We start from the raw sequence: 41,935 nt of genomic DNA, 5'->3' as shown, positions 1-41,935 counted from the left end.
GCAGGCGGCGGTGCGTACGACTTCAGCGGATTGTCCGCCGGGGACTACATCGTCGACGTGACCGACACCGGCGGGGTGCTCACCGGCTACGTCTTGACCGGCGGCACGGACCCCGATGCTGTCACCGGATTGACCGCCGGGGAAGACTACAACGACTCGGACTTCGGCTACCAGCTGCCGTCCGCGGATCTCAGCCTGGTCAAGATCGTCAACGACACCTCGCCCGATCTCGGCGACACGGTCATTTTCACCCTTACGCTGAACAACTCGGGTCCGGACACGGCCACCAACATCGTTGTCGAAGACGTCATACCGGCCGGCTTGACGTACGTTCCGAGCAGTATCACCGGTGGTGATAGCAACGACGACTCTGCCGTTCCGGTATTGACCTGGGACGTAAATTCCCTGGCGAGTGGCACGAGCGCCATCCTCACCTTCCAGGCCACCGTCGATGTCGTTGGCACTTCCACCAACGTCGCCCAGGTGATCGCCAGCGGTCTCTACGATCCCGATTCCACACCAGACAACGATGACGGCGATCAATCGGAGGACGACGAGGACGACGCCAGCGTCACGGTGGCCACGATTATCGACCCCGCGCTGACCAAGACCGGCGATCCGGCTACGGCTTCCGTGGGTGACATCGTGGTCTTCACCATTACGGTGGAAAACGAGGGCAACACAGATGCGCTCGATGTGGAAGTCGTCGACACCCTGCCCGTCTTCCTGGACGTCATCGGCGTGACGATAGTGCCGGACGAGGGACAACCCGTCACCATCGCCGGCAACACGGTCACGATCGACATGGGCACCGTGTCGTCCACCGATTTCTACACCATCACCGTCACCACCCAAGTGAACGCTTTGGGCGAACCTCCGGGCGGCACCAACAGCGTCGGTTTGACGACTTCCTCGTTGGACGAAGATCTGACCAACAACGACGATGATTTCTTCCTGAACATCTTCGAACCAGGGGGACTGCCGGAAACGGGCTTTGCACCCGGCGTGGTGACTTCGCTGCCCGCGCAGTCGCAGAGCGAACGGTACAAGAGTTACTTTACGCTCGGACTCGAAATTCCAAAATTAGACGTCGACATCCCCATCGTTGGCGTCCCGAAGACCGAGAGCGGGTGGGACGTAAGCTGGTTGTGGGGCGACGCCGGCTATCTTCAAGGAACGGCATTCCCAACCTGGCAGGGCAACACCGCCATCACCGGCCACGTGACGCTGCCCTCCGGATTGCCCGGACCGTTTGCAAATCTCGGCCGCCTCTCCTGGGGAGACGAGGTCGTCATCCATTTCTTTGGTATGCGCTACGTTTATTCCGTGCGTGAAGTGAGCTGGGTCCACCCCGAGGACACGTCGTCACTCGGCCACGAAGATCTGGATTGGGTCACCTTGATCACCTGCGGCGGTTTCGACGAGCAAAGCGGAACCTACCGTTGGCGCACCGTCGTGCGGGCCGTTCTGGTCAGCGTGGAACCCCAACCTTAATCAATCGCAAGTTCTGCAGTCTCAATTCGCATCCTCGAACGTGACTCGTATCCAATCGCCAGGCTTTGTTCCCCGGGAACAAAGCCTGATCCTTCTGCGTCTAAAGATCACATCCGATCATGATCCATCTCCCTGAAGAGAGGAGAACCCGATGAAGAACAAAGCCGATATACGTTGGACGTACATCCTGATGATCCTCACCCTTGGCCTCGGGGCTTGCAGCGTGATGGACCCACTCGTTGGGTCGAGCGGAAAAGAGGGCGGGGGATGGATCGACTGGGACGGGGAAGCAGGATGGAGCGATTCGGCTGAGCCGGCTGCCGAAGGTGTGGCTGCCGGGGCAGATTCCTTCGCCGAACTTCCCGCCGCTGAACCGCCGGTCGAGCTGGAAGAAGCCGCCGTTGGTGCGGTTAAGCTGGAAAGTGAACCTGCCAGCGGCAGCCAGGCGCCGAACCTGCGGGCGGGCAGTGTGGATGACAACGCCGAATGGGACGACTACCTGCTCTATCGACTGCGTTTTACGGAGTGGGGGATCGACGTCCACGATGTCGATGTCACCGGTCGACACACCATTACCGTCTCCAACGCGCAAGGGCAGCCCGTGCTTGGGGCGGAAGTGACCGTCCTCGACGAGAATGGCGACCGCCTCGCCCGGCTCACGACTCACAGCGACGGAAGCGTGTTGTTCTTTCCCAACGCTTACCCGGAGTCCGATCTCGAAAAACTGGAGATCGTTGTGGCCAAAGATGGCCGGGAAGTTTCCCAAGTCATGGACCGGGAAGACCTGGAACACGCCGTCACGCTCGACGCCGAATCGTCCACGCAGCCGCTACGCCTCGACGTGCACTTCCTGATTGATGCCACAGGCAGTATGAGTGACGAGATTGCACAGTTGAAGGAAAACATGATCGCCGTTTCCGAGCAGATCGAAGCACTGCCGTCGAATCCCAACGTGCGTTTTGGGATGACCATCTACCGCGATCGAGGGGACCTGTTTGTCAGCCGCACGTTTGACTTCACGCCCGACGTGGCGGCTTTCACCGAAGAGCTTGCCCGGGTCCGGGCCGACGGTGGTGGAGATTATCCGGAAAGCCTCAACGAGGGATTGCACAACGCCATTCACCTGCCGGAGTGGCGCGGCGAGGCCACGGTCAGTTTGATCTTTCTCCTGGCCGATGCACCGCCCCATCTCGATTACGCCCAGGATTACGACTACGCGGCGGACGTCTTCGCCGCGGCCGAAATGGGGATCAAGATCTATCCGCTGGCGTCCAGCGGTTTGGACGATCAGGGCGAATATGTTTTCCGCCAGTTGGCCCAGATCAGCAGCGGCAAATTCCTCTTCCTCACCTACGGCGCCGGCGGGGCGCCCGGAGACGACACGACCCATCACGTCGATGATTACAGCGTGCTCTCGCTCGACGAATTGGTGGTTCGCATGATCGAGGAAGAACTCGCTCCTCTGACGTTCTCTCAATAATCGTCGTAAAGCGGAATCTGCATTGCGACTCCCTGGGAGCAATTTCGTTCCAGGGAGTCTTTTCTGTTCTTATGGCTGCACGAAAGTGCTTTTTCGCGGTATCAGATAAAGAAGGATACAATGCAAGGTAATGTTGCGAACGATCAAACTTCCAACGTATCTGCGCGCGCTCTTGCTGGCCGTCCTGCTTGGCGCGTTCGTCAACGCATGTGCGGCGAAGGTTGCGGGCGGTTCAACGCCGGACCCATTTCCTTCGAGTACACTCGCAGCGGCGACAGAGCCGTTTGCGCAGGCAATCTCCTCCCCAACATCGACCTTCACGATCACGCCGAGTCCCGAACCGGTCCGGATGGTCGTTCCGGAGCGTTGGGCCGGTCTGGCCGAGCAGGCGATTGCCGCATTGGATTCACCAGACAGGTGGCAGCTCATGGTGGACGACGACCCTGGCCAGTGGCTGGATCGAGGCGTTACCGATCTGGCGCTCGTCCCCGGCGATGAAGGTGTGCCCGCAGGCGAACGTGTTCTGGCCCTGGCGGTCCCGTTCACCTCGGCGTGGGAAGATGTCTCCCTGGAGCAGGCGCAGGAAATGCGCCTAGAACCTTCTCCGTTCGTTGCGGTCCTGGATTGGGTGGACATGACCCCAAAACTCAAATCGCTGACGGTCGATGGCGCACATCCCGGTGATGCTGAATATCCACTGAGACAGAGATGGAGCGTGATCTCGGTGCAGGGCTTCGAAGCGGAGGCTGCGGAGATCGGATCGTTGATCGCCGGCCGCCTTGGATTCGATGCGGCCACGCACCTGGTTGCCGTGGGCGACGTCATGCTGGACAGGCGCATCGGCGAGAGAATTGCGAACGGCAATCCGATCTTTCCGTTCGAACTGGTTTTCGATTTTCTCTCCACGGCGGACGTCACCGTAGGGAATCTCGAATGTGCCATGGGGGAGCAGGGTGCGCCGGTCGACAAGGGCTACACGTTCCGCGCCCCTGCGGAAGCCGCACGGTCGTTCGCCATCGCGGGCTTCGACCTGCTTTCGCTGGCAAACAACCACGCCATGGACTATGGTCCCGAAGCGCTACTGGACGCAATCTCTCTGCTGGAGAAAAACCACGTCCAATCCGTGGGCGCGGGGGAAGATGCGGCTGCCGCCGCTGCACCGGTCATCCTGACCGCGAACGGAACGAACATCGCATTTCTGTCCTACGTAGACGTACCGGTCGAGGTGCGCGGTTTTGACGCACGTTCCTGGACGGCCACGCAGAATCAGCCCGGCGTGTCCTGGGCCGATCCCGAGCAGATGCGGGCGGACATCGCCGCCGTGCGGCCGCTCGCCGACATCGTTGTCGTACTGCTGCACAGCGGTTACGAATACGTGGTCCAGCCCAGCCTACCGCAGGTGACTGCCGCCCACACGGCGATCGACGCCGGCGCCGATCTCGTTCTGGGCCATCACGCGCACGTCCTGCAGGGGATTGAATTTTACAATCAGGGTGTGATCGTGTACGGATTGGGCAACTTCGTCTTCGACGACGGAGACATTTACCAAACCGCATTACTCAATGTTTGGCTGGATTCAGGCGGCGTGCGGGAAATCGAAGTCGTGCCTATGATGCTGACGGACGAAGGCCGTCCCAGGTTGGCCACCGCGGAAGAAGCGGACGAGATTCTATCCATGATATACAGCGAGACGAAGGGCGCTGCGTTACCCTGATCCTGGGAAAGAATCGAAAGGACGGGCGAAGCGCCCGTCCATACCGATCACTGCCGTCGATACGCTCGTTGAGCGTCACCAGTTGCGCAGCTGCAGACTGCCAAGACCCATGGAGATCTCGAAGGTGATCCTGGCGCCCGTTCCTTCGAGCGTATACGTGTCTCCGGAGCGGTGCCAATCATCATACGCATCGACATCCGCCAGGGCACCCTCGAATTCGATTCTCCCAGCGATTCCCTCAGGGACGATGATGATCACCTCTCCCAGACCCGCTTCGATCTTCACGTACATGTCGTCCTGTAAATCACCGCTGAAATCTAACGTATAGCGGCCAGCGCCGCCGGTGAAGAAAATATCCCGGGCATTTGCGTTGGCCAACCCGTTCAGTTCCGCATCCGAAGCGCCGCCCGTGAAGCGCAAGGTGGACATTTCAATCCTGTTCGCTTCCGAAAAGGACAGCTCGAAGTCGGATGCCCCCTGCGTCACACGCAGATCGTTGATGGCCAGACCGCCCAGTTCGATATCGCTGCGCGAGGCGCCAACGGTGAGGATCAATTCCATTGCTTCGTCCCCCAAACGTAAATCCCAGGTGTTTTCCACGTCTCCGCTGATATCGGGGAAAGTGTATTCACCCGATTCTTCTTCTCCCTGCCGCAGCTGGATATATCCGTATTCAGTGATGATGTGTGGGGCGAACTCTTCGACGTTGTAGCTGACCGTGCCCTGGAGAAGTGCATTCTCGGCTCCCGGGCGAACGTACAATTCGCCGGCGCCCATGAGGATCTCGAGACTGGTCTTGACCTCCGCATCGGGTACGGGAATTTCCACCTCTTCGGCAACCGTCGGACCGGTCTCGAGTTTATCCATCCGTATGCTGGTGCGCAGCGGTAAAAAGTTGAAACTACAGGCCAGCGTCGCCAGCGATGCCGTGATTCCAACGAGTAGAAATGCGGTTTTCCGCATGGTAGCCTCCACGAAAACTCTTCTAGAAATGTTTCGTTCCATCATCTATACGTCCCGCAGAGGACAGGGTTGTACGCTGTGCTGCGTCTTTCGGAACCGGAAGAAGCGAGATTGTGAGCTCTGACGTTCCAGTTGGGCTATCCCCGGGAAGTTAGACTTCGGATCAGTGCGGGAACATCGCGCAGGATTTTCGCCGTTGCTTCGGGCACGATGTCAACAGCGTGTTGGTGGTTGTTTTCGTTGTCCGCTTCAGCCGTAATCCAGATCTGATGCATACCGACCTGCTGGGCGCCAAGTACGTCCGCTTTCAACATGTCTCCGATCATTACCACCTGCTCGGCGGGGAGCTGCCATCTGCGGAGCACGGTTTCGAACAGCAGTCTGTGCGGTTTGCGCAGGCCAACTTCAGAGGAGATCAGGACGGGATCGAAATATTTCCGGATGCCGGCTTTATCGATCAGACGTTGTACGTTGGCAGCATTGCCGGCGTTTGAGATCATGCCAAGACGGTAGTCGGCTTCATGAATTTCATCGAGCACTGCGAGTAGATCGGACATCGGTTCCCAGTGATCTTCGAAATGCTTGTAGAAACACGCCAACGCATGTTCGAGCGTTTCGTCTGCGACAGCCGCATAGCCAAACTCGGTCAGTACGAGACGTAAAACGGACATGGATGAGATTTCGATGTTCGAAGCCTCACGTGCCGCAAAGCTTGTCTCGAGCAATTCGTAAAAGCGCTGGATAAACACGTCATTGTCAAGGCGGACGCTTTCCTCGTTTAGTTTTTTCACCATCGCCCGCGTGGCAAGGGCGCGCACCTCACTCGCTTCACCGCGGAAGGCGATCAACGTCGAGCCAAAATCAAAAATGACCCCTCGTATCATGCGCGCGCCTCAGTAAGTCAAGTCCGAACGATACAAATTCAACAGCGGTCGATCGGAAAGATAACGGAAGAGATTCTCCGCAAACAAATCCATCGCCCGCTCATCGTAGACGGCCGAAGAACCGGCGATGTGGGGCGACAGGATCACGTTTGGCATTTCCCAAAGCGGGCTGGAATCGGGCAGGGGTTCAACCGGATACACGTCCAATGCGGCCCCGGCGAGTTTTTCCGTCTTCAGCGCTTCCAGCAAAGCGCCGTGATCGACAACGCCGCCGCGTGATACGTCGATGAGGAACGTCGAGGGCTTCATCGCGTCGAAAATTTCCGTCCCGATCAAGCCGCGTGTAGCCGCCGTCAAGGGGACGGTAACCACCAGGAAATCGCACAAAGCGGCCATCGAGCGCAGCGCCTCCGGCGGATACAGCCGCTTGGGAACATCGGCGGCGGGATCTCCCAAACCTTCCAGACAATACCCTGTGTCCTGTAAATTCTTCAAATCCCGCTTGGACGCCAGCACGTCCGCACCGAACGCATAGCACAGACGGGCGATCTCGCGCCCGACGCTGCCGTAGCCAATGATGCCAACGGTACTCCCTCGAAGTTCGAGGGGCTCATAGCGCTGATAGCGCTTTTCTCCCCAGCGTTCCTCCGGGGGATCGGAGATGATGTCGAGCAGTTTGTGACCAAGGGCCAGCATCGACATGACCGCGAACTCCGCCATCTGCGGCGCCGCCGCTCCGCTGAGTGTCGTCACTTGAACGTCCGTTTGCAGCAGTGGATGATCGATGACGTGATCGATGCCGGCCGAATGAAATTGAATCCAACGCAGTTCGGGAACCGCCTCAGGTTCCGGGAGAGCATGCAGCGTGTAGAGTACTTCTACATCGGCAAGCAGGTCCTCAGGAATGTTCTCCCCGGACGAGGTGGGATGGACGCTAACCTGGAGCCGCGGCGAAACGTCTTTAATACGCTCCACCAGGGAATCTTCAAGCGGCAGTGTAAACAGAACGTAGACTTCGTCCATGGGTGCCATTGTACATCATTCGGCATGTAATCGGAAAACCACGATCTGCCGATTTGCGTTTGGGCGGCTCTGGAGGGCGTCCTCAGGGAGACGATAGGCTTATGGCGATCCAGGCAACCAGCGCCACGCCGAGCAGCAGCGGTAAGATGTAGCGCAGCATCGCCCTCAGCGCAGTTCCTTCGTCGTTCGCCATTTGTGTGGTGCTCACCCCAACCAGGATCTTGGTCGGGGATACGACCGATCCGATGGCGGCTCCTGCCGTCTGCGCGGCAAGTATCCAGGGCAGGTTGAATTGCAGCAATTCGGCCGTCCGGCGCTGCAGCATGGCGAAGATCAAATTGGAATTGGTGTTCGATCCCGTGATGAAGGCCCCCAAGGCGCCGAGCCACGTCGACAGGAATGGAAATGCCCTGGCCACCCATAAGGCCAATCCGCTCGCGAGGACGTCCGTCATCCCGGTGTGGGTCATCACCACGGCCATGGCGACCATGGAGAGAATCCCCACGCTGGAGGGAATCAAGCGTCTCGCCGTGTCCGTCAGAATCCGACGACCTGCGCGGGGTCGGTACAGGCCGTATCTGCGGTAGATCAGGAAAGATATCAGCGCTGCGTAACCCAGGATCGCTCCGGCATGGCGCAGGAGCGGAATGATGCGGCCGTATCCGGCGGGAGTGATAAAGCCGCGTGCCGTCTCCGTTTCGGGGAAGGCAATGCGAATCTCGATCGCGCCGAGAAGCTGGTTCACACCGGGTATGAATTGAACGACGAACGTGACAAGGATCAGAACCAGATAACCCGATACCGCGATCCGGAATGGGCGCGCGTCGATGGGGGTTCGATCTTGTGTCGCGCTTCCCCCGCGGTAGCGTCGTGCCAGGGTGACGCCCGCGAGCAGGCCGACCATCCCTGCGCCGAAGCTGGCGATGTTCCACAATCCGTGGGTCGCCAAGAACAACTGGGTAAGGCCCATCAGCACGCCGAGGGTCAGAATCGGAAGCGTCAATTTGCGCGCCGATCGCAAACCATCGGCGACCTGGGCGACCATGAAGCCTGAACCAATTCCGGCAAGACCCAGCAAGGCTGCCGCCGGTGCGGCCAGGGTGCCGCCGGGCAGGTTGGAGGCGGCGATCAGCGCCTGAAAGGAGGAACCCAGCGAGCCGAAAGTGACGGCCCAGGCATGCCCGATCGTGGGCAGGATAACGGCCGTCAGGGGCGCAAAGCCGAGGCCCACGAGCAGGGGTGCGGTGACGGCTACAGGCACGCCGAAACCGCCGATTCCTTGAAGGAAGGTGGCAAAAAGCCAGCCGATCAACAAAGCCTGCATACCGCGATCGGCGGTCAACTGCGGCAGGGTCCTGCCGATGACCGCAATCGCGCCCGCTTCGTCAAAAACACGGTAGAGGAGAAAAGCGCCCCAGACGATGAGCAGCACGTCCAGACCGAGCAGCAGCGCCTTGGCGTGGCTCACGGCCAGCAGCCGAATACCGGCGCCGAAACGCGCCGCCGCAAGACAAACGGTTAATGCCCAGCCAGCGGGGCCGGCCATGGCGGCGCCCCATCCGAATCGAACCATCAAAATGATGATCAGAAGGATGGGAGTGATCGCCAGTAACCAATCGAGCAGCATCTTCGTAACGAACCCTGCAAACGTGGCGCATTATAGCATGGGGTCGAATTGTGTTCCGAACGCTTCAAACGTCGATTTTCACCGGTCGTGGGCGTCTGGCCAGGAGACATGCGCCGGCGTGAAAGCCGTCTTCCGATCGTGGATCGGCCCGGCGCGATTCGTCGTACTCGAGAACTTCAAGCGGGGCGAAAACCCTGCGCAGCTCCCCCGCTGCGAAGTAGTGAATCAAACCAACCGGTTCGGGCGCCAGGAAGGTGTTGGGTTCGATTTGGGTTGCACCGGATTCCTTCAACGCCACGCAGCCCGGATCGTCCGTGGTAAAGACTTCGGCCAGGAGTATCCCACCCGGAATGAGCCCTGCGACGAGTCGATCGGCCAGAGTCCAGAGTTGCGTCGGGCGAAGGAAGTGCAGCACGGCCTGGGCGACGATCAGGTCGTAGACTGACGGTGGTATGGGGAAATCCATCACATCGGCATGATGGGCGGCAACCGGAGTGTCGAGGCAGGCAGCCGCCAGGTGTTTGTAGACCCGGGCGTCGCCTTCCACGGCGTCCACTCGAAAACCTCGTTCTGCGAGTTCCAAAGCGAATTCCCCCTCGCCGGCTCCCAGATCGAGGGCGTGTCCGCTGGAGATCCCCTCGAGCCAATTTTGTAAGTTTTCCATTCGACGATTACCCGATGCACGATCGCCGGTGAGTGTCGATACACGGCGGCGTCGGCGGCGTGTATCGCGATCCAGCGTAGGGATTGCGTAGGTTAAACGTCAGACAAGCGTCCCGCGTGAAAGAACCGGATCGCAGTATAGTAAATATGGAAGGGTAGATCTCTTCTTCTCCTCCTTAAGAGAGAGCCGGGCCCGGCGTACCCGGCTCTCATGATTCAAAGAGAAAATCGAAACCACGAGCAAGGATCGTTTACTCTCATCCACCGGCCGGTGACCGGCGCAGCGACGATTCATCTATTTCGGACGCAGCTCAAAGGATTCGACCGGGACGCTCTCGACCTGCAGATGAATGGGACGGCCGAGTGCATCTTCCAGCTGACTCTGGAGATCCTCCAGAATTGGGGATTTCAGTTCATTACTCGCATAGATCGTTATGGACACATCGACGACTCGCGCGTCGCCAAGTTCGATGTCCATTGTTTCCAGGGTATAACCTGCTTCTGATTGCATCTGCTGCCTGACCGTTGCGCCGACGACTTGGCGGATGTGGGAAATTTCTACTGACTCGATAAAGACGGACGCCAGGGGGATGCTGATGGCGATGAGCAGCAAGAGAGATGCTACGATTCCGCGTTGAAGATGACCTTTGCGCATCGCTCGCGGGGAAGGACGGAAGCCGAGCAAGAGCAAAGTCACGGAGCCGGCGAGGGTGATGGCGATCAGGTTGGTGATGAAGAGCAGAAATCCGCCCCAGGCCGTCCGCGCTTCCCCCATGGCCAGGCCAATGCCGACGACGCCCAACGGGGGCACCAACGCGGCGGCTATGGCGACGCCTGGCAGTGCAGCTGCCACGTCCTTGCGCGCGACGGCGTACGCACCTGCGGCTCCGGAAGCAAGCGCGACCGCCAGATCAAAAAGATTGGGGTGCGTGCGCGACATGATTTCTGCCGTCTCAGTGCGCAGCGGCGAAATCGCAGTGAGCAGGATGCTCAGACCGATGGCCAATGCGATCCCTTTGATCGCCGCTTCCACGGCCAGACTGAGCAGGCGCACATCACCCTGCACGATCCCCAAACTGAAGGCCAATATCGGGGTGAACAGCGGCGCCACGAGCATCGCCCCGATGATCACTGCCGTACTGTCCTGCAGCAATCCGAAAGTGGCGATGACCGCCGAAAGCCCGATCATGATGAAGAAATCCACATCCGGGCGAGCGCCCTCCCGTACCTCGCGGTATATCTCGACCTGCTCCTGGCGCTCCAGCGTCGGCACCGCGCCGAAGATGGTGTCCCAGGCGCGCTGCAGCCAAAATCGCCGCAGACCGCGAAAGCGCTTCACCATCAACACCGGCGTAGCACAGACGCGAGCGACCAGTTCCGGGATCGTGCCGAAGAGGACTTGGTCGATCAAGCTTTCCTCGGAGGCGCCGATAAAGACCAGATCGTTTTCGGAACCCGCCTGCGCAATGCCGTCGACGACGCTTTCTGCCTCAACCACCTGGCGAGTAAACGGGAGTTGATCGAAATCGAACGTTTGACCTCCCGCCTTGGATAGACGGCTTACCTGTTCGCGCATGCTCCGAATCGTCTTGTCGATCCAGGAATGGCCGCGCGCGAGCTGCTCTTCCGTAGAATCGGGGTCTGCCACGTAGACCACGCTCATCGAGGCGTCGAACTCGTGAGCCAGTAGCATGGCCAACCGCGTCGCCAATGGGGCATGCGGACCGCCTGCCGTGGGGACAAGGATTTTTTTGATGTTTAATGCAGCGGGTCCATCGACGGCGGCCTCCATCTTGTCTCGTTCTGAATGGCGCGAAGTGGCTTCCGAAACGATGGCGTTTATGTATTCGGAGTGCAGCGCAGCGACCGCAACGTCACACGGCGCCCGGCGAATGACGGGATCGAGGACGCGCCCCATGTGCACACCTTGTTGTTCTGTACGTACGACCCAGGATAGCAGGATCAGATCGCAATTTTCTTCATCGGCGGTTTCCAGGATCCCGTCGGGTACGGAACGTGCAAGACGGGTGATCGGAAACGTAGGTACGTCGCTCTTTGCGGCAACCCGGGTGGACCATTGAAAGAGCGTGTTGCGCTCGCTGGCGATGCGTCCGCCTTCGGCGATAGCCAGTGGGTCGGCGATCGGGATGACCTGTAATGGAATCACCTCGCCGTTCGTTTGATGGGCAAGCGCCGTCGCCAAACTCAGCATCCAATGCCGTTCCACCCCGGCACTGATGGGCACCAAAATTCGATAATCTCCTGTCTTTTTCTCTCTACCCGGCGCGCGCCGGAAAACGAGGACTCCTTCCTGCGCTTCGATCAGGTGCATCCGGCTGTAAGCGACGTAGAGCAGCAATCCCAGCGCAACCCAAACGGCATTTCCGAGCAATCCATCACCGGGCAAGGCGATCCACATGGCCGCGCAAAAAACCAGTGCGGTCAAAGGAACCAGGGGATAAAAAGGTACCTGCAGGGTGCGTCGACGATTCGGTTCCGTGCGCCGGCTGATCAAGGCGGCGATGTTCAGCAGAAATGCAGAGACCAGGAAAAAGCCTGCGGCTGCGTCCAGCAGCCATTCAATGCGCACCCAAATCAACAAGGGCGCGGCGATGACCAGGATCAAACCGAAAATGAGGGGCTGCACCTGGAACGGACGTCTCAGCCAACGAAGGATCGGCGGCAGTGCTCCCTGGCGGCTGAGTGCGTTCAACTGCCGCGCACCCATCACCAAACAAGCGTTCGCCGCGAATGCGAACAACAGGAAGGTGATCGCATAGATCAGCCTTCCGGGAAGAAAACCGGATTGCTGCAGCGCAGACGGCATATCGCTCAATGCCAGCGCTGTCAGGCTCTGCGGAATGGCCGAGGGCAGAAACTCGAATGCGATGATGGCCAAACTGCCGATCAGCAGCGTGGCAAACAAACTCCGGGGCAGTCGTTGCTGTGCATCCCGGATCTGCCGGCGGGAAGCCATGACCGCCTCGATCGCTCCGTAGGCCACAAATAGCCAGGCGGCAGAGCGCATGAAATCAGCGGAGATGAAATCCATCGATCCGCCGTCGATGTGCGGATTGTATTTCAGGAATATATCGACGATCAACACCGCGACGATCAGTGCCAGGACCGTCAAAATGGGACCGAGCCACGTGCGGCGAGGGATCAGCCGGAAAATCTGGAAAACGACGAGCAGGAGCAAGAAACCCAGCGCCAGGGACATTCCGGTATCCGCCGGCAACTGAAGGAATAATGCCATTTGGCCTGCGGCGGAATGTATGAAGCTTGCCGCCAATGCCACGCTCCCGGCGAAAATCACCCATCCGGCCATAAAACCGCCCAAGCCCCCGAGGGTTTCGTGTATCAATGTGTACGTGCCACCGTGATCGCTGCTTCCGGCGAGAAGTTCGAGGATGTTCAGAATCGTGAACGTCACGACCAGCAGCGTCAACAGCGTTGCGAACGGGGAGATGAGACCGATGAAGGAGACCACCCTGCCGGAGACCAAAAATGCCAATGCGAAACTGATCACCAGTCCGCCGGATGCGACTTGCCACACCGTCGACAACTGCCGCCCCAAGCGAATTTCACCCAGAAAGTCGTCCGGTTCAACTGCCATTGAATTTGACCATCCTTCTCACGCGTCTACGGTCATCTGTCCGAGTGGTGGTACGGCCAGGCTGCTTCTCGCTCCATCGGCTGCAGCCCGATGAGTAGATTTCTGCCCGTCAGGCCATGGGGGTCGAATATGTACCCCAGGCCGCTCGCCTCGAAAGCCTGACGGTATTGCTCGTCGGTAAACAAGACCAACTCGTGCCTCTCAACAAAATACTCTATCCCCTCCGGTCTGGCAACCAGATGGTGCATGTTCAGGATCGCAACACCGTCATGCTCCTCGCTTATATTCATGCGGGCGATCTTGAGTTCGGGTTCATCGACGAAAAGCGCGTGCGGTCCGCCGCTGATGTAATTGTCCGGGCTGAGCCAGGGTTCTACGATCAGCACGCCGCCGGGAAGCAAATGGCAAGCCATGTTGTTTATCGCAAGCTTCAGTTCTGCCAGATTTTTGACGTATCCGATCGAGCTGAAGAGGCAGGTCACCACATCGAAGCGGCGGCCGAGTTCAAAATCCAGCATGTTGCCCTGGTGAAAGAGCACTTCCGCACAGCGTTGGCGAGCGATCTCCAGCATCTGCGGATTGAGATCCAAACCCTCCACCTGGTAATGTTTCTCCAGATGAAACAGATGCTGCCCCGTCCCACAGGCAACATCAAGCAGTGCCATGCCGTCCGAGCGTTTATTCTTGCAGATGAGCTGATGCAGTTTGTCTGCTTCTTCGCGATAATCCTTGAAGGAATAGAGCGCATCGTAGTAGTCGACCATTTTTTCGTATTGCTCTTGCATGTCCGAGTACCTCCGGGCCCACGACTACTGCATAGTGTACCCTTTTCCGCATCCATTTTATAGCCTCATACATCTCATGCTTCGCCGCGAAGCGGAATTCTGATACCCGGATCTATTTTATGGTGTGCATCCCATATTGTTTTTACATCCTGTATAATCAAAAACCATGAGTAAAAACCACGAATCTGCTGATCGGCGCATCACACGTGCTGCGGGCATCGTTATGATCGGTTTCGCACTCTCCAGCCTTTCGGGGCTGGCGAGTCAGGTACTCATCACCAACGCCTTTGGCACCGGCGCCAGACTCGACGCTTTTTACACGGCCAACCGCCTTCCGGAGACGCTCTTCAACCTGATCGCAGGCGGGGCTCTCGCATCCGCTTTCCTCCCCACGCTCACGGGTTTTCTTGCTCGAAACGATCGCAAGGGGAGCTGGCGACTTACTTCCTCCGTCGTCAATCTGATCCTCATCATCCTGGGCGTGTTGAGCGTGACGGCGGCCGTCGCAGCCCCGTGGTTGGTGCGTACGATTCTGGCTCCGGGTTACAAGGACGCCGAACAAATCCGCCTCACGGTTTCACTGCTGCGCATCATGCTGCTCTCGCCGGCGATTTTCGGACTGAGCGGGATATTGATGGCGACGCTCAACGCCCATCAGCATTTCGCCCTGCCGGCGCTCGCACCGGCGTGCTACCGTCTCGGATTGATATTTGGTGTCTTGTTTCTCGTGCCGCCCCTGGGTATTTTCGGCCTGGCCTGGGGAACTGTTTTGGGGGCATTGCTGCATTTATTCGTGCAATTGCCTGCCCTGCGAATGTTAAAGCCAAGCTATCAGCGCACTCTGGGGTTGGAGATGCCTGCAGTGCGCGAGGTGGGACGCTTGATGATGCCCCGCCTGCTGGGTGTGGCCGTCGTACAGCTCAATTTTTGGGTCAACACGATCCTGGCTTCCGGGCAGCCGGAGGGCAGCCTCAGCGCGCTAACCTTTGCCTTTCAATTGATGCTCATGCCCCAGGCGGTGATCGCGCAGGCCACGGCCATCGCTGCCCTGCCTACATTCTCGGAGCAGTTCGCCAGGGGAAAAATCGAAGAGCTGCGCCGTTCCTTTTCGAACACGCTGCGCGGTGTGCTCTTTTTGGCGCTGCCGGCCAGTATGGGGTTGATCTTGCTGCGCAAGCCGATCGTCACTTTGCTTTTCGAGCGCGGCGCGTTCGGTGCACAATCCACCGAACAGGTCTCCTGGGCGCTGCTTTGGTGGGGCGTGGGCCTGGTGGGCCACTCGGTGCTCGAGATCATCGTTCGAGCCTTCTATGCCATGCACGACACGCGCACACCCGTCGCCGTCGGTGCCGTGATGATGGGCTCGAACGTCCTCTTCAGCCTGGCATTTTCTGCGCTGTTCGAGCGCATCGGCTGGATGCCGCACGGTGGTCTGGCACTCGCGAATTCTCTCGCCACTACGCTGGAGTGCACCGCGCTGCTGTGGCTTTTGCACAGGCGGCTGGGTGGTTTGGATCTGGCCCGGACGGGACACGGCATGCTGAATACCGTCGGCGCCTCGCTGGGTATGTCGCTCGTGCTGTGGGTCTGGCTGGCGCTGACAGGGGGGCGCTCGACCTGGCTGATTGGAATTGGTGGGGCACTGGTTGGTTTTGGAGTCTACTGGTTGATGTCGCTGGCTTTGGGTTCGCCCGAAACGCGACAGCTTCCGGGATTTCTGATCGATCGCTCCCGCTGAAGCCGATCGTTCTATAAAACCATTCCCATTTGATCCAGCGCTTCCTGGGCGTTTTGAAGATATTCCGCGGCGTGAAGCTCCGGCGAAAGATGGCTTCCCGGGAGCACGCGTAAATCAAAGCCTCTTACGTTGGGGAAGTTCCGTTGGTAGTAATGCTCGAGATGTTCGCCGACATCCTCGACCCGGGCACAATTGGGAAACAGTTCCCGCCAATGGAAAAAAGCGTCGTGCTCACTGAGGATGATGACCACGCTGCCTTTGTAGCCGTATTGTGGTCCGACGACTTTCTTGCCGACCCATCGAAGATCGCTGACGAGGCGCATGGGGGAGCGGGTGTGCACGAGATCGGCCGCAAATCCACGAGTCAACTGTAGCCCGAAGCGTAAACTGGGCCGAAGCGTTGCAAAGCGCTTTCGATAGGACTCTCTGGTGACCCGGGCGATCTCTCGTGGCAGCCGGCCGATCAATCGCGGCGTGGGCAGCATATCCAGCCCCGCGGTACAAAGAGCGATCACACATTCGACCGTGTCGGGCGCCAATTCGGCGACACGCAGCGCTTCGGCGCCGCCGTGGGACCAACCGGTGACGGTCACTTTGAAATGTTCCTGAGCCAGGATGGGGTTTTCGAACAGGTTGCCGAGTGCCTCCCGGCGCAGGATCTGGATCAACGCCGCCGCTTTAACCGGATCACCGCCCTTGGGTGGATCGATATCGACGCTCCATAAAACTCCGGCCCGGCTTGCCTGTACGATCGCGGTATGCAGCTCTCGCGCAGCGTCTACCGGCTGCACGTGTCCCGGCAGGTAGACGATGAGATTGCCTTCCAGTTTGTTTTCCAATTTGTTTTTCAGCCGCCTTGTGTCGTCGCGCGCGTCGATTTTGTAAGTGCTGTATCCCACCTTTTCACCGTCGACGAAGACGCTGCTTCGCGTCAGGAACTGCTGCATATCGTTTAACATCCTCGCTATCGTTCGCGGCGTGTCGACACTTCAGTTTTCACCGTCGTCGATCGAATCCGCTTCGACGTAGCCTCCCGTTTCGTCGGGCACCAATTGACGGAGCTTCAACTGCGCCTCTTCGAGCAATTCGTTGCAGCGTGCAGAAAGAGCCTGGCCGCGTTCGAACAGAGAAAGTGCCTTCTCCAAGGCTAAGTCCGCAGTTTGTAACTGCTCGACGATCGATTCCAATTCCTCAAATGCCTCTTCGTAACTCAACTGATCCGCAGTCTTTTCTTTCGCCATGTTCCTCTCCTGAGTCGAACGATCGCTGTGAATGCACCCCTTTGCATTTTATACTAGAATGACTGCCCGAAGGACAGTCGTTCGCATGCGAAACGAGGGACATGGTGGAATCCGGCATGAATGAATCCCGGCAGCGATCCAAACAGGCCGTCTTTACCAGGCTGAAGTCGGCCTATCGTTGGCTCGCAAATCGCTGGGTGACGCATCCGGTGATTTTTGCTGCGGTGCCGATGGTTTCCCTGATGGCCCACAACGCGCCGGAGATCAGCCCGCTTGCCGGCGTGCGTGCGCTGCTTATTTTGGTCCTGGGGACGTTGCTCGCGCTGCTCGTGCTGCAAAGGTGGATCGGGGACAAACAGCGCTGCGCCATGCTGTGCTCGCTTTTCATACTCCTGTTTTTTTCCTACGGACACGTGTATTACGGGTTGGTCACGCAATCCTCCTTCAATCTCTTCTCACGCCTGGGCTTAATCGGCAACCATTGGCTGCTGGGTGGTGTTTGGATATTGCTCTTCATCATCATCGTTTTGGGCATCCTGCGTTCGCGGCTGAATTGGGAATCGATTGGGCGCCTGATGACGGGGATGGCACTGGTCACACTCTTTCTGCCGCTGGCGCAGCTCGTCCGTTTCGAGTTCGAACGAAGGAAAGCGTGGCCGATGCCCCGGTCGATCGAGACCCAAGCCGGCGATACCGCTGCGAGTTCCAAGCCCGATATTTACTACATCATCCTGGATGGATACGGCCGGGCGGATGTGCTCGAGACGTTCTACGCCTTTGACAACCAGTCGTTCCTGGATTTTCTGGAGTCTCAGGGATTTTTCGTTGCCGGACAGAGCCGAAGCAACTACGTCCAGACCAGCCTTTCACTGGCCTCCTCGCTCAACGTTGAGTATCTCGACAAGTTGCTCTCGACGTCCGACGCCGGTGCGGATGCTCGCCTCGCTTTGATGCGCATGATTCGCTCCAATACCGTCCGCGATTATTTGGAAAAGCAGGGCTACCAAATCGTCGCATTCGACTCCGGCTATCGACCGACCGAGTTGGATAACGCCGATCGCTATTTCGCCGCGCCGCAGCGTGCGGTCACTCCCCTCGAGGGGCTGCTGATGGAGACCAGTGCGCTTCCCGCAGTGCAGGCGCTCGCCAGCGGGTTGGGCGCTCCGACGTATTATCCCGGATATCAAAGTCACCGGGATCTCGTAAATTATCTGCTGGATAACATTCCCGAGGCAGTCGATTTGTCCGCGCCGAAATTCGTCTTCGCCCACATCGTCATTCCCCATCCGCCTTTCGTTTTCGGCCCGGATGGTGAGGAAATCCACCACCACTTCCGCTTCAGCTTTATGGACGGGGACGCGTTCCCCGGCACGCAGGAGGAATATCGCAGCGGTTACCGCGATCAACTCGCTTACCTGAATGGCCGGGTGGAGAAGATGATCTTATCGATACTCGCACGCAGCGAGCGGCCGCCGATCATCATCTTGCAGGGCGATCATGGCCCGGGGATGCAGTTGGACTACGAATCGGCGGCGAACACCAACATGCAGGAGCGATTGGGGATTCTCAACGCCTATTTCCTGCCCGGATATCCCGAAGATCAACTGCCTTCAACGATTACCCCGGTGAATTCGTTCCGTCTGATCTTTGCCCATTATTTCGGGGCGGATTTGCCTTTACTGCCTGATCGAAGTTACTACTCCACGTGGAGTCAGCCTTTCAACTTCCTCGATGTGACCACGGCTTCTGAGTAGCGAAAAGCATTGCTCGGCATCTCTCCTGTGCCTGCGATTCCACACGGATCATGGCGCTTGCAAAGGGTATTCCAGCGACTCGATAGGGGGGTTATTCTTCTTCCTCGGGGGAAGGCTCGATGCGGTCGGTGGTGGCGCCGATCGTGCCGTCGAGCAGGCGCAGATTCAAGGAGTCGCCCACGGCAACCTGGTGCGTCGAACGGACAATTTTGTCGTCGGCGGCGCGCCGGACGATGGCGTAGCCTCGGGACAGCACGGATTCGGGCCCCACGGCGCGCAGCGTGTTCAGCGTCCCTTTCACCGCAGACCGGCGCAGCGCCAACGCGTGGCGCATTTCGGCCAGCGCGCGTGCGCTCAATTCGTCCACCCGCTGCCGTGCGCCGGCTATCTTTGCCCGCGGGGAGGCAAGCTGCAGCGCTCGCGTGAGACGGGATAATTTGTCACGCAAAACCAAAAGCCGCTCGCCAAAGACTTGCCCGAGTTCGAGGAGAAGATCGTGCAGCGCCTGGGCCAGAGTCTCCCGGTCCGGGGTTGCTATCTCGGCTGCCGCCGAAGGAGTCGGGGCATGCACGTCTGCAACGAGATCCGCAATGACGAGATCCGAGGCGTGTCCGATACCGGCGACCACGGGGACCTGCGAGGCGGCGATCGCCTGCGCCACGCCTTCGTCGTTGAACGCCCACAGGTCTTCGATCGAGCCTCCGCCGCGCACGAGCAGGATGACGTCCACCCGTCCGTACTGGTTCAACGCCTGCAGCGCGCCGATGATCCCCGCAGGTGCTTCGTCTCCCTGGACGGGGGTTGGCGCCAGGATGACCGTCGTGAGCGGGAAGCGCCGGCGCAGGACGTTGAGCACATCCTGCAGCGCTGCGCCCGTCGGCGAGGTGACGATCCCCAGCCGTTCCGGCCAGGGCGGGAGTTCCCGCTTGCGGGAGGCGTCGAACAAGCCTTCGGATTCCAAACGCGCCTTGAGACGCAGGAAGCGCTGATACAACGCACCTTCACCCGCTTTCTGCAGTTCGTCCGCATACAGCTGATATTGTCCCCCGGCCTCGTAGACGCTGATGTGCCCGTGGACTTCGATCGAGTCGCCGTCCTGCGGAAGATAGGTCTGTGTGGAGACCTCGGAGCGCCACATGACGCAGCGGAGCGAAGCCTGCTCGTCTTTGAGTGTGAAATAGAGGTGGCCGGAGGAAGGTCGAGATACGTTGGAGACTTCTCCGGAGACCCAGAGATCTCCCAGGCGGTAGTCGCTCTCCAGAGATTGGCGAATGTAGCGCGTCAGATCGACGACGGTCCAGATCTGCGATTCCAGGCCAAAGAGCGAGAATTGTTCCACGCGCGAAGCATACCGAACGGGCGTCTGGCTGTCAACCCATGCGGGTATAATGAGCGGTAGAGGTGAAAGGCCGGTGTGAGGATGATGGAAAACAGCTTGGAAAGGCAAATCGGAGAGAGTTTGCGGCGGCGCAAGTTGACTCTGGCGACGGCCGAATCCTGCACGGCGGGTTTGATCGCGCACCGCATCACCAACGTACCCGGGTCGTCCGATTATTTTTTGGGCGGCATCGTGGCCTACGCCAACAAGACCAAAATACGGCTGCTGGGCGTGAGCCAGGAAGTGCTCGATCGCGACGGCGCGGTCAGCGAAGAAACGGCGCGCGAGATGGCCCAGGGGGCACGCCGGGCGCTGGAGGCCGACATCGGCGTCTCCGTGACGGGGCTCGCCGGTCCGGGCGGCGGTACGGAAGAGAAACCGGTTGGATTGACCTTCGTCGGCGTCAGTGGTTCGATGGGCACGCGTGTGGAACGCCATGTATGGGACGGGGATCGTGCGGCGAACAAGGCGCAGTCCGCCACGGCGGCGCTACGTTTATTGTGGGATTACCTGGAGGAACTGGAATGAGTTATCCCATTGCCGTCGAGGCGAAATTTGAAACCGACGGGTCGATTCGTCCCCTGGCTTTCCTGTGGAACGACGAGCGCGTGGCCATCGCTTCCCTTGGGCGGCGCTGGGAGCAAGATGGGGAAGTACATTTCCTGGTAATGTCTGCGGACGAGAAGGTGTATGAACTGGCCTATCGCCAGGCGGATTGCGTATGGCTTTTATGCCGCCGGCCCGAGGATCTCGGCGGCAAACACATGCGTGTGTGAGCGGGGCGAATCGTCCCGGGCTGCATCCAGCAGCATTCCAGGACTTAAACAAATCGGCCCCGCCGTAGAATTAGTCGATGGCGGGACCGTTCTATTTTAATGAAAGTTCGTCTTCGGCTGTGAGCCGCTCGTCAACTCAGGTAATCGCGCAGTTGGCGTGAGCGGCGGGGGTGCCGCAGCCTGCGCAGGGCTTTACCCTCGATTTGGCGGATGCGCTCTCGCGTCAAGCCGAATTTTTGGCCCACCTCTTCCAGGGTGTAGGGTCTGCCGTTGTGCAGGCCGAAGCGCAGCCGCAGTATTCGCGCCTCGCGCGGGCTGAGCGTACTCAGAACTTCCTCGACCTTCTCGCGCAGCAGGTTTTGATATGCGCTCTGCGTCGGTGTCGGGGTGGTGTCGTCCTCGACGAAGGAACCGAGTTCAGTGTCTTCTTCCTCCCCGACCGGGCTTTCCAGCGAGAGGGGTCTCCATGAGACGCGCATCATCCACTGCACCTTGCGGGGATCGACATCGAGCACGCGGGCGATTTCCTCGGGTGTCGGTTTTCGCCCCAACTCTTGTTCGAGCTGGCGGGCCACTTTATAAAGTCGGCGGATACGGTCGGACATGTGGACGGGGACGCGAATCGTACGGCCCTGATCGGCGATGGCGCGGGTGATCGTCTGGCGGATCCACCAGGTGGCGTAGGTGCTGAAGCGGTATCCGCGGTGATAATCGAATTTTTCCACTGCCTTCATCAAACCCAGGTTGCCTTCCTGGATCAGGTCGAGGAACGGGACGCCTCGCCCCATGTAGCGTTTGGCGATACTGACCACGAGGCGCGTGTTGGCTTTGATCAGGTGATCGCGGGCGGCCAGCGCATCTTGAACGTACGCCTGAAGTTCGCTGCGCTTTTGGGCGCTGCATTTCCCGTTGGATTTCAGCAGGCGCTCCTCGGCTTTGTTGCCCTGCTCGATGCGCTTGGCCAGGTCGACCTCTTCCTCCGTGTTGAGCAGCGGGACGCGTGCCATTTCCTTTAAATAAAGGCCCACGGTGTCGTCACTCGAAATGGCGCTGAGGTCAATACCGTGGTTGCCGTCCACAGATGTTTCTTGTTGGAAATGCTCCGGAACCTGGGTTTGTTCTTCGAATACTTCGATTCCAGCGCTCTGGAAAAAAGTCTGCAATCGTTCGATGCGCTCTTCGATGTCTTCAGCTTCCGGGAAAACGCGGAAGATATCGCGCATGGTGATATATCCCTGGAAATCCCCCTTTTCTAGCAGGGCGGCGAAGGCTTCTCGTTTTTCCCACCGATCCTTAGATACACTCATGGATGCCCTCCTGGCGGCAGTACAGGAGAAGAACTTATCGGCTTGATGTGTGTCAGGACAACCTAACGTCGGTTACGACTTTGGCAGCAATGCTCTCAACACCTCAAAGCGAGGGTCGATCTCGTCTTGGTGATGATCGCATTTCTTGTCGGTGATCAATTCTCCACAAATTGGGCAGAGGCCCTTGCAATCTGGACGACAAAGCGGTTGAATCGGCACGTCCAACAACAGGTACTCACGCAGGACGGGTGTCAGGTCGAGAACGGCGGTTTCGGGGATGGCGAGCAAGGGATCATCCGCACGACTGGCAGGGTAGATAAAAAGATCTTCGAAGACGCCGGTGAGATTTTGATCGAAAGAACTCAAACAACGCACACATTCGAGACTCAATTTTCCCTGCAGCGACCCTTCGACCAGGATTCCCAGACTTGTCCGCGTGAGGTCGAGTGAACCTTGAAGCGCATTCACCTTCAAGTCTTCGCCGAGTTGAGCGCTGTCGACGTTATATTCAACGTTGCGACTGCAGCCGATGCTCTCGTTCAACAAGAACCCGACATTAAGCCGCAACGGATGACGAAGGTTCAGTTGTGCACCACCTTGCAAACGTAATACCAAAAAAGCTCCCGCATTATAACATAAGTAGCAATCGAGGTCAAGCCGGCGCGCTAATACTAAACATAACAAAGTATTTTTTGAAAAATGTACCCCATATATATGGTGTTGTGTTAATATAACCCATATATGTGGCGGTTTAGTACTGTTCGAGTAGCCAAAAACACATGGAGCGTGGCACATGTCGTCCCTGCTGATCGCAAGTAACAATCCCGGAAAGCTGCGCGAATTGCATGCGCTGCTTGAAAATCTACCCCTTTCGCTCGTCGAACCCGCAGCCCTCGGCCTCGAACTGCACGTAGAGGAAACGGGCGAGGACTACGCCGCGAACGCCATTAAGAAGGCCCTGGCTTTTGCACGCGCCTCGGGTCTCTACGCGCTCGCCGACGATAGCGGGTTGGAGGTCGAAGCCTTACACGGTGCGCCTGGAAAATTTTCCGCACGCATCGTTGGCGGGTCGGACGCCGACAGGCGCCGCTACCTGCTCCAACTGCTGCAACCCCACCCCAGACCGTGGCGGGCTCGTTTTTACTGCACGCTGGCTCTCGCCGATCCCGAGGGGTCGACCGATATCGCCACAGGGGCGTGCCCGGGCGAGATCATCCCCGAGGAGCGGGGAGAGCACGGTTTCGGATACGATCCCATTTTTCTGGTGCAAGACACAGACCAGACGATGGCGGAGTTGCCCGTGCGCCAGAAGAATCGAGTAAGTCACCGCGCCCACGCGATGCGCGAAATGCTGCCGATCTTGAAACGAAGAATGGGGATTTGACGAAGCGGCTGTTCGGGGATTTTACTCCGGAATCATTCCCGTGCCTCGAGCCAGCGTTCGGTCATCATCGCTGCCGCACAGCCTTGTCCGACCGATGTGGCAATCTGGCGGAAGACGGCGTCTTGAATCTCGCCCGCGGCGAAGACCCCCGCAGTGCTGGTCATCATCCGCGCATCGGTGAGCAGATAGCCCACCTTATCCATTTCCAGCTTGCCCTTGAAGAGATCGGAGTTGGGATAATGGCCGATGAAGATAAAGACTCCATCCGTTTCCAGCTCGCTCGTGGCGTTCGACTTCACGTTGCGCAGGCGCACCTTTTGCACCTTGCCGTTCCCTTGAATTTCCTCGACCACCGTGTCCCAGATAAAGCTGATTTTTTCGTTTGCGAAGGCGCGCCGTTTCAAGGCCTCGCCGGCACGGAGTTCGTCGCGCCGATGGATGATGCGTACTCGATTCGCGAAGCGGGTCAGGAATAGTCCTTCTTCCAGGGCGCTGTCGCCGCCACCGACCACGACGACGTCTTTATCGCGGAAGAAAAAACCGTCGCACGTCGCGCAGTACGACACGCCGCGCCCGATCATTTCATCTTCTCCGGGTACGCCGAGCCGTTTGGGGGACGCGCCCATACAGACGATGGCCGCTTCCGCTTCATACTCTTCTTCGAGTGTTTTGATGCGAAAGGGGGCTCCCTGGTTGAAATCGACTTCGGCTACCTCGTCCATCACGAAGCGCGCCCCGAAGCGTTCGGCTTGTTTCTGCATCAGTTCCACCAGTTCCGGTCCGGTTGTGCCCTCGGGAAAGCCGGGATAATTTTCAACTTCGCTGGTGAGTGAGATCTGGCCGCCCAGCAGGCTGCCGGTAATCACGAGGGGTTCCAATTGGGCTCGCGCCGTGTAGAGTGCCGCGGTCATGCCGGCAGGCCCCGATCCGATGATGATGACTTTTTCCTTCTGCATTCGCGCCTCGCTTTATCTATCGTAGTATGAATGATATCTACAGCATACCAGCATAATCCACAAATTTCCCCAAAGCCCATTTCGCAGTGTGTTGTACGCTGTATGCACTCACGGATTAGACGTGTGGGGCGGTCGCTATCTTACCCGGCTCCGGCACACGTGACGCTGCTCGTGTGCGTTCGCCGTTTCCAGGAAGCGGTCAGTACACGAAACCCGGTTTGTGCAGGCGTTCGGCGCTTTCGTCGCTCAGCGGGACGTAAACGGTGATGCACGTGCCCCGGCCTTCGGCGGATTCGATGTGCAGCACGCCATTGACCAACTCGGCGCGCTCGCGCATGTTGACGATTCCCAAACTGCCGCGTTGTTCGTAATTGGCGTCGACGGCGCCCACGTTGAAACCCACGCCGTCGTCCTCCACTTCGAGCACGAACATGTCCTCGCGCCGCTCGAGGCGCACCCAGATGTGCTCCGCCTCCGCGTGTTTGCGGGCGTTGTTGATCGCCTCTTCGGCAATGTAAAACACGACACCCTGGCCGGCCATCTCCATGTCTTCGGCCGCTTCGGGATCGGCAGTGATGATGATGTTCTGGCCGTGGGTCTCGCGCATCTTCTCCGCCAACTGCATGAGCGCTGCGACCATCCCCTGGGATTCGAGGATCAACGGCCGCAGCGTGAAGAGCATGTGCCGGATTTCCTTCGTCGTGCGCCGCGCCATGTCCTCCACCTTGTAGAGTTCTTCGGATGCGGCCTGGGGATCGCGCTCCATCAAGCGCCGGGCGAAGTTGACCCGCATGGCGATGGCGGCGATGGTTTGCGTTGGGCCATCGTGTAGATCGCGCGCCAATTTCTTGCGCGCTTCTTCCTGGATTTCCGTGATGCGTTCCTTTTCCTGCTCGAGATCCCGATAAAGACGTGCGTTCTGGAGTGCAATCATGGCTTGCTGTGCGATCGCCCATAGGATTTCGACTCGCTCTGCGGTGAAGTAATGCGGTTCGCGATGGGCAAAGAGAAGCACGCCGTAGGTTTCCAATCCTGCGGAAAGCGGAATACTCAGGACCACCTGGCGGCCGTGCAGGCCGACCACACGCTGCAATTCCGGGTCTTCGCTCGGGTTGCGGGTCAGGCGCGGTTCCCCACTGATCAACGTGCGATCCAGGACGCCTTGCTCCCCGGGAAACGTGATGCGGCGGTCGGCATGCGTTAATCCCCGATCGGAAACGACGTGCATTTCTCCGCTTGAAAACAGCAGCAGCGCGCTGACCAAATCCGTCGTCTCGGAGTCGATGTCGGCGAGAGATTGGGCGCTGATGTCGAGGGCCATGTCCAGAACGCGCTCGTAATTCAAGGTCGAACTGAGTTCCGCAGCCATGGAAAAGACCGCGCGTGCCCGCTCGCGTTCACGTTCCCGCACCTGGCTCAGGCTCAACCCTTCTTCGTGCCCGATTTGCTCGGCAATCGTGTGTACTCGCTTTGCAAGCCAGCCGAGCACGCAGGCGCAGAGCAGGATGACGATCCCGAGTATCGTGAGAATGGGCCAATCTTGAGCGACGTACGAACTCGTAACCACGCTCTCGACGACATAAGCCAACAACCCCGCGGCGGTCATCGCTGTAGACGGCGCCAGGCCGTACGCCAGCGCGACTCTCGTGGGGCCGATCAACAGACTCCACCAGAGTGGACTGTCCAATCTCCCGGAGAGGACGACGCAGCTCACCGCGAAACCCGTCTCGATCGCCGCGGCGACGGCTTCGAGCCAACGCGGCCGCCACCCACCGACGCGAAGCAGGCTGGTCAGCAGCGTGAAAAAGAGCCAGCCGGTGAACAGGATGATCAGCGTTTTGGTGAGAATCCCGCCGAATCCGGCGACCAGCGGCAGCGCGGTGAGGAACAAACCGCGCGTGCTGAAAATCACCCAATCGATCGAATCCAAGGGGTAGCGATCGTGCACTCGAAACATGTTTCCAATGATAAACCCTTCGGAGATGGTTGCAAAATGACCCTAGAGTAAGGTTGCGCGGACAATTGTGCGAGGCAGGCGGATTCACGTTCGAACCTGGAACCACGCAATGTGGATATCAGCGTACATGCCCGTTTGTGAATCGTGAAAATCAGCAGCGAGAATCGTTCAGCCGTGATTTCGTCTCAGCAGGCTCGAGAGCACACCCTTGCGTGGAGCAAACAGGAAGACCACCCCAAAGAAGAGAGTCGCCACCAGTACGATCGCCGATCCGGAGACGATGTCCGCGTAGTACGAGAGATACAAACCTACCACAGAAGAGAACACACCGATCCCCGTAGAAAGCAGCATCATCACCGGCAGCCGGCGCGCAAGCAAGAGGGCGGCCGAGGCAGGCGTGACGAGCATGGCCAAAACCAGGGCAACGCCTACCGCCTGGAGCGAAATCACGATCACGATGGCCAACAATACCAGCAGCAGGTTTTGCAGAAAGGTCACGGGGAGGCGCAGCGTCGCCGCCAGAACGGGATCGAAGGACAGCACCAGAAATTCCTTGTAGAAGGCAAAGATCGCCAGCATGACGACCACGCCCAGCGCGAGCATCAAGCGGATGTCCGCAGTCGAGACGCCCAACAAGTTGCCGAAGAGGATGTGGGTGAGGTCGACGGCATAACTGCGCTGGACTGAAATCAGCGCCACGCCGAGGGCAAAGGCTCCGGCGAACACCACGCCGATCGCCGCGTCTTCTTTGATTTCTGCGCGCCGTCCGATGGCGCCGATCGACAACGCGGCCACGACGCCGATGATCAGCGCGCCGACGGGGAGCGGCCATCCGATCATGAAAGCGATGACCACTCCCGGCAGGATGATGTGCGCCAGCGCATCTCCGAGGAAGGCCATGCCCCGCAGGACGACGTACGTTCCCAGAACCGGACAAACCACACCGACGATCAGTGAAGCCCACAGGCCGCGCAGCATGAACTCGTAGCGAAAGGGCTCGACCAGCCACTGCGTCCACTCAGCCACGTTTCGCCTCCGTGTCGTCGCCGCAGCAAGGTTCTGCAAGGACCATCGTGCCTCCTGCTTCCGGCAGATCGTGAACGTGCCCCCCGTATGCTTCCAGCAGATTCGACCGGGTGAACACCTCGGCCGGAATTCCGACGGCGATCAAACGTCGGTTGAGCAGCATCACTCTGTCGAATCGTTCGTTCGCCAGACTGAGGTCGTGTGTCGAAACGAGTATGGCTACGCTGCTCGCTTTCAAATCTTCCAGCATGGACAGAATCGCTTCCTGGCTGGAGAGGTCGAGTCCGGTGAAGGGTTCATCGAGCAGGATGATTTCCGCTTCCTGCGCGAGCGCTTGTGCCAGGAACACCCGCTGCTGTTGGCCGCCGGACAACTCGCCAATTTGTCGATCGGTGTACTCGGTCATTCCGACACGTTGCAGCGCATGATGCACGAACGTCCAATCGTCCTTGCTCGGCCAGCGGAAGGGGCCGATCTTGCGAATGCGTCCCATCATGACCACTTCAGCCACGGTCACGGGAAAAGACAAATCCACTTGACTGCGCTGCGGCACGTAGGCGATACAAACGTGTCCGCCGGGCCGATGGCCGAACACGCGTATGCTTCCCGCGTCGGGTTTCAAAATGCCGGCCACGATTTTTAGCAGGGTTGTCTTCCCGGCGCCGTTGGGGCCGACGATGGCGACGAGTTCACCGGCTTGAATTTCGGCCGTCACGCCGTGCAGGACGACAGTGCCGTCATACTCGAGGCGTACCGCTTCCATGGACAACGCCGGCGCTTCTCGATCGTGGCTGGGTGGCCGTGTGATCAATTGGGCCATACAAACCTCACTTGGCTAAAGCCTGGACGATGGCATTAACATCATACTGCATGAATCGTATGTAGGTATCGGCCGGTCCGCCGGGTTTGCTAAGCGAGCCGATATAGAGCGATACCAATTTGACATCGGTATCCTGGGCAATCAGCGCAGTAAGTTGGGGGTTGGTCGTGATGCCTACAAAAAGGGCCGGGATTCCCTGCGCCTTGATCTTGTCATTCAGGTCGGCAAGTTCTCGTGCGGAGGGTTCCGCATCCGTGCTGTAGGCCGGTACAACCGCTCCAACCATTTCGAAGCCGTAGCGCTGGGCGAAGTAGCCGAAGGCCAGGTGATCCGTGACCAGTTTCCGGTTTGGTTCCGGGATCTCTGCAACCATTTGTTTTATCCACTCGTCCAGCGAAACCAGTGCTTCGACGTACTCGCGGGCATTTTCGGCATAGGCGTCTCGGTTTTGTGCATCCAGAGTGCCCAAAAGCTGCGCGCTGTTGTCTGTCCAAACCATGACGTTCAAAGGATCGAACCAGACGTGCGGGTCGGTGCCTGCGTGTTCGCCGTCTTGTGCCCGGGAAACTTGATCGGCAGAAAATTGCCGCAGTTCGATACCCTCCGAAAGGGAGATGATGGGCACCTCCTTGGGGATCTGCGACAATGTTTGATACAGGAATTCCTCCAAACCGGCACCGTTGAGTATGATCGCATGCGCCTCGGTCATGGTGCGCAGGTCTGCTGGAGATGCCTGGAAGGTATGCGGGTCGACGCCGGTCGGGATGAGTGTGACGACTTCGATTTCGTCTCCACCCACGTTTTGCACGACATCGGCGACGATGTCGGTCGTGATCACGAGGCGTAATTTCTCTCCACCAGCGAGCTGGACGGGTTTCAGGTCGGCAAGCGGTGTGGTCAAGGATGCGATGTCGTTTGATCCTCCTGCGGATAATCCAGAGGAGCATCCCGTCAATACGGCCGCACAGATGATCAGCACTTGGAGGAAATGGGCGTTGTGCCAGTCAGACATGGTCGGTCAACCTCTTTTCGGGGCCAGTTTCGTTCGAATCGGCGCGTCAATTGCAGATCAGCGTCGGAGTTCGACTTTCACGCAGGATCTGATCGACGGCGCTGCCAATCATGACTTCCTTGACGGGCGCGGCGCCGTAGCCCCCCATGATGATCAATTCGCTGTGATCCTCGTCGGCAGTGCGTAGGATCGCATCCGAAACATCGCCCACCTCCATCACGTAATGGGCATGTACTCCCTGGTGTTTGAAATACGATTGGACGCGGTGCATCGTCTTGCCGCTCTCGATTTTCTCATCGTCTACAACGACGACCGTGATGGGGATTTTCCAGCGCAAAGCCAGATAGGCGCTGACGAACAAAGCTTCATCCGCTTTGGGGCTTCCGTCGTACGCCAATAATCCCCGGTTCAATGCGGAGACCACCCGGGGTACGGCCAGGATCGGTCTCGGGCAATTGCGGACGAGTTTGCTGAATCCGGAGCTCAGCCTGGAGGTTGGCCTCGGCTCGGGCGGATACGCCAGATTGACGATCACGAGATCGTTGAATCGCGATCTTTGGCGCAGTCTTTCCGAAACGTCCCCGACGCTGAAATTAAGCGTTCCTTCGATCCCTTCCTGTGCACAGCGTTGTTTGAAGGTCTGACGAAGCGATTGAGCCGCCTCGTTTTCCAATGCCGCCTCGGAAGGAAGCACTTGCAGCCCATTGATCCGCGCACCTTCGCGCTTCGCCACTTGCAGCGCTTGCCCGAGGGCGTTCCATTGATCGTCACTGCCGCCGACGCCCACCAGAATATCGGCGAACAACGGACCCACATCGCCATTGTCCAATAGCCTGTCGCGCCGCAGCTCCGGTCTTAATCGAAAGCGCGGCTTGTTGGCGGTGATCAAGCTGCGGATTCTATCCAGGATTTTCGTGAATCTGCTTTTGGTTTGCGAGTCCACGTTTTCCGCCAAATCTTCTGCAGCAATCTCCGGACGGATTTCTTGCCCGAAGTTTTCGGCGAGAATGGCCCGGTGCTCGGAGATCCATAGATACAGGTCTGTTTCCGTTCGTCCGGGGAATTCCCGCAGGATTCCCCGCTCGCGGATGATCTCTACGATCGGCAGGTAATATTCTTCATACCAATGGACGACGGCTTCGTTGAAGGGAACGTCGCGCTGTTGGTCCAGGCCCATAAAGTAATGATGAACCTGAATGTGTTCTTCGAGGCGGCGGTACTGGCCGGGAACGGTGAGGATGAAACTCACTTCGGGAAGCAGACGGTCGATCTTCGTGTGTTCGAGAAATTTGGCGTATTCGGCCTTGAGGATGAGATCGTCGGGCTGATCGTCCGGCAAGAGTGGGACTTTGGTGTGCACCTCGGTCACGTAGGCCTGGATGTGATCGGCTCCCAATTGGCGCGCGACCGACACACGATGATTGCCGTCATGTACGAAATACACCTCGCCGATCTGATACACCTCGATAGGCGGCAGTCCCGTGGGCTCGGTGACCGCGACCTGGACCCGAATCCAGCGGTCTATGTCGCTGTCGTAGCGCGGCAGGAAACTGCGCGTGAAATCTGTATAGCGGTCGACACTGCCTACGATCGCGTCCAGAGGAATGTTCCGCAGTTCTTCCCCGGATTCTTCGACGGCGTGCAGCTTCTTTCGCACTTCGTCGTAAGAAAGCAATTCGGCCGACTTTCCGGTGAATCGGGCGACGATTTGTTCCATGGATGCCCTCCGCCGTGCACGGCGGAAATCTTGTATGGCCGAGACGATGCTCAACGTTCACTCCTTCGGGTTCGACTTCCACAGCGTATATACCAACTCACGATTTTACCTAAAAAAGGATCGTTCCTGAATACGCTCGCGGTCCCAAACTGCGTCTCTCGAGTTCGATCTGCGTGAACCATCTCATCGTCTCTCAGACCCGATCGACGCCGCTGTACGTGATTCCTCGCTGGTATTTTATAGAATCTTAAACGAAATTACGGTGCAGGAGAGGGCGTTGCCGTGGGAGCTATCGGCAGCGTCGGAGTCGCCGTCGCGATCAGGGCTCCGTGCAGCCACCCCACGCTCCCGTCGGAAGTGCGTACGGGCCACCAGAGCACGCCGTTCACCTCGACGGGGTCGCCGATGATGCGCACCTCGTCGCCGTCCCGCAGAAATCCCGTTATATCCCCGGCCGGGGCGTCTCGCAGGTACCCTCCCAAATCGCCGGTCTGGATCACGATGGCCAGAGGCGGCAGCGGCGTGGCTGTCGCCGTGAAGGTGGGTGTCACGGTAGGGGTTGCAGACACCGTCGGCGTGGCGCTGGCCGTGAAGGTGGCCGTAATCGTGGGCGTGCCGGAAGCGGTCGGTGTGAACGTTGGAGTCACCGTCGGTGTGGGCAGGGAAGCCATGACCGAGTAACCCAGTCCCAGGGCGCTTACCAGCGAGACCAATCCGATGAGCACGATCGCCGTGGCGATGGAATGACTGTAACCCGTCAGCGGACGAAAGCCCAACGCCACGAACGTCCCCACGCTGGCGACGACCGCCCAGGTGAGATGAAGGCCGAAGAGGAGCAGCGCATCCTGCGTCAAATCCGGATTTCCCTGTACCAAACCGATGGCCGCGGCGCCCAGCGGTAAGACCAGCTCGTAGGCCACTGCCGTGCTGGCCAACAAGGGCACCTGCTGGGTGCGTCCGACCGAGAGCGACATTAAAACCGCACCGACGAGAAGCAATCCGAAGTCGACCAGATTCAGTGAGGCGTGTTCGAGTGCAAGCAGGACCCCCGATGAAAGCGAGGATGTTATCCATCCACTCAAGCCGGCCACCAGGCTCAACAGCACCAGCGCCACCGCCAAAGCGGCGAACATGCGCAGGAAAAAGCGCGGCGATCCCGAAACGGCGGCCAGGGCCAATCCTGCGATGGGCGCCATGCGCGGGGTTGCCAATGCCCCGGCGATCAAGAGCGCGTTTTGATCCAGGCTGAATCCCAGGCCGACCAGCAATCCGGCGAGAATCGCATAAAGAAAGAGGTCGACGCTGGGAGAGACGGAATGGGCCAGGTTTTCGAGAAAGACTTCGCGCTCATCCGCGCGCAGCTGCGTGAGCATTCGACGAGCGCGTCGGCGTCTTGCGGGAGACAATTCTTCCGGATCGTTGAGGGGTTCTGTAGGTTGTATGCTCATCGGCGTAAACTGGCGACCAGTCGCATCGGATTATCGATTAAGTCGAGGGCGGAAAGCACATCCGGGGTCACGATGTCTGCGGCGTTCAAAGCCTCCGCGGCGAGACCTTCTTGCGAAAGGATACAAATCCCGATCGCCGCATCCCGCAGCATCCCGCTGTCGTTCGCGCCTTGCCCCAAGGCGATCACCCGTGAAGCCCCCAACCGACGTACGTATTTCGCTTTTGCTTCCGCCTCACCGCCGGGCGGAATACGGACTGCGTTCAAGCCCAATTGACGGTCGATGCTGTCCTGCCGGCCGTGGGTATCTGCGGTCAACAGGTGGATTTCCAGCCTGTCTATCAGAGATGTCAGGGCTTTGGCCACACCGTCCGTCAAACGACCGTCGAGCGCCAGTGTGCCGTTAACGTCGGAAACCAGGTGATCGATCTGGATCTGCCCCCTTCCGGGTATGTTGAGTTCGATCATGCCTCCCTCGGCAGGTGGATTTTGATTTACAGGCACGAGCACGCAAATCTCCATTCACCGTCCGCATTATAGCACTGTGTAGACGGGGTGAAAATCCAACACGCATGCTTTTGTGCTAGAATGACGCCGGCGAGCGACCCGTTGGTCGAGCGTGTATCAAACACACTCATCGAAGAAGGTGGAAACGTGGCACAATTGTTGACTTTTCTCAAGGCGGATGCCGTGCTGCGCAAGAACGTCGGTGCGGCGATCGAGAAAGAATTTTTATCGAACGATGATATGGAAATCCTTTCTTTCGAAACGCGCCGGGTGGACGCCGCGCTTTCGGCCGAGCATTATGCGCACGTTGCGGACCGGCCTTTTTACCCCTGGCTGGAGTATTACGTCACGGCCTGCCCGGTGTACGTGATGCTCATCGAGGTCGCGGACGACGCTGCCGTCGAACGCCTGCGGGCTTTCCTGGGGAAGACGCAGGCGCACGAAGCTGCGCCCGAAACGATCCGCGGCCGCTTTGGAATTTACGCCGGCGTTAACTGCGTCCATCTCTCGGACAGCGTCGAGAGCGGCCGGCGGGAGACGGATTTGTGGAGGGCGAAGCTGGGTATCCGCAAGGGCCAGTTCGATCTGACGCCCGAGGAGTACGCCCGGAGATACGATCCCTCGCTCCCCAATCACACCCAGGAACTGCGAGAAATCTGCGTCCAGATGGCAAAAGCCGGTTCCGCCAGCGACGATCAAAAAGAACAGATTCGAAGTTATCTCAAGCAGGAGAATCCGGACATCACCCCCAAGCAGCTCGAGACGCTGCTGAGAATCATCTTGGGAAGCGCAGTGTAAGGGAGAGGAATATCTTGCAGGATGCCTGCGTTTCCATTAAACTCCTAGTACATACGGGCGCGTAGCTCAGCTGGTTAGAGCGCACGGTTCACATCCGTGAGGTCGATGGTTCGAGTCCATTCGCGCCCACAAACAGAGCCCCCTCGATCTTTTCGGTGGGGGTTTTTTTATCTAACTGATCTCATAACAGACCGAGAGTATTCTTACTCAAACCTTATCCCACTCATAACAAGCTATCTGACCGCCAAGAAAGAAATTGATTTAAACTTCCCCCACTATCCATATCCACAATCTCTCCAGATCGGTTAATGAGCATCCCGCCAGGGTTGGGAGTCAGGCACAAACAGCGATTGGCCGAACTCATCCCTCCCAAAATCGCTGATCTTATCTTGGACTGGCACGGAAATCAACCAATCGATGAACGAATTTGCAAGTTCATTATTGATCTCAGGATTCTTATCCGGATTGACAGCGATCACCCCGTAGGGATTGAAAAGGATCGGATCCCCTTCCACTAAGAGCACCAGATCGGTTCCTTCCAAGGTACGCGCCAGATACGTGGCTCGGTCTGACAAGGTATAGGCTTGCTGTTCATTCGCCAAGGTCAAGACAGCGCCCATTCCCTGACCCACAGAAATGTACCAACCGCCAGCAGGTTCAAGTCCCGCTTCTCCCCAGATCGCTTTTTCTTTAATATTAGTTCCCGAGTCATCACCCCGCGAGACAAAGGGAGCTTCCACATCAGCAATTGATTGAAATGCCTCGACAGCATCCTTCATCCCTTTGATTCCGGCAGGATCCTCCGGAGGTCCTACAATCACAAAATCATTGTACATCACGTCTTCCCGCCGAACTCCATGACCGGCTTCCATGAATGCGTCCTCCCGGGCCCGGGCATGGACCAGGAGCACATCAGCGTCACCATTCTCTCCCAGAGACAGCGCCTGACCAGTTCCTACCGCGATCACATCCACCTCAGCTCCGCTTATATCCTCAAAATCCGGCAGAATGGTATCGAGCAGTCCTGAGTCATAAGTCGAGGTCGTAGTCGCCAGAACCAGTCTTGCTGGTGCTTGCCTCTCACCCTCCCCTGAGACTGGTTCCACCACATCACTCCCCTTAACATCTGTTGTCTCAGCCGTTGGCTTTTGAGATGAAGTACCACAAGCCCCCAGTACTAGTACCAGCAGCAGGGCAATACTCACTGCACTGATTGATCTCTTGGTCATTCTCTCTCCTTTATACTGGTAAAACCAGGATATTTTTCCAGATCTGTTTCCTTCCCCAGTCGGACCCAGGATTTTTTCAACGCCTCCAAACTCCAAATTACAACTGAGGACTTAATAGATCATATCGCCGTTGACAAACGATGCTGTCCGTGGATCCGCAGGGGCGTTGAAAAAACGATCAACGGGAGCGATCTCGATTATTGACCCATCAAGAAGGAACGCCACCCGATCAGCCAGACGGCGGGCCTGGAATATATTGTGAGTCACCAGGACAATGGTCACACCCTGACGATTGAGATTCTGAATGATGTCCTCAATCAGCATTACATTGTAGGGATCCAGATTGGCGGTGGGTTCATCCAGCAGCAGCACTTCGGGTTGCAGAACCATAGCCCGGGCTAGCGAAACCCGCTGGGCTTCCCCACCCGATAGAGTGTTAGCTTTTTGTTGGGCTATATCAGTCAGACCGACCTGCTGCAAAGATTTTTGGATACGTTCCTTTCCATCCAGGTTTCCCCGTAAGCGCAGACCATAATTGACATTCTCCAGAACACTGCGATTGAGCAGGATCGGCCGCTGAAAGACCGTGGTCACCTGACGACGCACCTCCAGGGGGATCTGGTCAGCAGGGCTGAAACGAGTCTGATGAAATTGGATTTCTCCCCCATCGGGCGGTTCCAGGAAGTTCATCAGTCTCAGCAAGGTACTTTTCCCGGCACCGCTGGGGCCAACGATGCACAATCTCTCCCCCTTAAGGACCTCCAGAGATCTGACATCGAGCACTTTTTTGTCACCATAGTATTTAGTCACATTCTCCAGATGATAGATCGAATTGTCATTCATCGAACACCGTCCCCTGGAGTCTGAGAATGAGCAAATTCACCAGAAAAGTTACCAACAGCAGAACCAATCCGAGCAAGATCGCCAGATCAAAGTTCCCTTTGCGGGTCTCAAGCACGATCGCTGTGGTCATGACTCTGGTCTGCCCCTGAATATTCCCTCCTACCAGCATCACCGCGCCAACCTCGCTGATGATACTGCCAAACCCAGCAGCGACAGCAACGATCACGCCAGTGCGCGCTTCTGACAGCACAGTTAAGGCTGTTTGGTGCCTGGTAGCTCCCAAGGACATCGTTTGTCTCCGTAAAGCAGGATCCACACCCATCACTGCGGCCATGGTAAAACCAGCTACCAGAGGGAAGGAGATGATCGTCTGGGCAAGGACCATAGCGCTAGGAGTAAAGAGATTGGGGATGAAAGGGGTGTTGAGACTCCCGATCGGGCTGCTTCGAGAAAGCAAAATGTAGACAAACAAACCAATAACAACAGGGGGGAAACCCATACCGGTATAGAGAACCACAGCCGCTAACCGGCGACCTATAAAGCGGTTCAAGCCGATAATCACCCCCACCGGGACGCCAATCAAGGTGCTGAACAGCAAGGCCAGGCCGGATACCTGTAAAGACAACCCGACAATACCTAAGAAATTAGAACCCATTCTAAATATCTGCTTTCTATTTAACTTGTAAATACCGATAACTCGCGTATTTTAACACATTTAGCCCAGCCCGTCAGATTTCGGGATCTGCCTGACCAGGCAGCAGCCCCTGATCAGCTTTAATTTCTTGGTCTGGGGATCACTCAGCACTCTGTCAGCTGTAAAGTCGTTTGAAGGATGAGCCTTTGGGCCGGATAGGGTAAGATGATATAATTCTGAAACGTCAAAAACCCAGGAACCTGGTTTTTGCTCCATATTAATGGTATTTAATGGTGTCTCATGTCCAATGAACAGATTCTTGACAAATTTGATCGACCCTTTACCGATTTGAGAATCTCGGTCACAGATCGCTGCAATTTTCGCTGCCAATACTGTATGCCCAAAGAGATTTTTGGCAGTGATTATCCCTTTCTGCCCACAAAAGAACTGCTGACAATTGATGAAATCGCCCGATTTGTGAAAGCGGTCGCACCCTACGGCCTGCGAAAAGTCCGCCTAACCGGGGGCGAACCACTCGTCAGGGCTCATGTCGAGGACCTGGTTCAGATTCTCCGCGATAATCACCCTGATTTAGAACTGGCTATGACTACCAACGGCTCGCTTTTACCAAAGAAAGCTCCCCTCCTGAAAAAAGCAGGCCTGGATCGGGTCACAATCAGTCTGGATTCCCTGGAGGACGAGGTCTTCATGGCTATGAATGGGGTCAATTTCCCGGTCCAGAAAGTTCTGGATGGTATCAGCGCCGCGGAAGACCAGGAGCTGTTCCCGATCAAGATCAACATGGTCGTCAAACGTGGGGTCAATGACCAGAGTATTTTACCCATGGCTGAATATTTTCGGGAGCGAGGGCATACTCTACGCTTCATCGAGTACATGGACGTCGGATCCACAAACGGTTGGAAGATGGATGAGGTCGTCCCCGCCCGTCAAATATTGGAGCGCCTCCAGGCCGTCCACCCTCTTATTCCAGTCGAGCCGGACGTCCCCAGCGAGGTGGCAAAACGGTGGAAATATAAAGACAGCGAGGTCGAGATCGGCTTGATCGCCTCGGTGACCGATCCCTTCTGCGGAAACTGCACCAGGCTGCGAATGTCCTCTGCCGGCGAGCTATTCACCTGCCTGTTTGCCAACCAAGGACATGACTTGAAGTCCTTGCTGCGGGGTGATGCCAGTGACACGGAGCTGAAGAATTTCCTGGCTTCACTGTGGGGGAACCGGTCCGACAACTATTCCCAGACCCGCACTGCGGAAGGAAATTCGGATGAGGACAGAATAGAGATGTCTTATATCGGGGGTTAATTCAGATCATTGCCAGAGGCCTAACTGAACGATTATTCGCCGGGCTTAGGCTGGTAATTCCCTTCGATCCATTCCTCGCCGTTAGGTCCTACCTCTTTCTTCCAGATCGTGACAATCTGTTTTAAACGGTCGATCCCATAGCGGGCAGCTTCGAATACGCCTGTATCACGATGAGCCGCTGAGCAGGCGATCAGCACCGTTGGTGTCCCGGGATAGAGGGTACCTACCCGGTGAACGATGCTGATACCCAACACCGCCGGCCACTTTTCCCGAATCTCATCTGCGATCTGGTTCATCTTGGACAGAGCCATTTCCTCATAAGCTTCGTATTCTAAATAGTAGGTCTGCCGGTCACTGCGAGTGGTAATCTCCCTGACCGTGCCCGAAAAGATCACCACTGCACCGGTAGTTGGCAGAGTAATCTCCTCCACAACTTGATTGAAATCAATATCGTCTTCCGTTAAATGGATCGAAGTAGGCAGGTCAGTCATATCAACCTTCCTGCTGAGCTTGATAATCGCCTGATTTTCCACCTCTTTTCTCAATCAGGCGGATGTTGCCGATCTTGATATCCTTCTGAACCGCTTTGGCCATATCATAGACTGTCAAGGCAGCTACTGCAACAGCTGTGAGGGCTTCCATTTCAACTCCGGTCTTCCCACTTGAGCGGATCTCGGCCTCAATAATCAGGCCTGGAAGCTCAGGTTCCAGCTCTATATCGACCCGGATGGAATTCAGCTGAAGAGGATGACAGAGGGGAATCAGCTCAGAAGTCCTTTTCGCAGCGCTGATTCCAGCAATCTGAGCAACTGTCAGCACATCCCCTTTTTTGAGCGCGCCATCCTTGATCAGCTCATAAGTAGCTGGTGAAACTTCGACCTCGCCTCTGGCGACCGCAATCCTGTCAGTGATTTTTTTATCACCCACATCGACCATCTGCGCTTTTCCCGCGGGATCAAGGTGGGATAGTTGATTTTTTGTCATAGCTGTGATTATACTACGCTGCCAACCAGGTCCGTGGGAGATGGGGGTATGCTATTGATAATCGGATCCAGCTCGTTAAAACGGGATACAGACCCGGAAAACAACCTTGCTAAGGTGGAAGGAAATCACGAAATCATCACTTCCCAGGCCTCTTCCTAGGGTATGTAACAGCTGCTGCAGTAAATGATGATATAAAATAGATGGACAACACTCCTTGGAAGTTAGCCGTGAAAATCACAACTCAACCATCAACCGAGAACATTTCCACCTTACTTGATCTGCTGCGCGGTGCACCTGCCCGGTTGGATGCCCTGGCTTTCGGGCAGGGAGAATCCGCCCTGATCCAACCTCCCGGCGAAGGTCAGCGCTCTTTCCGGGAAATCCTGACCCATCTGCTAAACTCGGAAGCCCGTCTGACGGAAGCCGTCTATCAAATCCTGCTCCTGAAGGAACCCAATCTACCGCAAATCCACCCGGAGAGGGACTGGGGGAAGCTGATGTCCTATCAGAAACTGGGGCTTGCTGATCTGTTGGGGTATTTCAAACTCCGGCGCCTACTGCTGCTCAGCGTCCTGGAAAAACTATCAACTCAGGAATGGCTCCGAACCGGCCGGGAAGCAGGCAAAAAGCGTCAGGAATCGGTTTACTGGAAGACCCGAACCCTGGTCCTGCACGAGATCCAGCATCTCAGCGAGTTGGAGGAAAGGATCGGCGAATGCTAGCAGTTCAGATAGCATTATTGGCAGCGCCCATTCTTATAGTCCTTGTACTGGGCATTTCCCTGACCTGGACCATCCCCCACGGGGCACCCTGGGTCCCGACACCCAGGTCCACTGTGCAGGATATGCTTGATCTGGCAGAAATCAAGCCTGGCGAGCTGATCTACGATTTGGGCTGTGGGGATGGCCGGATCCTGATCACAGCCGCCAAAAAATACCAAGCCCGGGCAGTAGGCATCGAACTCGATCCCCTGCGCTGGCTGTGGTGCCAGATCCTGATCACATTGATGGGACTGCGTGACCAGGTGAAAGTCCATCAGGGAAACCTTTTTCAATACGATCTCAGCCGAGCTGATGTGGTGACCTGTTATTTACTGCCCGATACCAATAAAAAGCTCCAGGACAAGCTGCTCCAGGAGCTTAAACCAGATACCCGGGTAGTGTCGAATACGTTTCTATTTCCTGGGATGAAAGAGAAATCCCAAAAAGGGAAAGCACGTTTATATCTTTTTTCCCCCGAAAATACCACAACCGCTTATATCAAAAGACAACTCCTGGAATCCAATTGATCTACTCGTGGCAGGAACATCCTTCATAATAAGCTTGATTCCCATGAGCTTCTACATAAATTACCGTGCCATCCTTGATCTTCAAATCGCAATCCTGGAGAAATAAAGCTTCCTCTTCCCAGGCAGGAATCTGGATATCGCAGGTGACATAGACCACACCAGATAAGGAGTCATTGCAAAAATCTTCGGTGATCACCTCATCAACGAGAACTTCCTGACGTCCAATCTCGATCCTCTGCTCCTCAAGACTCGCGTCCGCTCTCTCGGTCGGATATGGCGCTGTCAGATAGCTGATTGTGTCCGACGGGCAGGTGGATGAAGTACAGGCTCCCAACAAAAGACAGAATGGCAGGATCCATTTCGCAGCTCGGCTTGTTCTCATCATCTTCTCCTCAATAACCTATCTTTCAAGATTTTAGAGGAGAAAACAGGAAAAGTCTTTGCGTTAAGCTAAATTACCTGACCTCAGATATTGTTGAATTCTAAACAAGCCTGATTATTAACCTGATAGTGTTCTCGTTCCTCACTACATTCTGATATTGCCTCCCAATTAAACTGATCTTCAATTCTGGTTGAAGAATTCCTCTTTCGTGCTCCGCAGCAATGGGATCGAATCCGATAATCCAGAGCACAAATTCCCGGTGCGGGCGAAAATCATCCAAGCAAACAAGAGCCCGGGAGGAATCTCTCGGTTCCTGCATGATTTCAGCAGTGAAATTATTCAAATCCCCAGCTTAACCCATTGCCAATCAGCTTCCCTTGGAGTAGGATATTTTGCTGTGTACTCTCTTCTGAATCGGATGAGTCTTAGTGCCGCTGAGCCTCAGACGTGACGATGAACCCTCACCGCCAACGCCTGGATTCTCAGCAATCCGGCGTTGTTTTATTTCAAGGAGGGGTACAATGCAATTATCAGGCTATTAGCGATTGGAGAGCATCAACATGAGCCAGACTCAGAGCAAACTCCTGCCATCCCTCCATCTCCCCTTTCAAAAGCTCCGGGGCTACCTAACACGTTTGCAAGACAGCAACCGGCTGCCGGAATCTCTGGCCATCTTCCTGACCGCTTTGCTGGTTGGAGTGGGAGCCGGTTTGGGAGCCGTCTTCTTTCGTTGGCTGATTGCCTTCTTTCAGGACCTGTTCTTCACCAAGTTGGGTGGACTGCTCCAGGGTTTTCAGCCCTGGTACCTGCTGATCATCCCCGCCCTGGGTGGCCTGATCTATGGTCCGATGATCTATAAATTTGCCCGGGAAGCCAAAGGACACGGCGTACCTGAGGTCATGGAAGCGGTCGCTCTGAAAGGCGGCCGGATCCGCCCGGTGGTAGCAATCGTTAAATCCCTGGCCTCTGCTGTGTGCATTGCCAGTGGGGGTTCGGTCGGCCGGGAAGGGCCCATCGCCCAGATCGGATCAGCGATCGGTTCCACCGTTGGCCAGTATTTCAATCTATCTGATGAACGGATCAAGAACCTGGTTGCCTGCGGAGCTGCCGGGGGCATGGCAGCCACCTTCAACGCCCCAATCGCAGGCGCTGTTTTTGCCCTGGAAATCATTCTCGGCCAGCTCCACG

The 41,935-nt window shown here is 57.4% G+C and carries 38 protein-coding genes, 1 tRNA gene and 2 pseudogenes; 14 read left to right on the top strand and 27 right to left on the bottom strand.

Annotated elements, in window-relative coordinates; all coding sequences use genetic code 11:
• From P8Z34_04845 to P8Z34_04835, 3 genes are all read left to right on the top strand, one after another.
• The coding region (locus P8Z34_04845; protein MEJ2549990.1) for a sortase at positions 1-1,494 on the top strand (1,494 nt) is incomplete at its 5' end.
• A 151-nt stretch (positions 1,495-1,645) separates the two neighbouring features.
• Positions 1,646-2,974, top strand: a complete 1,329-nt coding sequence (locus tag P8Z34_04840) for a VWA domain-containing protein (protein ID MEJ2549989.1) — start codon at positions 1,646-1,648, stop codon at positions 2,972-2,974.
• Positions 2,975-3,104: 130 nt separating this feature from the next.
• On the top strand, positions 3,105-4,688 hold the full coding sequence (locus tag P8Z34_04835) for a CapA family protein (GenBank protein ID MEJ2549988.1): 1,584 nt from the start codon (positions 3,105-3,107) through the stop codon (positions 4,686-4,688).
• A gap of 75 nt (positions 4,689-4,763) precedes the next feature.
• On the opposite strand, the gene P8Z34_04830 is transcribed toward P8Z34_04835, so the two are convergent.
• From P8Z34_04830 to P8Z34_04800, 7 genes are all read right to left on the bottom strand, one after another.
• Positions 4,764-5,651 (bottom strand): toast rack family protein, encoded by an 888-nt coding sequence (locus P8Z34_04830; protein ID MEJ2549987.1) that lies wholly within the window; start codon positions 5,649-5,651, stop codon positions 4,764-4,766.
• Positions 5,652-5,788: 137 nt separating this feature from the next.
• Positions 5,789-6,535: an HAD family hydrolase gene (locus P8Z34_04825; GenBank protein ID MEJ2549986.1), complete on the bottom strand. Its 747-nt coding sequence runs from the start codon at positions 6,533-6,535 to the stop codon at positions 5,789-5,791.
• Positions 6,536-6,544: 9 nt separating this feature from the next.
• Positions 6,545-7,567 (bottom strand): D-2-hydroxyacid dehydrogenase, encoded by a 1,023-nt coding sequence (locus tag P8Z34_04820; GenBank protein ID MEJ2549985.1) that lies wholly within the window; start codon positions 7,565-7,567, stop codon positions 6,545-6,547.
• 73 nt (positions 7,568-7,640) lie between these two features.
• On the bottom strand, positions 7,641-9,185 hold the full coding sequence (locus tag P8Z34_04815) for an L-lactate permease (GenBank protein ID MEJ2549984.1): 1,545 nt from the start codon (positions 9,183-9,185) through the stop codon (positions 7,641-7,643).
• Between the two features lie 64 nt (positions 9,186-9,249).
• A complete protein-coding gene (locus P8Z34_04810; protein ID MEJ2549983.1) occupies positions 9,250-9,849 on the bottom strand; it encodes a class I SAM-dependent methyltransferase in 600 nt (199 codons plus the stop codon).
• Between the two features lie 294 nt (positions 9,850-10,143).
• Positions 10,144-13,464: a TIGR00341 family protein gene (locus tag P8Z34_04805; protein ID MEJ2549982.1), complete on the bottom strand. Its 3,321-nt coding sequence runs from the start codon at positions 13,462-13,464 to the stop codon at positions 10,144-10,146.
• Between the two features lie 32 nt (positions 13,465-13,496).
• Positions 13,497-14,249: a class I SAM-dependent methyltransferase gene (locus P8Z34_04800; GenBank protein ID MEJ2549981.1), complete on the bottom strand. Its 753-nt coding sequence runs from the start codon at positions 14,247-14,249 to the stop codon at positions 13,497-13,499.
• A gap of 166 nt (positions 14,250-14,415) precedes the next feature.
• On the opposite strand from P8Z34_04800, the gene murJ reads away from it, so the two are divergent.
• Positions 14,416-15,987, top strand: coding sequence for a murein biosynthesis integral membrane protein MurJ (gene murJ / locus P8Z34_04795; protein ID MEJ2549980.1), 1,572 nt, complete (start codon positions 14,416-14,418; stop codon positions 15,985-15,987).
• 11 nt (positions 15,988-15,998) lie between these two features.
• On the opposite strand, the gene P8Z34_04790 is transcribed toward murJ, so the two are convergent.
• Together P8Z34_04790 and xseB are read right to left on the bottom strand one after the other, a co-directional pair.
• On the bottom strand, positions 15,999-16,934 hold the full coding sequence (locus P8Z34_04790; GenBank protein ID MEJ2549979.1) for a hypothetical protein: 936 nt from the start codon (positions 16,932-16,934) through the stop codon (positions 15,999-16,001).
• 42 nt (positions 16,935-16,976) lie between these two features.
• On the bottom strand, positions 16,977-17,228 hold the full coding sequence (xseB, locus tag P8Z34_04785; GenBank protein MEJ2549978.1) for an exodeoxyribonuclease VII small subunit: 252 nt from the start codon (positions 17,226-17,228) through the stop codon (positions 16,977-16,979).
• Between the two features lie 116 nt (positions 17,229-17,344).
• Here xseB and P8Z34_04780 point away from each other — a divergent pair, with 116 nt between their 5' ends.
• Positions 17,345-18,982: a hypothetical protein gene (locus tag P8Z34_04780; protein MEJ2549977.1), complete on the top strand. Its 1,638-nt coding sequence runs from the start codon at positions 17,345-17,347 to the stop codon at positions 18,980-18,982.
• A 91-nt stretch (positions 18,983-19,073) separates the two neighbouring features.
• On the opposite strand, the gene xseA is transcribed toward P8Z34_04780, so the two are convergent.
• A complete protein-coding gene (gene xseA, locus P8Z34_04775; protein MEJ2549976.1) occupies positions 19,074-20,321 on the bottom strand; it encodes an exodeoxyribonuclease VII large subunit in 1,248 nt (415 codons plus the stop codon).
• Positions 20,322-20,417: 96 nt separating this feature from the next.
• Here xseA and P8Z34_04770 point away from each other — a divergent pair, with 96 nt between their 5' ends.
• Both P8Z34_04770 and P8Z34_04765 read left to right on the top strand, forming a co-directional pair.
• Positions 20,418-20,888: a CinA family protein gene (locus P8Z34_04770; protein ID MEJ2549975.1), complete on the top strand. Its 471-nt coding sequence runs from the start codon at positions 20,418-20,420 to the stop codon at positions 20,886-20,888.
• Entirely contained in the window at positions 20,885-21,136 is a 252-nt protein-coding gene (locus P8Z34_04765; GenBank protein ID MEJ2549974.1) for a hypothetical protein, read from the top strand. The genes P8Z34_04770 and P8Z34_04765 overlap by 4 nt, the downstream gene beginning before the upstream one ends.
• Positions 21,137-21,267: 131 nt before the next feature.
• Here P8Z34_04765 and rpoD read toward each other — a convergent pair.
• The 3 genes and pseudogenes from rpoD to P8Z34_04750 all read right to left on the bottom strand — a co-directional run bounded on the left by rpoD (position 21,268) and on the right by P8Z34_04750 (position 23,058).
• Positions 21,268-22,194, bottom strand: a pseudogene (rpoD, locus tag P8Z34_04760) (RNA polymerase sigma factor RpoD).
• Positions 22,195-22,248: 54 nt separating this feature from the next.
• A pseudogene (locus tag P8Z34_04755) lies at positions 22,249-22,443 on the bottom strand (RNA polymerase sigma factor region1.1 domain-containing protein).
• A 72-nt stretch (positions 22,444-22,515) separates the two neighbouring features.
• Entirely contained in the window at positions 22,516-23,058 is a 543-nt protein-coding gene (locus P8Z34_04750; GenBank protein ID MEJ2549973.1) for a DUF177 domain-containing protein, read from the bottom strand.
• Between the two features lie 178 nt (positions 23,059-23,236).
• Here P8Z34_04750 and rdgB point away from each other — a divergent pair, with 178 nt between their 5' ends.
• Positions 23,237-23,827 carry an RdgB/HAM1 family non-canonical purine NTP pyrophosphatase gene (rdgB, locus tag P8Z34_04745; GenBank protein ID MEJ2549972.1) on the top strand — a complete coding sequence of 197 codons (591 nt, stop codon included), beginning with the start codon at positions 23,237-23,239 and terminating at the stop codon, positions 23,825-23,827.
• 32 nt (positions 23,828-23,859) lie between these two features.
• On the opposite strand, the gene trxB is transcribed toward rdgB, so the two are convergent.
• From trxB to P8Z34_04705, 8 genes are all read right to left on the bottom strand, one after another.
• On the bottom strand, positions 23,860-24,783 hold the full coding sequence (trxB, locus tag P8Z34_04740; GenBank protein MEJ2549971.1) for a thioredoxin-disulfide reductase: 924 nt from the start codon (positions 24,781-24,783) through the stop codon (positions 23,860-23,862).
• A gap of 199 nt (positions 24,784-24,982) precedes the next feature.
• Entirely contained in the window at positions 24,983-26,740 is a 1,758-nt protein-coding gene (locus P8Z34_04735; protein ID MEJ2549970.1) for a histidine kinase, read from the bottom strand.
• Between the two features lie 168 nt (positions 26,741-26,908).
• Positions 26,909-27,766 carry a metal ABC transporter permease gene (locus P8Z34_04730; GenBank protein MEJ2549969.1) on the bottom strand — a complete coding sequence of 286 codons (858 nt, stop codon included), beginning with the start codon at positions 27,764-27,766 and terminating at the stop codon, positions 26,909-26,911.
• The gene (aztA, locus tag P8Z34_04725; GenBank protein ID MEJ2549968.1) at positions 27,759-28,586 is read right to left on the bottom strand and encodes a zinc ABC transporter ATP-binding protein AztA; all 828 of its coding nucleotides are present in this window, start codon (positions 28,584-28,586) and stop codon (positions 27,759-27,761) included. Before aztA ends, P8Z34_04730 begins: the two co-directional genes overlap by 8 nt.
• 7 nt (positions 28,587-28,593) lie before the next feature.
• Positions 28,594-29,598 carry a metal ABC transporter substrate-binding protein gene (locus P8Z34_04720; protein ID MEJ2549967.1) on the bottom strand — a complete coding sequence of 335 codons (1,005 nt, stop codon included), beginning with the start codon at positions 29,596-29,598 and terminating at the stop codon, positions 28,594-28,596.
• Between the two features lie 46 nt (positions 29,599-29,644).
• A complete protein-coding gene (locus P8Z34_04715) occupies positions 29,645-31,315 on the bottom strand; it encodes a universal stress protein (GenBank protein ID MEJ2549966.1) in 1,671 nt (556 codons plus the stop codon).
• A 257-nt stretch (positions 31,316-31,572) separates the two neighbouring features.
• Complete coding sequence (locus P8Z34_04710) at positions 31,573-32,763, bottom strand: SH3 domain-containing protein (protein ID MEJ2549965.1); 1,191 nt, start codon at positions 32,761-32,763, stop codon at positions 31,573-31,575.
• Positions 32,760-33,272 carry a hypothetical protein gene (locus tag P8Z34_04705; protein ID MEJ2549964.1) on the bottom strand — a complete coding sequence of 171 codons (513 nt, stop codon included), beginning with the start codon at positions 33,270-33,272 and terminating at the stop codon, positions 32,760-32,762. The genes P8Z34_04710 and P8Z34_04705 overlap by 4 nt, the downstream gene beginning before the upstream one ends.
• A gap of 78 nt (positions 33,273-33,350) precedes the next feature.
• Between P8Z34_04705 and P8Z34_04700 the strand changes: the two genes are divergently transcribed.
• Together P8Z34_04700 and P8Z34_04695 are read left to right on the top strand one after the other, a co-directional pair.
• On the top strand, positions 33,351-34,067 hold the full coding sequence (locus P8Z34_04700; GenBank protein MEJ2549963.1) for a nucleoside-diphosphate kinase: 717 nt from the start codon (positions 33,351-33,353) through the stop codon (positions 34,065-34,067).
• Positions 34,068-34,122: 55 nt separating this feature from the next.
• Positions 34,123-34,196 (top strand) — tRNA-Val (locus P8Z34_04695).
• A 176-nt stretch (positions 34,197-34,372) separates the two neighbouring features.
• Here P8Z34_04695 and P8Z34_04690 read toward each other — a convergent pair.
• The 3 genes from P8Z34_04690 to P8Z34_04680 all read right to left on the bottom strand — a co-directional run bounded on the left by P8Z34_04690 (position 34,373) and on the right by P8Z34_04680 (position 36,794).
• Positions 34,373-35,296, bottom strand: a complete 924-nt coding sequence (locus tag P8Z34_04690; protein MEJ2549962.1) for a substrate-binding domain-containing protein — start codon at positions 35,294-35,296, stop codon at positions 34,373-34,375.
• 111 nt (positions 35,297-35,407) lie between these two features.
• Positions 35,408-36,139, bottom strand: a complete 732-nt coding sequence (locus P8Z34_04685; GenBank protein MEJ2549961.1) for a phosphate ABC transporter ATP-binding protein — start codon at positions 36,137-36,139, stop codon at positions 35,408-35,410.
• The gene (locus P8Z34_04680; protein MEJ2549960.1) at positions 36,132-36,794 is read right to left on the bottom strand and encodes an ABC transporter permease; all 663 of its coding nucleotides are present in this window, start codon (positions 36,792-36,794) and stop codon (positions 36,132-36,134) included. The genes P8Z34_04685 and P8Z34_04680 overlap by 8 nt, the downstream gene beginning before the upstream one ends.
• Before the next feature lie 279 nt (positions 36,795-37,073).
• On the opposite strand from P8Z34_04680, the gene moaA reads away from it, so the two are divergent.
• Complete coding sequence (gene moaA, locus P8Z34_04675) at positions 37,074-38,093, top strand: GTP 3',8-cyclase MoaA (GenBank protein MEJ2549959.1); 1,020 nt, start codon at positions 37,074-37,076, stop codon at positions 38,091-38,093.
• Positions 38,094-38,125: 32 nt separating this feature from the next.
• Here moaA and P8Z34_04670 read toward each other — a convergent pair whose 3' ends face one another.
• On the bottom strand, positions 38,126-38,626 hold the full coding sequence (locus tag P8Z34_04670; GenBank protein MEJ2549958.1) for a molybdenum cofactor biosynthesis protein MoaE: 501 nt from the start codon (positions 38,624-38,626) through the stop codon (positions 38,126-38,128).
• A complete protein-coding gene (moaC, locus tag P8Z34_04665) occupies positions 38,586-39,077 on the bottom strand; it encodes a cyclic pyranopterin monophosphate synthase MoaC (protein ID MEJ2549957.1) in 492 nt (163 codons plus the stop codon). Before moaC ends, P8Z34_04670 begins: the two co-directional genes overlap by 41 nt.
• Before the next feature lie 227 nt (positions 39,078-39,304).
• Between moaC and P8Z34_04660 the strand changes: the two genes are divergently transcribed.
• Both P8Z34_04660 and P8Z34_04655 read left to right on the top strand, forming a co-directional pair.
• Positions 39,305-39,799, top strand: coding sequence for a DinB family protein (locus tag P8Z34_04660; protein MEJ2549956.1), 495 nt, complete (start codon positions 39,305-39,307; stop codon positions 39,797-39,799).
• Entirely contained in the window at positions 39,793-40,365 is a 573-nt protein-coding gene (locus P8Z34_04655) for a class I SAM-dependent methyltransferase (GenBank protein MEJ2549955.1), read from the top strand. The genes P8Z34_04660 and P8Z34_04655 overlap by 7 nt, the downstream gene beginning before the upstream one ends.
• A gap of 1 nt (position 40,366) precedes the next feature.
• On the opposite strand, the gene P8Z34_04650 is transcribed toward P8Z34_04655, so the two are convergent.
• Positions 40,367-40,747 carry a hypothetical protein gene (locus P8Z34_04650; GenBank protein MEJ2549954.1) on the bottom strand — a complete coding sequence of 127 codons (381 nt, stop codon included), beginning with the start codon at positions 40,745-40,747 and terminating at the stop codon, positions 40,367-40,369.
• A gap of 560 nt (positions 40,748-41,307) precedes the next feature.
• Between P8Z34_04650 and P8Z34_04645 the strand changes: the two genes are divergently transcribed.
• Positions 41,308-41,935 (top strand): chloride channel protein (locus P8Z34_04645; GenBank protein ID MEJ2549953.1); only part of this gene is annotated, 628 nt, incomplete at its 3' end.

It is taken from the genome of Anaerolineales bacterium, from assembly GCA_037382465.1.
GTDB lineage: Bacteria > Chloroflexota > Anaerolineae > Anaerolineales > E44-bin32 > WVZH01.
Note: the sequence above shows the minus strand (reverse complement) of the source record. Positions and strands in the feature narration are given on the sequence as shown.

Bases quoted from the DNA above. Each gene is read 5' to 3' on its own strand.
- P8Z34_04840 (MEJ2549989.1), top strand. From the start codon at position 1,646: ATGAAGAACAAAGCCGATATACGTTGGACGTACATCCTGATGATCCTC.
- P8Z34_04835 (MEJ2549988.1), top strand. From the start codon at position 3,105: ATGTTGCGAACGATCAAACTTCCAACGTATCTGCGCGCGCTCTTGCTG.
- P8Z34_04830 (MEJ2549987.1), bottom strand. From the start codon at position 5,651: ATGCGGAAAACCGCATTTCTACTCGTTGGAATCACGGCATCGCTGGCG.
- P8Z34_04825 (MEJ2549986.1), bottom strand. From the start codon at position 6,535: ATGATACGAGGGGTCATTTTTGATTTTGGCTCGACGTTGATCGCCTTC.
- P8Z34_04820 (MEJ2549985.1), bottom strand. From the start codon at position 7,567: ATGGCACCCATGGACGAAGTCTACGTTCTGTTTACACTGCCGCTTGAA.
- P8Z34_04815 (MEJ2549984.1), bottom strand. From the start codon at position 9,185: ATGCTGCTCGATTGGTTACTGGCGATCACTCCCATCCTTCTGATCATC.
- P8Z34_04810 (MEJ2549983.1), bottom strand. From the start codon at position 9,849: ATGGAAAACTTACAAAATTGGCTCGAGGGGATCTCCAGCGGACACGCC.
- P8Z34_04805 (MEJ2549982.1), bottom strand. From the start codon at position 13,464: ATGGCAGTTGAACCGGACGACTTTCTGGGTGAAATTCGCTTGGGGCGG.
- P8Z34_04800 (MEJ2549981.1), bottom strand. From the start codon at position 14,249: ATGCAAGAGCAATACGAAAAAATGGTCGACTACTACGATGCGCTCTAT.
- murJ (MEJ2549980.1), top strand. From the start codon at position 14,416: ATGAGTAAAAACCACGAATCTGCTGATCGGCGCATCACACGTGCTGCG.
- P8Z34_04790 (MEJ2549979.1), bottom strand. From the start codon at position 16,934: ATGCAGCAGTTCCTGACGCGAAGCAGCGTCTTCGTCGACGGTGAAAAG.
- xseB (MEJ2549978.1), bottom strand. From the start codon at position 17,228: ATGGCGAAAGAAAAGACTGCGGATCAGTTGAGTTACGAAGAGGCATTT.
- P8Z34_04780 (MEJ2549977.1), top strand. From the start codon at position 17,345: ATGAATGAATCCCGGCAGCGATCCAAACAGGCCGTCTTTACCAGGCTG.
- P8Z34_04765 (MEJ2549974.1), top strand. From the start codon at position 20,885: ATGAGTTATCCCATTGCCGTCGAGGCGAAATTTGAAACCGACGGGTCG.
- rdgB (MEJ2549972.1), top strand. From the start codon at position 23,237: ATGTCGTCCCTGCTGATCGCAAGTAACAATCCCGGAAAGCTGCGCGAA.
- trxB (MEJ2549971.1), bottom strand. From the start codon at position 24,783: ATGCAGAAGGAAAAAGTCATCATCATCGGATCGGGGCCTGCCGGCATG.
- P8Z34_04735 (MEJ2549970.1), bottom strand. From the start codon at position 26,740: ATGTTTCGAGTGCACGATCGCTACCCCTTGGATTCGATCGATTGGGTG.
- aztA (MEJ2549968.1), bottom strand. From the start codon at position 28,586: ATGGCCCAATTGATCACACGGCCACCCAGCCACGATCGAGAAGCGCCG.
- P8Z34_04720 (MEJ2549967.1), bottom strand. From the start codon at position 29,598: ATGTCTGACTGGCACAACGCCCATTTCCTCCAAGTGCTGATCATCTGT.
- P8Z34_04715 (MEJ2549966.1), bottom strand. From the start codon at position 31,315: ATGGAACAAATCGTCGCCCGATTCACCGGAAAGTCGGCCGAATTGCTT.
- P8Z34_04710 (MEJ2549965.1), bottom strand. From the start codon at position 32,763: ATGAGCATACAACCTACAGAACCCCTCAACGATCCGGAAGAATTGTCT.
- P8Z34_04700 (MEJ2549963.1), top strand. From the start codon at position 33,351: ATGACGCCGGCGAGCGACCCGTTGGTCGAGCGTGTATCAAACACACTC.
- P8Z34_04690 (MEJ2549962.1), bottom strand. From the start codon at position 35,296: ATGACCAAGAGATCAATCAGTGCAGTGAGTATTGCCCTGCTGCTGGTA.
- P8Z34_04685 (MEJ2549961.1), bottom strand. From the start codon at position 36,139: ATGAATGACAATTCGATCTATCATCTGGAGAATGTGACTAAATACTAT.
- P8Z34_04680 (MEJ2549960.1), bottom strand. From the start codon at position 36,794: ATGGGTTCTAATTTCTTAGGTATTGTCGGGTTGTCTTTACAGGTATCC.
- moaA (MEJ2549959.1), top strand. From the start codon at position 37,074: ATGTCCAATGAACAGATTCTTGACAAATTTGATCGACCCTTTACCGAT.
- moaC (MEJ2549957.1), bottom strand. From the start codon at position 39,077: ATGACAAAAAATCAACTATCCCACCTTGATCCCGCGGGAAAAGCGCAG.
- P8Z34_04655 (MEJ2549955.1), top strand. From the start codon at position 39,793: ATGCTAGCAGTTCAGATAGCATTATTGGCAGCGCCCATTCTTATAGTC.
- P8Z34_04650 (MEJ2549954.1), bottom strand. From the start codon at position 40,747: ATGAGAACAAGCCGAGCTGCGAAATGGATCCTGCCATTCTGTCTTTTG.